We start from the raw sequence: 57,671 nt of genomic DNA, 5'->3' as shown, positions 1-57,671 counted from the left end.
CGATCGGCGAGCATGGCTTTACGGGCCTGGCGCTTGACGCCTGCTGCTCCAATGGATCCATCGTGCGCGACAGTCATGGCGAGGTGCTCAAAACCTGGACCATTGACCCGCAGATCACCGAGGAACTGCTCAAGGAGTTTCCGGATATTTGCTTTGATTGCTCCACGCCCGATGGCATGTTCTCGAGCGGCTCGTTCGAGATGCATCAGGCGGGCTTTAAAAAGGACAGCCCTATCAAGCGTATCGTGATGCGTGGCATGCGTGCACGTGGCGGGTATCACGAGGAGCAATATTTCGACCAGTCGATCGGTGACATCCTGCGCCACGATGTGTGCAAGATCAACTGCCGCGTGACCTCGCCCGAGCTGGAGCGTGACCTTAAAGCATATTTGGCCGAGCGATCGGACCGCGTGGTCAACGCGCCGTTCGATCCGGTGATGTTCGAGATTACGGACGCGGCGTGCAACAAGGGCGAGAGCGTGGCCTGGCTGGCGGGCTACTACGGTATTGCCGAGGATGAGGTCGCGGTCTACGGCGACGGCGGCAACGATATCGCCATGCTCAATCGTTTTCGTCACAGCTACGCGACCAAAAACGCAAGCGATGCAGCCAAGGCCGCCGCGAGCGCGACTATCGGCAGTTGCATGGTCCACGCCGTTCCCAAACACATGCTCGCCACCATGCACAAGCAAAACTCCCGCACCGTCATCGAATAATGTGACAAAGGGACAGCCCCTCTGTCACATGGGAGATGCCGGCTTTTGGCGTATAGGACTGTCTCGCTTTCGCCACCAACAAATTTCGAGTTATTCGGCCTGTCGGAGGTCGTTAAATGGCTAAAGATGCCCTCTCGGGAACATTCATACCTCTAATGGTGTTTGATTCGGTGTCGTAAGTGCGCAAATGGGCATGTATGCGCTCAAATAAGGACAAAAACCCTCAGATAATCCCGGCGGTGCATTTATACAGAACTAGCAGCGTGGCCGAATAACTCGAAAAATGTAGGTGGCAGTTCGGCGACAAGCTCGGGTACGGCAAAGGAACTGTTCCTTCGCCGTACCCGAGCTCCGATCTTCTGAAATACGAACAAACATTCGCATATCTAACTGCGCTTTGATAGAATTGATACTGTTGGCGGCAGTTCCATGTGCCGGGCAACGCCCTCCATCTGATGGGAGGTGATGCCCATGACCGATTTGATTGATTTCGTGAGACTTCTGACCGCTTTGGTCTCGTTCTTCACGGCGCTTGTCGGCCTTTCCGAGGCACTCAAGCAGCGTTCGAAGCGCAACAGAAGGGGTCGCCGCCGCTAAGGCGTTGACCCCCTAATGCAAACAACGGCGCTGCCCAGCTTTGCAGAACTTGGGCTGCCGTCGACATTATTCTACCCACGAATGACATTTTGGACAATCGGTAATGCCGCTCCAAAAGCCAGGTGGGTTGTGACAAAGGGACTGTCCCTTTGTCACATCCAAATATATTGCCTTTACGTGTTGATGCACACGGTGTGCAATAATACTCGCACTGTGCAATAGCGCACAGGTTGAGTAACAAGGAGGACGCTTGTCCCAGCTCGAGAAATGCGATCGCCGGTCCCTTCGCTCGCAGCGTGCCCTTCGCCAGGCACTTGCCAGCGAGCTTGCCGAAAGCGGCGACCTTTCGCGCATTAATGTCGCGTCGCTCACCGAGCGCGCCGGCCTTACGCGCCGCACGTTCTATTCGCACTACCGCGATATTCCCGACTTTATCAATCAAATCGAGGATGGCTTGCTGGCCGAGATCCGTGAGCGCATTGAGCTCATCACCGCAGCTCAGCTGCCCGACCTCTATCACAACATCGATGAGCTCGAGCCGGCGCCCGGTTCGGTTGAGCTGCTGCGTTATCTTGCGGCCAACCGCGACTTAATCGGTGCGCTGCTGGGTCCGGGCGGCGACCAGGCCTTCATTAAAAGGATCATCGACACCGCTCGTGAGGCCGTGGTGCCGCGTGCGCAGACGGGCATTTTGGGCCTGGCGCTGGGCACGTTCTTTGACTACTACGTCACCTACGTCGTGAGCGCCGAGGTCGGCATGATTCAGCGCTGGTTTGAGCGTGGGCTCACCGAATCGCCCGAGGCCATGGCGCGCATTATGACGGTGCTCGCTTTTGTGCGCCCTGGTGACCTGTATGGCCAACCCATCGATATCAACGTGCCGGAATACGGCATGAAGCTATTGAACCTGCAGCTCGAGGACGCGGCCGACACCGCCGCAACCGTCGAGTCCAACAACTAAGAGGAGAGACAATGAGCAAACTCGTCGAGGGCATTAAGGACCGTATGGTCGCTGCCGCGCGTGAGGCTGCGCCCGCCGTGGTGGATGCCGCGCAGAAGGCCGCGACCGCAGCTGCCGAGAAAGTTGCCGAGGCAGTTGCCGATGCCAAGAACGCGGCAGGGGAGACGTCCGTCGCTAGCGAGCCCGCCACCGCCACCGAGCCCGTAGCCGCCGGCCAGGCCCCCGAAGGCGCGATCTTCAACCCCGAGAACGCCCGCGGCAACCTGCACCTGGGCATCGACGTGGGCTCCACCACCGTTAAACTTGCCGTCCTCAACGACGACAACCAGATCGTCTACGCCAAGTACCAGCGCCACCACACCGACGTCCGCGCCTGCGCCCGCGACCTGTTCGAGGGCGCTGCGACCGTGCTGCCGACGGCCCAGATGACCTGCGCCATTACCGGCTCGGGCGGCCTGCTGCTGTCCCAGTGGCTCGACCTGGAGTTTGTCCAGGAGGTCATCGCCAGCAAGCGCGCTGTCGAGACCCTCATCCCGGCCACCGATGTCGCCATCGAGCTGGGCGGCGAGGACGCCAAGATCATCTACTTCGACAACGGCATCGAGCAGCGCATGAACGGCACCTGTGCCGGCGGTACGGGCGCGTTCATCGACCAGATGGCAACCCTGCTGCACACCGACGCCAGCGGCCTTAACGAACTCGCGGCCAACGCCACCACCATCTATCCCATCGCCAGCCGCTGCGGCGTTTTTGCCAAGACCGACGTCCAGCCGCTGCTCAACGAGGGCGCCCGCCCCGAGGACGTGGCGGCCTCCATCTTCCAAGCCGTCGTGACCCAGACCATCTCGGGTCTGGCGTGCGGCCGTCCCATTCGCGGCAACGTCGCCTTCCTGGGCGGCCCGCTGCAGTATCTCTCTGAGCTGCGCCACCGCTTCTACCTCACGCTCAACCTGGACGAAGAGCACCGCATTGTGCCCCAAAACGCTCACCTGTTTGTGGCGAGCGGCGCCGCCATGGCGCACGAGTCCAACAAGCTCAGCACGTTCCCGCAGCTCATCGAGGCCATCGACAGCTTGGGCGACACGCAGGGTGCCGAGGTCGAGCGCCTGGACCCGCTCTTTGCCACCGATGAGGATTTTGCCGAGTTCAAAACCCGCCACGACCAAGAAGTCGTCCCCAAGGGCAAGCTCGACGGCTACACCGGCCGCGTGTTCATCGGCATCGACGCCGGCTCCACCACCATGAAGGCCGCGCTCGTGGGCGAGGACGGCCAGCTGCTGCACACCTGGTACGGCAACAACAACGGTGACATCTTGGGCACGGCCAAGGTCATCATGGCCGATTTCTACAACCACATCCCAGCCGGTTGCACCATCGGCCACGTGACCACCACGGGCTACGGCGAGGCGCTGCTCATCGAGGCCCTTAAGGCCGATTCCGGCGAGATCGAGACCGTTGCGCACCTGCGTGGCGCCAAGGCATTCCTGCCCGGCGTCGAGTTCATCCTGGACATTGGCGGCCAGGACATGAAGTGCCTGCGCGTCAAGGACGGCGTCATCGAGCACATCATGCTCAACGAGGCCTGCTCGTCGGGTTGCGGTAGCTTTATCGAGAGCTTTGCCGTCTCTATGAACATGGACGTGCGCGCGTTTGCCGATGCCGCCATCCATGCCAAGGCCCCGGTCGACCTGGGCAGTCGCTGCACGGTCTTTATGAACTCGCGCGTCAAGCAGGCGCAAAAGGAAGGCGCTACGGTGGGCGACATCGCGGCCGGCCTGTCCTATTCCGTCATCAAGAATGCCCTGTTCAAGGTCATTAAGCTGCGCGATCCCAAGGAGATTGGCAGCCAGGTGATCGTCCAGGGCGGCACCTTTATGTCCGATGCCACGCTGCGCGCGTTTGAGCAGCTCACGGGCGTTCATGCCGTGCGCCCCGACATCGCCGGCTGCATGGGCGCCTACGGTGCGGCCCTGCTCGCCCGCGATCGCGCCGGCGCCGACGGCACCTCGACCATCCTCTCGGCCGAGGACATCGCGCACCTCACCGTGACGCAAAAGCATGTCCGCTGCGGCCGTTGCTCTAACAACTGCCAGCTTACCGTCAACGACTTTGGCGGCGGCAGGCGCTTCATTACCGGCAACCGCTGCGAGAAGGGCGCCGGCCACAAAAAGCAGAAGACCGAGGCCCCCAACCTCTTCAAAAAGAAAAACGAGTTACTGTTTAACCGCGAGGTGCTGAGCCCCGACGAGGCCCCGCGTGGCACCGTCGGCATCCCGCGCGCGCTCAACATGTACGAGAACTACCCCTTCTGGCACGCGTTCTTTACGCGCCTGGGCTTTAGCGTGCAGCTGTCCGACCAGTCGAGCAAAAAGACCTACCAAGCGGGCATCGAGTCCATGCCGTCCGAGAGCGTGTGCTATCCGGCCAAGATGAGCCACGGCCACGTGATGAACCTCATCGATCGTGATGTCGACTTTATCTGGATGCCGTGCGTGCGCTGGGAGCGCAAGGAGGACCCGACTGCTGGTAATTGCTATAACTGCCCCATCGTCATGAGCTACCCCACGGCGTTGGCGCTCAACATTGACGAGATCCGCGAGCAGAACATCGAGTTCCTGTACCCGTTTGTGCCCTATCACGACAAGACCGAGCTCAAGCGCCGTCTGTACCAGGTGCTCGCCGTCGACCGCGTGGCCGATGCGCAAGCCGGTCGCGGTCGCGTGCGTGGACCCAAGATCACGCGCTCCGAGGTCGATGCCGCCGTCAACGCTGCCTTTGAGGCCGACGCGCGCTTCCACGAGGATATCCAGACCATGGGCGAGGAAGCTCTTAAGTGGGTCGAGGACCACGGCGGCCACGGCATCGTACTCGCCGGCCGCCCCTACCATAACGACCCCGAGATCAACCACGCCCTGCCCGAGCTTATCTCGAGCTTTGGCTTTGCGGTCTTTACCGAGGATTCGCTTGCGCACCTGGTGAAGCCCGAGCGTCCCATCCGCGTCGTCGACCAGTGGATGTACCATAGCCGCCTGTACGCCGTCGCCCGTTTTGTGACGATGCGCAACGACCTGGACCTGATCCAGCTCAATTCCTTCGGCTGCGGTCTCGATGCCCTGACTACCGATCAGGTGCAGGAAATCCTGGAGGCCAGCGGCAAGATCTACACCGTGCTCAAGATTGACGAGGTGTCCAATCTGGGCGCCGCGCGCATCCGTATTCGCTCGCTCATGGCGGCGCTCAAGGACCAGGAGGCCGAGCGCCTGGCAGAGGCCACGGCCGCGGGCGAGGCCTACGAGCAGGGCGATGCTGCGCCGGTGGCGCCCTCCACGGACGCCCCCGCGTTCGCGAGCCGCAAGTACACGTTCGAAGCGCAGCGTGAGAGCGCTTCGACCGCATGGCCCAAGGTGCCCTTTACCGAGCAGATGCGCGAGGAGGGCTACACCATCCTGTGCCCGCAGATGGCGCCGATCCACTTCGACCTGGTCAAAGAGGTGTTCCGCGGCGCCGGCTACAACTTGGAGCTGCTGCCCTCGACCGATCACGACGCCGTCGAGGCTGGTCTGCGCTATGTGAACAATGACATTTGCTACCCGTCGATTCTGGTAACGGGCCAGATTATGGAGGCCATCGAGAGCGGCCGGTACGACCTGTCCAAGACGGCCGTGGTTATCAGCCAGACCGGCGGCGGCTGCCGTGCCACCAACTACATCGCACTCATCCGCAAGGCCCTGCGCGAGAGCGGCCACCCCGAGATCCCGGTGATCTCGCTTTCGGCCGTGGCGCTCGGTGAGGACAACCCCGGCTTTAAGATTACGCCGGCACTGCTTAAGCAGGCAGTCTACGCAGTGCTCTTTGGTGACGTCATGATGCAGATGCTCTATCGTTGCCGCCCGTACGAGGCCACGCCCGGTGCCGCCAACGCACTCTACGAGGAGTACATGGCGCGCGCCCGCAAGCTGGCGCCTAAGTTCAACAGGCACAACTACACCAAGTTGTGCCGCGAGGCCATCCGCGCGTTCGACACCATGCCGCTTGTGGGCGAGGGTACCAAGCCGCGCGTGGGCGTGGTTGGCGAGATCCTGGTCAAGTTCCATCCCACGGCCAACAACCACGTGGTCGATGTCATTGAGCGCGAGGGCTGCGAGGCCGTGGTACCGGGCCTGCTCGACTTCTTCCTGTACTCCATGAGCAACGCCGAGCTTCAAAAAGACGAGCTGGGAAGCTCTGCCACGGCGCGCGCTAGCATGCAGGCGCTCATTAAGCTGGTGGACTGGATGCGCACGCCGGTGGAGGAGATGCTCGAAAAGTCCCGCCGCTTCGAGGCGCCCGAGCGCATTGGCACCATGGCGGACAAGGCTCGTACGGTGCTTTCGGTGTGCAACAACATGGGCGAAGGCTGGCTGCTCACGGCCGAGATGCTCGACCTGATCGACCACGGTGCGCCCAACATCATCTGCACGCAGCCCTTCGCGTGCCTGCCCAACCACGTAGTGGGTAAGGCCGTGATCAAGGAGCTGCGCCGCCAGCATCCCGAGAGCAACATCGTCGCGGTGGACTACGACCCCGGCGCGTCCGAGGTCAACCAGCTCAACCGCATTAAGCTCATGATCAGCGTGGCCAAGGAAAACATGCGCGCCGGCAAGGGCTTTAAGCTCGAGAAGGTGGCGCCGCTCGCGATGGACGAGGTCACCGGCCAGATGCGTGCCCACGATGGCTGCGTGAGCTGCGGCTCGGTCGACGAGAGTGCCGTGGCGTCGGTCGCTGAGCGCCTGGGACGCGGCATTAAGAAGTAACTGGCCTGCTTTGGGCTAGATATGAGACAAACGGGTGGTAGCCGTACCGGCTACCGCCCGTTTTTGCTGGACATGGAACCCTGAGATAATGAACAGGTGTTGCCGCTCGCCGCAAATTATCGTCCGTTTATAGAACCAGCCCCCGGCTCGTAGCCTCCATACGGTTGAATAAATACACATCTATGGAATTACGCAAGAGAGGACTGTTTCCATGAGCTACAAGACCGTTTGCGTTGCCGGTGGCGGCGTGTTGGGAAGCCAGATTGCCTTTCAGGCTGCTTACTGCGGCTTTGATGTAACGATTTGGCTGCGCAGCGAGGGCAGCATCGGCCGCACCCAGCCCAAGATCGATCATGTGCGCGAGGAGTACATCGCGGCAATCGAGGGCATGGCGGATGGCACGGGCGAGTGGTGCGCCGGTATCGCCGATAGCGGCCAACCCTTCGACAAGGAGGCGGCACTCGCCGCCGTTGAGCGTGCCTACTCCACACTCAAGCTGGAGCTCGATCTTGCCAAGGCCGTGGCTGACGCCGACCTAGTCATTGAGTCTATGGCCGAGGACACCCAGGCAAAGATCGACTTCTACAAGAAGCTCGCCCCGGTCCTCCCGCAAAAGGCCGTCGTCGTGACCAACTCCTCCACGTTGCTGCCGAGCACCTTTGCCAAGTACACCGGCCGCCCCGAGAAGTACCTGTCGTTGCACTTTGCCAATTCCATCTGGAAGAACAACATGACCGAGGTCATGGCGCAGGACCAAACCGACAAGCGCTACTTCGGCGAGCTCGTCGACTTCGCCAACGACATTCGCATGCTGGCGCTTCCCGTCAACAAGGAAAAGAACGGCTACCTGCTCAACTCTATGCTGGTGCCATGGCTGCTTTCGGGCCTGGACCTGTACGTTTCGGGCGTCAGCGACCCTAAGAGCATCGACCTCGCATGGACGCGCGGCACCGGCGCTCCCAAGGGCCCGTTCCGCGTATTCGACACGGTGGGCATCCAGACGGCCTGCAACATCGTTATGCAGTATCAGAAGGTCCCGGGCCTGGTGAGCCCACTGCTCAAAAAGATGATGATGCCCTACAACTTTAAGGCTATGGCATCCGTCCTCAAGCAGATGCTCGACGAAGGTAAGCTGGGCGAAAGCTCGGGCGAGGGCTTCTTCAAGTACTAAAAATGATCTCTTGGGGGTGGAAGCGGTGGGGATCTACGGTAGTATGCGACAAAATCTGAATTGATTGGGCAAGAGCTGTAGCGCGCGTTGACGTTTGACCAATGGAGCGCAAAAATGCACCGTTCGCCGATACCCCTCTCGCGAGTGGTTGCCATATGGTTTGATGTTGGAAACATATGACTGCCGCCGGGCTGCGGGTGACGTTTGCTCTGATATCGGAGGTGCCAAGTATGTTTCGCGCTCCGTTAAACAAGTATCGGGCTGGTTAATATGGGCCGCCGTACTATCTCGATAACCCTTGCAGTGGTTTGCCTAGCTGTACTCCTGGGCGCTACGGGGCAGTTCGCTATAAGTCGAGAAACGTCCTATATGCAGGAATGTGCTTCCGAAGGGTTTGCCATTGATGGTTACTATCGGGATGGCAAAACAAGTCGGGAAACCCTGGCTTTTCTTGAGGAGGATAACCATCGATGGCAACTGGTCGGCAAGGGCGGCAGCTGCGTTGATGGACAGTTCGAGCGTATGGACGACCCCAACATTCTGGTATTAAAAAATGAAAACGGCGAAATATTTGGTACGGTCCACGTGGCGTATATTTCTCGCCGACGCGATCAGGGCTTGCTCTACCTATTTAGAGATACCAGGGTGACCCGTTTTTATCTGGTGAGTACCGGTCCGGCGTTTACAGTGGAGTCTGGCGATGTCGATGCGGACAGCTGATTCACGGCAATAGAACGGCGAGCGGGGCGCGGGTGTGAACTGCGCCCCGCTATTTGCTCGTGTCCGTATCGCGTCTGCGCCTCGTCGTAGCTTGCGTCCGTGCGAGCATTCATCCCGCGCCGGCATCACTTCACATCGAACTCCACGCGATCGAGCTCGGGCACATTGAGGTCGATGAGCTTGCGGGCGACGTGACGGTCGTGTGCCCCAAGCGCCTCGCTTGTCGTCACATGGGCGACAGTCTCGCGCTCGACGATACCCTCCTCCCTGCCTTCGGTGGCCGAGGTCTCGACGGCAACGGTGTAATCCTTAAAGCCCGGCAGCACCGCGGCAAGCTCGCGCGTGGTTTCGGTGACGCCATAGCCGTCCTGCACGCCGGCCTGCGCCGAGCCAATGGATCCCGCGGTCATAACGATGCAGGGGATGGCAAAGATCACCGTGCCCACGATGATGCGGCGGCGCACCTTGCGCGATAGCTCGTCGACCTCGGCGTTTTCTTCGGCGGTCACAATGCCGTCGCCGTTAAGGTCGCGCTTGAGCGGCACGCGCAGAAGAAGTAGTACGGCTTCGGCCGCGAGTGCGATAAAGACTACGTTGATGCCAAACTCGTAGAGCGCCGAGAGAAACAGCGACCCGCTTGCGATAGCGATGCCATAGCCCGCCGCGCACAGGGGCGGCATGAGCGCGGTCGCCACGGCAACGCCGGCGATGAGCGTTGCGGGCTCCTGGTCGCGTGAGTTGCCTAGGCCGCCCGCAAAGCCGCCGGCGAGCGCGACAGCGAGGTCCCACACGGTGGGCGTCGAGTTGTCGATAATGGCGGCTGTGGTGGTGCCAAGGGGCGAGAGCTTAAAGTACAACGTGGACGTGACCAGGCAAAAGGCCATCTGTAGAGCCAAGCCCGCGACGGCCTCGAGGGTAATCTCGCGGTCGAGTGTGGCAATGCCGTATGCCATGGCAAGAACCGAGCCCATGAGCGGGCAGATGAGCATGGCGCCTACAATGGCGATATCCGAGTCGATATCGAGGCCGATGCTCGCGATCAACATGGCAATGATCAGGATGCATAAGTGCGAGCCAGTCAGGCGCGCCCCGTTTACAAAGCGTTTGCGAATCACGTGATAAGGCGCGCGTCCCTCGCGAATGTTGAATGCCTGCTTAAGGAAACGGGTGACATTTTCCATGGCCTCGCTGTGGGCGGGGCGGATGCCATGGCGCCGATGATGGCGCTCGCGCAGTCGCTTGAGCTGTTGTTTATCGAGTTCCATGTCCACCTCGTATTGCCGTAGGAACGCGGGTGCGTTCGCAGCATGTACTCTACACCGTGACGGGCGGGGCGGTCATCTTGACATGGAACTTAGGCGAGCAGGCAAAGGAAGACACGCCACATGCGAGTACTGCTGAGGGTTTCGGCAGATACAAAAAAGCGCGGGGCCGGATGGTCTCCGACTCCGCGCTCTGTACGGGTACGTTGTTGTTGGGTTTAGCCCAGCAGGCTCAAACCGACAGAGATGAACGCCAGGATAACGCCGACGATGGACTCGCCACCGAGCAGGCCGCTGGCGACAACCAGGCCCTGCTCCTGGAAGGCGGCGTCCTTGGCGGCCTTTTCCTCGTCCGAAAGACCGGCCTCGGCGTCGCGGTGAGCGACCCACTTGTCGTAGGCGAGCTTGACACAGGAGCCCAGGAAGGCCGTGAGCGACATATAGAACGGCAGGTACACGCCCAAGCCGATCATCATGGCCGGAATGCCGAGCCAGTACATGACGATGCCGGCGATAAAGCCGCCCGCAAACCACGGCACGCTCGGGATGCCCGAGACCATGGTGGCGACGACGCTTGCCTGCGCGGCAACGAAGCTCTTGTCGGGACCGAAGGCGTCCGGACCATAGGCGGTGACGAGCGCGACCATGACGGCGGCGGCGACCAGGGCGCCCACGATGCCGCCGATGGCCTGGCCGACCCACTGTGCGCGCGGGTTGGTGCCCAGCACGGCGCCGGCCTTAAAGTCGTTCATGACGTCGCCCGCAAGGCCGCACGCCACGGCCACGATGCCGGCGATAAAGAACAGCTTGACCTGAGCGAGCTGCGCGAAGGCGGCAACGATGAGCATGACGATGAGGCCGAAGATCTCCATGGGGTCGATGCCCGTCTGGCCGCAGCTCTGCGCGCTCATGATGGTGGTGACAAAGGTGAACAGCGTGACGATGACGGCCGGAACGGGGCCAAGGTCGAGCACGATGGCGATGATCACGGCGATGACGGCGGCGCCCAGGCCGATGATACCGGCGTCGAGTTTAAGGGAGCCCGAGATGAGCGACTGCTCGTCGGTGTCGGTGGAGCCGTCGGCGGCGAGGCCGCGGACGATGCCGGCGACCTGCGGCAGGATGTCCTTAAGGACGACGGCGACGCCAAAGCCCATCATGAGGCCCATACCCAGGGACTTGACGATACCCTGCGCGGTCACAACATCGAACAGACCGGCAGCGGTTCCGCCGACAATGATGCCAAAATTGCCCAGCAGCGCGCCGGCAAACCAGAACGCGACCGGGGCGAAGCCCACGAGGAAGCCGACGGAGAGCAGCATGGGCGAGTTGTAGATGGCAAAGGTCACGCCGGGGATGTTGAGCGTGCACAGCATACTGGGCACAATGCCCAGAGCATCGCGCAGCACGCTGTAGATGCCGGCGATGGCCATGGAGCCAAAGAGCTGCTTGCCGGTCTTGCCGCCGGCCTCGGTGGCGCGCAGGGTCTGAGCTGCGGCGTTGCCGGTGGGGAACTCGAGCGCGGCGTCCACGATAAAGTGACGGTGGATGAGCGCTGTCGCCAGAAGGCCCAAGATGGTGCCGGCGAGTGCCACGATAAACATGTCGAGCCAGCTGATCTGGTCGGCATAGCCCAGCATCCAGGCGCCCGGGATGGTAAACGCCAGACCGCCGGCGACCATGGCGCCTGCGGACATGATGGTGTGGGTGACGTTTGCCTCGTTGAGGCTGGCGTTGCCCATGAGCTTAAGGAAGAACAACGAGATGACGGCAGCGAAGACGATCGGCCAGGGGAGTGCGCCCATCTTGAGGGCGGTGTAGGCCGAGCTTGCCGTGATGATCACGCAGCCAAGGACGCCGATGACGACGCCGCGCAGCGTGAGTTGCCCGCGCATCGAAGCGCGGTTCGAGGGATTGCTCATATAGAACTCCTTTGCGTATATCCGCTTCCCCGGGAGCGCCGCTACGGATACGGTGCGGGAAGTCGGGTTACCAAGGGCCGCCGCGTGAGCTCGCAAACGACCGCGCACCAGTATAGCCGCAAGCTAGTCATTTTGGGATGACTGGTTTAGGTAGGCGATATACTGCTGGGCAGACGAAAGGAGCGTCGACGATGCTTAATGGGTGCACATATATATTGACGGTCGACGTGGGCAACACGTTCATTCGCTTTGGCCTGTTTGCCGAGGATTCGGCCGCGGCACAGGAATGCCCGCTTGCGACGTGCGAGATCACCACGCCGTCGAGCATCACAGCAGACGAGGCACGCATGCGTCTCGTGCAGGTCATGGCCGCACTGGCGGCCGATGCGGGCATGCCGGGTGCGCTTGTGCCCGCGGCTGCTGTGCTGAGCTGCGTGGTCCCGGCGCTCGAGCGCCCGTGGAAGGCGGCACTTTCCCGTACCTGCACGGGGCGCGTGCTCACGGTGGGGCCGGGCCTCAAGACCGGCATACCCGTGCACTACGATGACCCGGCCGAGATTGGCCCCGACCGCATCGCCGACGCCGTGGCGGCCCGCGCCGTCTACGGCTCGCCGTGCATCGTGATCGACCTGGGCACGACGACCAATATCGAGGTCATCGACGCGCACGGTACCTTTGTCGGCGGCGTTATCGCGCCAGGCCTGGCCCTCGGCGCCCGTTCGCTTTCGGCGGCAGCAGCGCGCCTGCCGCAGGTTGAGCCCTCGGCGCCGACACACGTCATCGGCCGCAACACGCGTGAGGTCATGCGCTCGGGCGTGGTTCTGGGCGAGGTGGCCCGCATCGACGGCATGCTCGACATGGTGCTTGCCGAGATGCGCGCGACCAAGGCCGCGGGGGAGGGCGATGTGCCCATCGTCATTACCGGCGACGATGCCAAGGCGCTTGCGGCGCTGGTCGGTCACAGTCTGACGGTCGACGACGCGCTGACGCTGCGGGGCCTCGCCGAGCTCTACCACATCAACCAAAAGCCCCGCCGCGCGTAGCGATGGGGCGGTGGGATAAGCGCCCCTACCTTTCACCTGCTACAATGGGTCAAAATATTGCGATTTCGGAGGTGTCTGGCATGTCGGACGATCTTCATCAAACTGCGTCGGGCAAGCGCCGCGACGTTATTAGCTGGGATGAGTTCTTTATGAGCGTGGCCATCGCCGCGCAGCGCCGCAGTAAGGACCCCAACACGCAGGTGGGCGCGTGCATCGCCAACACCAACCACCGCATCCTTTCGGTGGGCTACAACGGTACGCCCTCGGCACTCAACGATGACTTTTTCCCGTGGGGCACGAGCGATGACCCGTTGCAGGACAAGCACAACTACGTAGTCCATGCCGAGGCAAACGCCGTGCTCAACTACCGCGGCTCGCTCAAAGACCTTGAGGGTTCCACGGTCTACGTCACGCTGTTCCCGTGCCACGACTGCGCCAAGATCCTGGCGCAGGTAGGTGTAGGCGAGGTCGTCTACCTGGACAACAAGTATGCCGATACCGACGACGGCCGTATCAGCCGCCGCATTCTCGACTCCTGCGGCATCAGCTACCGCCAGGTCATCGTCGATGTCCAGATTGGTACCGGGGGACAAGCTCAGCAGTAGCGCGTGCCAACGCCAGCTGGCGGCAAAACAGCCAAAAGAGCCCCGTCCCAAATTGACTACTCGTGAAAGTCGCGTCTGCGCGCATGGACGGCTCGTGAGCGGGTACATGGCTGTAGTAACATAGCTTCTGTCCGCGGGCGTGCCCGCGTTGTTGTGAGAAAGGAGCCCCTGTGGCTGTTAACGAAGAGCTGCTTAAGAAGGTTCTTGAAGAGATTCGCCCCAACCTGCAGGCCGACGGTGGCGATATGGAGTATGTGGGCGTCGACGACGAGGGCGTCGTCAAGCTGGAGCTGCAGGGCGCCTGTGCCGGCTGCCCCATGAGCTCGCTAACCCTTTCCATGGGCATCGAGCGCATCCTGAAGGAGCACGTGCCCGGCGTTACCCGCGTTGAGCAGGTCAATGCTTCCGGCGAGGCCGAGGACCTGTACGACGAGTACGCACCGTTCTAAGATGCGAAAGCTGCGGACGGTACGCTCCGCATAGACGTTACGCCCAAATATGCGGCTGCGAGCGTAGGGCCCGCGGCCGCATTTGTATGTAGGGAGCAGGGGATCGATATGCTCAACGACCTCTACCATATGCTTGATCCCGTCGCGATCTCGGCGGGCCCCATCACCATCTACTGGTACGGTCTGGCCTACGTGGTCGGCGCTCTGCTCACGGCGGTCGTTATGTACCGCACGCAACGTCGTTGGGGCTTCGACATTACGATTGATGACCTGACGAGCGTCGTGGTCGGCGCGGTCTTTGGCCTTATTATCGGCGCGCGCCTGTTTTACGTCGTCTTTTACGGTGATGGCTACTATTTGGCCCACCCGCTCGAGATCTTTGCCACCAACGAGGGAGGCATGAGCTTCCACGGTGGCCTGGTGGGCGGCATCTTGGGCGGCATCATCGTGTGCCGCATGTACAAGCTCGACGCCTGGACTTTGGCAGACCTCGCGGTCATCGGTGCTCCGCTGGCCCTGTGCCTGGGGCGCTGCGCCAACTTTGTCAACGGCGAGCTGTGGGGCAAGCCGACCGATCTGCCCTGGGGCGTGATCTTTGGCGGCACCGCGGGCGATATGCCGCGCCATCCCTCCCAGCTCTACGAGGCATTTCTCGAGGGCATTGTGCTCTTTTGCATTCTGCAGGTGCTCAGCCGCAAAAAACCGCTGCTACCCCAGGGCACGTTTATGGGCGTGTTTGTGATGGGTTACGGCATCGTCCGCTTCCTCATTGAGTTCGTGCGCGTGCCCGATGCCCAGCTGGGTTATCTGTTGGGCGGCGTTATCACCATGGGCCAGTTGCTGAGCTTGCCGCTCGTGATCGCCGGCCTGGCGCTCATCATCTTCGCCCGACACCGCAATCAGCCCCAGCGCGTCTACCTGGACGCCTAACCACCAAAACCACCACAAAGGGGACAGGCACCTTTGTGGTGGTCTTGCCGAGTTTGATAGGTTTCTAGAAAGGCTTTCGGACTGTGAAGGATTCCGACCTCTCCACAACGGCTGCGCGCGACGCTGCCCGCATCGTCTGGTTTAAGCGCTATCCCGCCAAGCAGACGCTCATCGCATTTTTGCTCGCGCTGTTGGCGACCACGGCGTTTTCCATCGATCCCGCCCCGGTGTCGAGCAACGCGGTCTTGGCGATTGACCCCAAAGCCTCGGGGATGCTGTACGTGTGCTACGAGGTGCTCCTCTCGTTTGCCGGCCATACCGACGCGGTCATGCTGCTTGCGCTTGCCTGCCTGCTCACGCTGCCGTTTCGCTACGTATTCTTTGGCCGCGGCGACGCTTGGCGTCCCTCGGTGATCCTTCCGTCGCTGTTCTTTGCCGTCTGCATGGTGTTTGGCCGCAGCTACGACCTCACCGATTCGGCCGAGATCGTGCTCGGCGACAAGGCCCGCATTATCTGTGCCTGGATAGGCGGTGCGGGCTGGATGCTCTTGGCGGTCGTTGCTTTCTACCTGGCTTTTGAGTGTCTAGATTGGTTGAGCTCTCGGCGCATTCCGTTTTCCGAAGCGCACTTTGGCCGCGTATGGCGTGTGGCTCACGCCGTGCTCTCGGTCCATCCCTTTGCCGGGCCCTTCCTGGTGCTTATGGTCGCCTGGGCGCCCACGCTCATCGCTTCGCTGCCCGGCCTTTTTATGGGAGATACGGGTGCGCAGATTCGCCAGTGGTTCAACTACCCCAACGGCACGAGTGACTACCTGCGTCTGCTCAATCCCAATGTGTTGCTCAACGGACATCATCCCGTGGTGCACACGGCTATCATCGGTTCGTGCGTCCAGCTGGGGCTTTCACTGTTCAACAGCGCCAACGCAGGTCTTGCCATCTACACCTGCGCTCAGTTCGTCATTACGGCCGCCTGCATGGCCTATTCCATCTCGTCGCTGCGCAAGCTGGGCGTGAGCCTGCCGGTCCGCGGCGTGATCTTGCTGTTCTTTGTGTTTATGCCGATGTTCTCTAACTACGCGGCGTTGCTCACCAAAGACGTGCTCTTTGCCGACGCGTTCTTGGTGCTGCTGGTACAGACCGTCAAGCTCGTGGCATGTGGCTTGCCCCGTCGTGATGCCAATGTCGAGCGAACGGGCGAGAAAGCCCCCGTGCTCTTTGCGCGCCACGACTGGCTGCTGCTTGCTCTGGGCGCCATGGGCTCCACGTTTCTGCGTAACGGCGGCCTGGTGTTTCCCCTGGCGGCATGCGTAATCGCGGCGGCGCTTTGCGCATGGGACGTGCATGTGGCTCGTCGTGCAGCCAAGCAGGCTGGTGCTGCGCCTTCGGGCGCCACCCTGCGTTTCCGCTGGGTGGGAGTTCTTGCGGTGCTTGCGCTCTGCCTTGCCTCTAATATGTACTTCACCAAGGTCTTTATGCCGGCACACGACATCACGCCTGGTTCCAAGCGCGAAATCCTCTCGATTCCGTTCCAGCAGACGGCTCGTTTTGTCCAAAAGCACGACGGCCTCAACTCGGGCGTCAACCCCACGGTTAAGGAGGACGGCACCATCGTGGAGGCTCCTTGCGACGGCTTGGTGACCGACGAAGAGCGTGCCGTGATCGACCGTGTGCTCAAGTACGAGAATCTGGGGCGCCGTTACAACCCGGATAAGTCGGACGCCGTCAAAAATTGCTTTAACGAGTACGCCTCGCAGGAGGACATCAAGGCCTATTTTGAGGTGTGGGCCCAGATGTTCAAAAAGGATCACGAGTGCTATATCTCGGCGCTCATCAATAACTACTACGGCTACTTTTATCCGAGTGCCCGCGATGCGTGGGTCTACAGCACGGCGCGAAGTGCCGAGATCATGGCGAAGCCCGATAACCTCAAGTACTTTGACTTCCATCCGGTCGATAGCAAGGTCGTGCGCTGGTGCGACCACCTGATCAACCTGTATCGCGTGGCAGTACAACGCGTCCCGTTTATCTCGCTCACCATGAGCTCGGCCACCTATGTGTGGATCACGATCGCCGTGGTGGTCTATCTGCTACGTCGTCATTCGTGGCGCGGGCTGGCCATTTGGGTGCCGCTGCTGGGCGTGCTCGCCGTGTGCCTGATCGGTCCCTGCAATGGCTCGACCTACATGCGCTACCTGTATCCGGTCATCGCCTGCATGCCCTTTGCCATCGGCGCCACCATCACCCGCAGCGACCTCCTCTGGTCCTAATTTGGTGCATTGGGGTCAGGTTGCTTTGCACCAAAGGGTGGCATCATCACGACGCCTTCATTTTGGGGTTTATCTCGCAGGCCAGTAGGTATATCATAACGACGTTTGTTTATATTGCCCGAGCATCTGCGCTGGGCTTTAGGTCGAAACCGATAGGAGACACGTATGTCCGGACACTCTAAGTGGGCCACAACCAAGCATCGTAAGGGCGCGCAGGACGCCAAGCGTTCCGCCCTCTTCTCCAAGCTGAGCCGCAACATCACCGTTGCTGCCCGTCTCGGCGGCGACCCGCTGCCCGAGAACAACGCCAGCCTCGCCGCTGCCGTTGCCAAGGCCAAGGCTCAGTCCATGCCCAAGGACAAGATCAAGTCCGCTATCGACAAGGCCTTCGGTTCGGGTGCCGACGCCGCCGTCTACGAGAACATCGTGTACGAGGGCTACGGTCCCGCCGGTGTCGCCGTCTACGTCGACTGCCTGACCGATAACCGCAACCGCACCGCCGCCGATGTCCGTTCCGCCTTCTCCCACGCTGGTGGCAACCTGGGCACCTCCGGCTCCGTCGCCTTCCAGTTTGAGCGCAAGGGCCAGATCGTCGTCGCCAAGGAGATCCTGGACGAGAACGCCAAGAAGGAGACCATGATCGCCAACGGTGCTGCCGGTGACGAGGATGAGTTCATGATGGCCATCGCCGAGGCCGGTGGCGAGGACTACGAGGACGCCGGCGAGGAGTGGATCGTCTGGACTACTGCCAACGAGGTCATGGCTGTCTCCAAGGCGCTCGAGGAGCAGGGCGTCCAGGTCAAGGGTTCCGAGACCACCATGGTCCCGACTACCCCGACCGAGGTCTCCGGCGCCGACGCCAAGAAGGTTCAGCGCCTCATCGACCGTCTCGAGGAGCTCGACGACGTCCAGGACGTCTACAGCACCATGGACATGACCGACGAGGTCATCGCTGCCCTCGAGGAGGAGTAGCGCCTGCACGGGTTAAGCCGTGCATATCTGGGCATAATGAAGCGAGCATGCAAGCCTCGTGGAATAGATGAGCCGGATCCGCGTGCGTATGGCACCGGACCCGGCTCTTTTATAATGATGCGAATCGTTTTGCATTCTGTGGACCGAAACCTGAAGGGAGCGCGCGTGCGCGTACTCAAACGAGCCCTAGCGATCGTGTATCTTGCCGCCGCCATCGTGGCGCTGGGTACGCTTGTCTGCCAGTTCTGGGGACCGTATACGTATCGCTTTATGCTGCTGTTGCGTGACACCATGCCTCGCGTCGTCGTTACGGTGTGCGCCGCTATCGTGGCGCTTGGCGTGCTCATCGGTTTTTTCCGCCTGATGTTCGCGCGTCGCGAGCCGTCCTGCGTGCATCCGGCGGGGGAGCGCAATATCGAGGTCACGCTCGCAGCGCTTTCCTCGTGCGCCCGTGCCGCGGCGGAGTGCGATGATCGCGTGATGGTTGAGCATATCGAGGCACGCGTTCAAGGCCCCGACGAGTCGCGCGTTCGTTTTAAGGTCGAAGCCATCGCGCTCGATGATAAGGACGTTGCCGCTCTTGCCACCTCGATGCAGCAGCGCATCGAGAAGGCCTGCGACACCATGCTCGGCACGCCGGGCACGACCGCGCGCGTCCGTTTTTTGCCGTCCAAGACTACCGTCCAGACCGTGGAGGTTTCCGGTGAGTGATACCAACCAAGACAAGACCGCCCGCACGCCGCGCCTGACGATCGACCAAAACGCTACGCCGGCAGGCGAGTCTGCCGACACCAAGCCCGAGGCCGGCGAGCAGCGCGACAGCGCCGCCAACGACTTTGACGAGGCCATGGGTCTCATCAAAGGTACGGGCGCTGCTATCTGGAGCTATGCCGTGCGCCACCCCAACACTACGCTCGGCGCCGTGGCAGGCTTTATCCTCGCCGTGTTGGTACTTACGTTGGGCCTGTGGGACACGCTCGTCATCGCATTCTTTGTGCTGATCGGCGCCGTGATCGGCCAGATTCGCGACGGCGAGAACGGTATCGTCAACTTCTTCGGCCGTCTGTTTAGCGGCCGCTAATATGTATTCGACTGTCGCATCCGCGGCAGGCATAAGGAGGAACCATGGCTTTTAACACGAAGGTCGATGTAGCCGATACCGAGCTCGAGGCGAATGAGGCCGTCGCCGATGCCGGGGACGTGACGCTCGAGGACGAGGCGCTCGTCGAGGCCGAGTCCGATGCGGACGAGGATAACGAGGAGATGGATGAGGAGGCGGACGAGTCCGAGGACTCGCTGACCTATTCCAACGGCGTGATCGAGAAAATCGTCGCCATGGCCACCCGCGAGGTGCCGCACGTCCTGGGCATGAAGGGCAACCTCATGCACTTTGTGCAGGAGCAGTTTGGTGCCGAGAACCTGACCAAGGGCGTGACGGTTGAGGTCACCGATGACAACCGCGTGATCGTCAACATCTCGGTCATCATCGAGTACGGCGCCTATGCGCCTGCGATCTTTGACGACGTTAAGGCGCGCGTCACCGAGCGTCTGGCCGCGATGACCGGCCTTGAAGTGGCAGGCGTCAACCTGCGCATCGAGGATGTCATCACCCCCGAGGAGTACGAGCACCGCACCAGCCAGCACGAGTAACCTACCAAAAAGGGATGTTTATTTTGGCAGGTTTTACCTGCGAAAACGCTAAACGGTCGACCGCGCAAGCAAAAGTGCGGTCGACCGTTTTCTATATGCCCCCGATGCAGGCATACCGCTCGTCTAACTAAGGGTTGCAATCTTCGCGTTCCGCGTTACCCTAATGGGCGCATTGTTTCCAAATTGTTAACGAGGGGTTGCCGTAATGGCCGACGAACACGAGACCGAAAGCAAGGCATGGGCGATTGAAGCCGCTGCGGCAGAGGCGGCGTCGCGTGCCGCCGAGGAGATGCATCGTCCTCCGGTGGTGCCGATGGAGCGCGTTGTCGGTCGCGAGGATATCGAACGTGGCGAGCGCGCCGGCCGCAAGCGCAGCCAGGAGCCAGGCTTTCCGCGCTTTTTTGCCGAGCTCAATCTGGGCCTGATCCTCACGGCGTTCGCCATTGTGGCCTTTAAAACCCCCAATCACTTTGCCTTCGGCGGCACCTCGGGCGTGTCGGTCATTCTTTCCACGCTGTTCCCGACTCTGCCCGTCGGCGTCTTTATGTGGATTATCAACGCGGTCCTGGTCATCCTGGGTTTTATCTTTTTGGAGCGCAAGGCAATCCTTTGGAGCGTCTTTGCCTCGTTTGCGCTTTCGGCCTACGTCTCGCTGTTTGAGCTCTTCATTCCGTCGGATGTTTCGATGACGGGCGATATGTGGCTCGACCTGTGTTTTGCCGTCATCTTGCCGGCGCTGGGCAGTGCCATTGTCTTTGACATTGGCGCCTCGACGGGCGGCACCGACATCCTTGCCATGATTCTCAAACGCCGCACGACGCTCGAGATCGGCCGTGCCTTGTTGCTGGTCGATATCGGCATCGTGACCATCGCGGCTTTCCTGTATGGCCCGCGCGTCGGTCTGTACTGCGTGCTCGGCCTGTTTGCCAAGACGCTCGTGGTCGATAAGGCTATCGAGAGCATTCACCTGCGTAAGGTCTGCACGATCATTTGCTCCGAGCCCCTTAAGGTCGAGGAGTTTATCGTCAAGCATCTCAACCGCACGGCAACGATCAGCCGTGGCTATGGCGCCTTCTCGGGCAAGTGCGTCACGGTGATCATGAGCGTGCTGAGCCGTCGCGAGGCAGTGCAACTGCGCCGCTATACCCGCGAGATTGACCCTGGCGCCTTCATCACCATCGTCGATAGCTCCGAAATCGTCGGCAAGGGCTTCCGCGGCACGAACTAGCCCGGGCGTACCCTTCGAATCATTGAATAAAGCCGCCTACGTTGCAAATCGGTCATCTTGGGGTATTTGTCCTCACATTGGGCGATAATGATGCCAAAGACACCGTTTGCGATCCAGGTGATTCGCTCTAGATACGAAGGGATGATTTCGATGTTCTGTTCGCAGTGTGGCGCCCCCATGGGCGATAACGACAAGTTCTGCGGCGTGTGCGGTGCCCCTAATACCGAGGTCAAGGCCGCCGGCCCCGCTCCGCAAGCTCAACCTCAGCCGCAGGGTCAGCCGTTTGCCCAGCCGCAGCCGTTCGTTGCGCCCCAGCCGGCTATGAACGCGCCCAAGGGTTGCATGGCTCAGGCCTTCAACGACATGCTTAAGGTTCCCGGCGCCTTGGTTCGCGTATGCCAAATCGCCTTTTTGCCGGCGCTGATCTGTGTTGTCTCGGTGCTGGTGCTGTTTATCCCCGTTATCGGCGGTATCGCAGCGGCCATTGGCTTTTTGCTCGCGTACGTGGCAAGCGTGTGCGGCGCGGGCTTTGCCATCGAGTGGGGTCGTGACCTGTCGCTCAAGGATGATAACGGCATGGAGCGTCCGCTGCTGCGCTCGACCTCGTTTGGATTGGGCATTTTCTCGTCTGTCATTACCGGTGTGCTCGAGTTCGTGGCCATTATTCCGGTGATTGGCGTGGTGTTCTCGGCTATCGAGAGCGTCGTGATCGGTGCCGTCGGTTCATATTATTTCAATGGTTGGAGCGGTCTTGAGGGTGCCCTCATCGGTTCGATGGGGCTGCTTGTCTTTGCCATGATCGTGTCGGTGGTACTGGGCATCTTCTTTAAGATGTTTGGTGATGCCGCCGTGATGCACTTTGCCGTCGCGGGGCGCGTGGAAAGCGCGTTTTCGCTCGAGAAGGTCTGGAAGTCTTATAAGGCCAACCTGGGCAAGCTATTCTGCGCCTCGATTCTTCCCGAGTTTTTGACGGGCATCGTGTCGCACATCATCACATGGATCTTCACCGCCATCTTTGGCGCCATTGCTACGTTTGGTATGTATAGCTATTACTATCGCCCCACGGGTCTTGAGGCAATCATCGAGGGCGGCGGCATTACGCTCATCCTGTTCTTGATGATCGTTGCCTTTGTCACGGTGTTCCTGACTGTGTTTGGCAAGATGCTCAAGTATCGCGCCGTTGGCTATTGGGCGGCACGTCATGCCAGCGAGTGGGCCGATGAGGATGCCGACGATGTCCTGACGTTTGTGCTCCCGGGTGAGAAGAAGCCTACTCCTGCGGGATTCAACCCCACGGCCGCCACTGGTGCTGCGCCTGCCCCGGCACCTGCCCCTGCCCCTGCACCTGCACCTGCGCCTGCACCTGCGCCCGCGCCTGCTCCGGCACCTGCCCCGGCGCCTGCCCCGGCGCCCGAGGCGACGCCTGCGGAGCCCGATTGGAATGCCGTTGCCACGCCGGCGGAAGAGCCGGGCGATAATCCTGCTGCCGAAAACAATCAAACCGAATAGTCGGTCGAGGCGCCCTGGGCAACTGAGCCCGGGGTGCCTTTTTCTACTGCGGAAGCAAGAAAATGCCTGGGAAAACGGTTGCAGCAAAATTTCTCGGGAATTGGTCAATGTTGCGCAACAACGTCGCGGCTATTGTTGAGAACATAGACGTGTAAGGTTTGAAGGCGTGCAACGCCTTAGGAAAAGGAGAAGCTTATGTTCTGTCCCACTTGTGGTTCTCCCATTTCGGATGATGCCAAATTCTGCCCTGTCTGCGGTTCTGCCGTCGGTGCCGCTTCCGCTGCTCCTGCTCCGCAGCCCGCGCCGCAGCCTGCACCTCAGCCCCAGCCTGCTCCGCAGCCCACGCAGATTCAGCCCACTCCGGTTCAGGCAGTTCAGCCTCAGCCTCAGCAGCAGTACGCCGGGCAGCAGCAGTACACCGGTCAGCAGCAGTATGCTCAGCAGCCTGCACCTGCCCCGATGGGTTATACTCCGATTAAAACCGACCGTGGCGTGATCGGCTGGCTCCTGCTTTCCATCGTGACCTGCGGCATCTATTCATATTACTTCCTCTATTGCCTCGCCCGCGACATCAATGTCATGTGCCAGGACGACGGCGATTCCACGCCGGGTCTGGCAGCATTTATCCTGCTGTCGTTCGTGACCTGCGGCTTCTACGCACTCTACTGGTACTACAAGATCGGTAACCGCCTGCAGGCTAATGCTCCTCGCTATGGCCTGATGTTCCAGGAGAACGGTACCACCGTTCTTATGTGGCAGATCGTCGGCGCGCTGCTGTGCGGCCTTGGCCCCATCTTTGCCATGAACATCATCATCAAGAATACCAATGCCATGGCAACGGCTTACAACGTCCGTCTTGGCGCTCGTGCCTAACGATAAGAGCGGCGTGAACAGCTCCCAGGGACATAAGGGCGCGGCGGAACTCATTCGCCGCGCCCTTTCTTGCATCGGCGCGCTCTTGGTCGCCTGGCTCGCACTCTACCTGCTCGATATCGGCTGCGTGTTTCGCCTGATGACGGGCATTCCCTGTCCGGGATGTGGCATGACGAGGGCCTGGCTGGCAGCACTGCGCCTCGATTTTGCGGCGGCCTTTGCCTACCATCCGCTGTTTTGGGTGGTGCCGATTGCGTTTGTGCTCGCGTTCGTGCGCGAGGAGGTGACGTCGAGCAAGCTAAAGCGCGGCATCGACATTGCGGTTATTGTTCTGTGCGTGCTGGTCGTTGCCGTATGGATCGTGCGTCTTATCAACCCGGCAGACACTGGCCTGCTCTTTGGTGGTCACGCTCCCGCCGGAGTTCCTGCCGATATCATCCACCTCGAAACCCCACGCTGGCTCACCATCCTTCGCTCTTACCTGTCGTGACGGAGGACGCGCTAGAAAAGCGGTCGACACATAAGCGGGGGCGAACGTTGAGATAACGTTCGCCCCCGCTTTGCTCTAGCTAGGTTGTTATGGGTGGGCGTGATGGCTACTCGCCATGCTTCTCCTCGTGGCGAGCGGCAGTCCGCGCATCGTGGATGCCCTTGATTGCGGCATGGCGGGCGGTGCGGGCGTCGTGCATGGCGTCGCGGGCCTCGGCGGCCGTTGCCTTGGCAGAGCGCAGCTTGGCTGCCAGGTCGGGATTGGTCTCGGCAACCGCGGCGATCGTGGGGCCGTCGAGCTCTTCTTGCGTGGGCTCGGCCAAAAAGTCGATGGCATACTGAGCGGCTACCATGGAGCCCTTGGCGAGCACGCTCTCGTCGATCTTATAGAAGCAGGAGTGCTGGGCATAGGTGGCGCCAATCTGGGGGTTGCGCGTGCCAACAAAGGCGAGCACGCCCGGTACGCGGCGCAGATACTCCGAGAAGTCCTCGCCCGAAAGCGTGCCACGGTAATGGCCCTCGCCTGCGGGGCCCAGGCACTTGAGCACAGCTTGGCGGCAGCGCTCGCTCGAGGCGGCATCATTTTCGACCTTGTAGTTGGCGATGGTGTAGTCGGTGAGTTCGGCCTCGGCGCCTAGTGCTGCTGCGGTGTGCTCCACGATGCGGCGCATAAGCTCGGGCATCTCCTCATGCGTCTTGTCGCCATAGGTGCGCACCGTGCCGGCGAGGTACGCCGTGCCGGCGATAACGTTGCGCGCGGTGCCGCCATGCAGCTCGCCGACGGTGATGACGGCGGGTTCGTAGGGGCTAATCTCGCGCGAGACGATGGTCTGCAGGGCGTTGACGATTTCGGCGGCAACCATAACGGCGTCGTGGCCGCGCTGGGGCATGGCGCCATGGCACGAGGTGCCGCGGACGTCGATGCGGAACCAGTCGGTGTTTGCCATGCGTGGGCCGGGCTCGCAGCTTACGGTGCCGGCGTCGACCTCGCTCCAGATGTGCGCGGCGTAGGCGCCGTCGACGCCGTCGAGCACACCCGTGCCGATCATGAGTTTGGCGCCCTGGCCGTTTTCCTCGCTGGGCTGGAAAACGATGCGAATCTCGCCGTGGATGTCATCGGTCATGTGGCGCAGAATCTGCAGCGTGCCGAGCATCATGGCGATATGGCAGTCGTGACCGCAGGCGTGCATGCAGCCCTCGTTGACGCTGGCGAACTCCTCGCCAGTCTGCTCGGTGACAGGCAGGGCGTCGATATCGGCGCGCAGCAGGATACGGCGGCGCGGCGTGCCGTCCTCGCGGTAGGCATCGGGCGCGGTACCGCGGAGCGTCGCCACCAGGCCCGTCTTGAGCGGACGCTCGTAGGGGATATTCATGGCGTCGAGCTGGTTGGCGATGTCGGAAGTCGTGCGCTCCTCGGCAAGGCTCAGCTCCGGGTGCTTATGGAAGTGCCGGCGCTGCTTGATGATGTAGGGTTCAAACTCGGCGGCGATATCCTGGATGGCCGCGGTGACGTCGTCTGCCGCGCGAACCTCGGTTGCCGCCATAATCTGCTGTGCCTTGGTCTTCGTCATGGTCGATTTGCTCCTTGCTGGGTTGATCGCAAAATCGTACAGGCTTTCTCCAGTATGCCACCTGCCGCTAGGGCTGGTAAAGTTGCCGTTTGCCGCTTGGGGTTTTGTAACAAGAGTGGGGGAGTACACTCGGGGGTGTTGAATTTCCTGCCAGAGATGGGGATGCCCATGCAGCATATCGATCGGATTATCCGCTCCAAGAACGTTTTTACCGCCCAAGACGGTATCGATACCGCCCGCGAGCTGGCGATTGCCATTGCGGGCGATCGCATCGTCGCGGTCGGCGCACCCGATGACGTGGTTGCCGCCGCCCCTGCCGCCACGCCGGTGGTCGATTACGGCGAACAATTTATCTGCCCCGGTTTCCATGATGCGCACCTGCACTTCTTCCATACCTCGGTCGGTTCCTCGCCGTACATGCTCATGGATATGGGCACGTCAGAGGCGGCACTGGTGCAGCATGCGCTCGAGTTTTCCCAAGGCTTGTCCGATGACGCCTGGGTCGTGACCCAGGGCTGGCGCGATTACCGCTGGGATCCGCCCGAGCATCCCACCAAGGCGTCGCTCGATGCCGCTTTTCCCGATCGCCCCTGTGTTATGTACTCGGGCGACGGGCATACGCTGTGGCTCAACAGCCGCGCGCTCGAGGCGCTCGGCGTGACGCGCGACAGCGAGCCTCCGGCGGGTGGCAGTTACGACAAAGACTCAAACGGTGAGCTTACGGGTATCGCCCACGAGGCAGCTGCTATGCAGCTGCTGCCTCGCTGCCTGGAGTGGCTGGGCGAGGAGCGCATCGCGAGCGCTTACGCCGACCAGATGAAGCGTATGGCCGAGCAGGGCATCACCTCGATCTGCGATATGTCGCTCATGCCCATGCCGGGTTGTGACTTTATTCGCGACGATGTTTACGACAAGCTGCAGGCCGCCGGCAAGCTGGGCATCCGCGCCCATCTGTTTCCCACGCTGCTGGATGACCAATCGCGCTTGGAAGAACTCCAGACCCGCTACGCGAACAACGCGCTGCTCTCGGCGCCAGGATTTAAACAGTTCTTCGACGGCGTGTCGAGCGAGCATACCGCATACCTCACTGAGCCCTATACTAACCCGCGCTTCCCGGGTGACCAGGGGCGCCTGACGGTTCCTGTCGAGCGCATGCGCAAGTTGGTTCTGGCGGCAGCCGAGCGCGGCCACACCGTGCGCATCCACGTTATCGGCGACGGTGCCATCCATGCCGCACTCGATATCTTTGAGGAGGCGGCAGAGCTCTACGGTCTGCCCCCGCACGGTCATAACACGCTCGAGCATCTGGAGAATTTGCTGCCCGGTGACATCGATCGTCTGCGCAAGCTCAACGTCATTGTCTCGAGCCAGCCTTGCCACATCACGCTCGACCCGGGTGGCCCGGAGCGCGACCTGGGCCTGGAACGCAGCCGCATCATGTGGCCGTTTGCGACCTATAAGCAGCGCGGCATCCGCCAAGCTTTTGGTACCGACAGCCCCATCACGGCCGTTACCAGCATGAACGTGCTCTACACGGCTATTACGCGCCAAGACCCTCGCAGCCACTGGCCCGAGGGCGGCTGGCTCCCCAGCGAGCGCATCGATGCGGCAACGGCCCTGCGCAACTACACGCTTGGTAGCGCGTACGCAGCGGGCGACGAGCAAAATCTCGGCAGCCTAGAGCCCGGCAAATACGCCGACCTGGTAGTCCTGGACCAAAACCCGCTCACCATTGACCCCCAAGAGCTCCAAGACACCAAAGTTCAGGCAACCTATCTGGCAGGTAACTTAATCTACGAGCGTTAACCCCACATCCCACCCCTCAGTTGCGGTGAAATAGTCCCTAAAATCGGCCTTCAAGCCCAAAAACAGGAACTATTCCACCGCAACTTAAAAGAGCACGTCCCAACAACGTGCCCCTATCTTGTGCATTCCATCCGCATCGCCATTTTGCTGCACTGACTTTTCTGAATGCCGGGCCCGAATTAGTTAACCTGGCTCCCGGGGCGGACCGGAGGGCATGAAGTTTGTCGCGAGTTCCGCACGCAAAGGAAAGCACTTAATGTGCTTTCCGTCTTGCGCAGGACTGTAGAGCAGCAAACTTCATGCCCTCCGGTCCGCCCCGGGAGCCACCTCTAAGTTATCCCCCGGCATTCAGAAAATCTAAGTGCCAAAAAATAAGATTTTTTGACTCCGTGTTGTATAACCCGCCATTCGTGGGTACCATTCAACGCGTACGCAAACAAAAAGGGTTAACCCGCGCGGCATGACCGCGCGGCCCAAAAAGGAGGAAACAAGCATGTCGTCTTTGAAGCCGCTTGCAGATCGCGTCCTGGTCAAGCCCGACGAGGCCGAGCAGAAGACCGCTTCTGGCCTGTACATCGCCAGCAACGCTCAGGAGAAGCCGCAGCGCGGCACCATCGTTGCCGTTGGCGCCGGTAAGGTCAACGACAAGGGCGAGCGCATCCCCATGGACGTTCAGGTCGGCGACGTTGTCATCTACGGTAAGTTTGGTGGCAACGAGGTCAAGGTCGACGGCGAGAAGTATCTGCTCATGCGCGCCGACGACATCTACGCCGTCGTCGAGGCCTAGTCTCGTCAGAATCTCTGATTCGTCTTTGAACGCGTCCGCCGCATAGGACTCGGAAGCGGCGACGCGAGTCACATTTCTTTTGGAGGATTACCTACCATGGCAAAGAACATTACGTTCAACACCGATGCCCGCGCCAAGCTCGCCAAGGGCGTCAACACTCTGGCCGATGCCGTTACCGTCACCATGGGCCCCAAGGGCCGTTACGTCGCTCTGCAGCGCACGTTCGGTGCCCCGACCATCACCAACGACGGCGTTTCCGTCGCTAAGGAGATCGAGCTTGAGGACAACATCGAGAACATGGGCGCTCAGCTGGTGAAGGAGGTCGCCACCAAGACCAACGACACCGTGGGTGACGGCACCACCACCGCAACCCTGCTCGCTCAGGCTATCGTCAACGACGGTCTGCGCAACGTCGCCGCTGGCGCCAACCCGCTGGCCATCCGTCGCGGCATCGACAAGGCCGTCAACGCCGCCGTCGCCGAGATGAAGAAGCAGGCCAAGCCGGTCGAGACCAAGGAGCAGATCGCTTCCGTCGGCACCATCTCCGCTGGTGACCCCGAGGTTGGCGAGAAGATCGCCGAGGCCATGGAGGTCGTGGGCAAGGACGGCGTCATCACCGTCGAGGATTCCCAGACGTTCGACATCACCATCGACACCGTCGAGGGCATGCAGTTCGACAAGGGCTATGTCTCCGCTTACTTCGTCACGGATAACGACCGCATGGAGGCCGTGATGAAGGATCCGTACATCCTCATCACCGACCAGAAGATTTCCAGCGTTCAAGACATCATGCCCGTTCTCGAGGCTGTCCAGCGCGCTGGCCGTGGCCTGCTCATCATCGCTGAGGACATCGACGGCGAGGCTCTGCCTACCCTGGTCCTCAACAAGATCCGTGGCGCCCTCAACGTCTGCGCCGTCAAGGCCCCGGGCTACGGCGATCGCCGCAAGCGCATCCTCGAGGACATCGCCGTCCTCACCGGTGGCCAGGCTGCCCTGGACGAGCTGGGCGTGAAGGTCGCTGACATCACCGCCGATATGCTCGGTACCGCTAAGTCCGTCACCATCTCCAAGGACAACACCGTCGTCGTCGGCGGCGCTGGCTCCAAGGAGGCCATCGACGCCCGTATCGCTCAGATCAAGGGTGAGATGGAGAACACCACCTCTGACTTCGACCGTGAGAAGCTCCAGGAGCGCCTGGCCAAGCTCTCCGGTGGCGTTGCCGTCATCAAGGTCGGCGCTGCTACCGAGTCCGAGCTCAAGGAGATCAAACATCGCGTCGAGGACGCCCTGCAGGCCACCCGCGCTGCTGTCGAGGAGGGCATTGTCGCTGGCGGCGGCGTCGCCTTCATGGACGCTGCTCCTGCGCTCGATGCCGTCGAGATCGATGACCCCGAGGAGAAGATCGGCGTCGACATCGTCAAGAAGGCTCTGACCGCTCCGGTCGCCACCATCGCCAAGAACGCTGGCTTTGAGGGCGCTGTCGTGGTCGACAAGGTCGCCGAGCTGCCCGCCGGCCAGGGTCTCAACTCTGCCAACGGCGAGTGGGGCGACATGATCGAGATGGGCGTCCTCGACCCCGTCAAGGTCAGCCGCGTCACCCTGCAGAACGCTGCTTCTGTCGCCAGCCTGATCCTCATCACCGAGGCCACCGTCTCCGATGTGCCCAAGAACACTCAGCTTGAGGACGCAATCGCTGCTGCTACCGCTGGTCAGCAGGGCGGCGGTATGTACTAAGGCCGACAAGGTCTAGAACTCCCACCGGGAATCCGGGGGCGGGACGGGGACTTCTCTCCGGAACGTCCTCGGACATGCAAAGAGGCTCCGCATCGCGCTTCGCGCTGCGGAGCCTCTTTGCGTCCTGCGGAATATTCCGGAGAGAAGTCCCCGTCCCGCCCCCGGATTCCCTGCGTTTACGGCCTTGAGGCCGGCGGGCGGAGAAGGATGTGGTCGATAGGGATACGTGTCCCCTTCGCTGTTTCGCGCTTTGCGCGAAAGGCGCGTTGCTTTGGGATGGGTGGGGGACGTGGTTGCTTTGGCAACTGATCTCCGCCACAAATTACCCTTGGCATACTTGCGCGAGAACCTGCTCGTGCTACACTTGCAATTGCTGTTTCAGGGCGGGGTGGAATTCCCCACTGGCGGTAAATCGGGCGGTGTCAAAGGGACGCCGTGGCGCAGGCGAGGTGTCTGCGACCGAGCCGATGAGTCCGCGACCCGTGCGTGTGTTGGTTCGCATGCCGGCTGAACTGGTGAGATCCCAGTACCAACGGTTAGAGTCCGGATGAAAGAGGCAGGTGATCTTATGTCTGAACAGTCGCAGCATATCCATTTTGAGAACACGAATAGGTGGAGCACCAAACAGCTCGTTACCATGGCGTTGATGTGCGCCTTGGGCGCCCTGTTTATGTACGTGCAGCTGCCTATCCTTCCTTCGGCGCCGTTTTTGACGTATGACCCGTCGCTGGTACCGGCGATGGTGTGCGGGTTTGCGTATGGTCCTGGCGCCGGCACTGCTGTTGCCGCTATGGCTATCGTTATCCATGCGCTCACCACGGGTGACTGGGTCGGCGCGCTTATGAACCTGGTTGCCACGCTGGGCTACATTCTGCCTGCGGCTATCGTCTATCAGAAGATGCATACCTATAAGGGTGCCGTGATTGGCCTGGTGCTCGGCGTTATTGCCGCTACGGCGTTGTCTATGGTCGCAAACCTTACCATTGGCGTATGGTTCTGGTATGGCTCGGTCGATGTGATCGCCCCGCTCATGATTCCTGCCGTGCTGCCGTTCAACCTTATCAAGACCGTGCTTAACTCGGTGTTGACACTGGCGGTGTATAAAGCGGTCTCCAACCTCATCACGCCTAAAAAGGACCAGGTCAAAGGCCGCGCATGATTGAGTGTCGGGGCGTTTCCTTTAGCTATGACGGTGCCGTACCGGCACTCGACGGCGTCGATCTGAATATCGAGGACGGCGAGTTTTTCTGCATCCTCGGTGGCAATGGGTCGGGCAAGTCGACGTTTGCCAAGCATCTGAATGCGCTGCTGCAGCCCGATGCGGGCACGGTGCGCATTAACGGCATGGATGCGTCCGATCCCGAGCTGGTCTACGACATTCGCTCGACCGCGGGCATGGTATTCCAGAATCCCGATGATCAGCTGGTGGCAACGCTTGTCGAAGATGACGTTGCGTTTGGTCCCGAAAACCTTGGCGTGCCATCGGCGCAAATTGCGCAGCGCGTACGCGAGGCGCTGAAGGGCGTGGGCCTGGTGGGCTTTGAGTGCCACGAGACCCATGCGCTTTCGGGCGGCCAAAAGCAGCGCGTGGCGCTTGCCGGCGTGCTCGCCATGGAACCGCGCGTGCTCATATTGGACGAGGCTTCCTCGATGCTCGATCCGCGTGGACGCAAGGGCCTCATGAAGGCTTGCCGCGCGTTGCACGCTCGCGGCATGACCATCGTGATGATTACGCACTTTATGGAAGAGGCCGCCGAGGCCGATCGTGTCGCGGTGTTTCGGGCGGGGCGCGTTGCCATGCTCGGTAAGCCCGAGGAAATCTTGACGCGGGCAGACGAACTTGCGCAGCTCAACCTGGATATGCCGGCGTCGTGCTGTCTGGGCAGGTCGCTTCGTGCGAAGGGCGTGCCCGTTTGCGCACAGGTGCGTGAGGCGGATATGGTCGCCGAGATTGCGCAGGCTTATGCCGAGCGAAGTGGGGCAGACATCGCGGGGCAGTCTTCCGTATCCCAGTTGGAAATCGCTGACGGCACTGTTCCGGTAGACAACGAGGGCAACGCGTCGGAGCCCGTCATCGAGCTATCCCGTGTTTCGTACAGTTATTCGCTCAGTCCGCGCGAGCGCCGCCGCTGGCATAAGCGCTCGGCCACTGCGGGCAAATCGAACAAACAGGCTCTCTGGGGAAACGACCCCAGCAGCCCGTGGGCGCTGCGCGATGTATCGCTGACGGTGCGTCGCGGCGAGTTCCTGGGTTTGGCAGGTCATACCGGTTCGGGTAAGTCGACGCTGGTCCAGCATCTCAACGGTTTGATTCGTCCCCAGGAGGGAAGCGTTTGCGCGCTGGGGCTCGACCTATCAAACAAGAAAGACGCCACTGCGGTTAAGGCCAAGGTCGGCGTGGTGTTTCAGTATCCTGAGCGTCAGCTGTTTGCCGAAACCGTGGCGCAGGACGTGGCGTTTGGTCCGCACAACCTTGGCTTGCCGCAAGATGAAGTCGACCGTCGTGTCGAGTCATCGCTCTCGCGCGTGGGCCTCGATCTTTCCACGGTCGGCGACAAGAGTCCCTTTGAGCTTTCGGGCGGTCAGCAACGGCGTGTGGCATTCGCCGGCGTGCTCGCCATGGAGCCCGAAGTCCTGGTGCTCGATGAACCCATGGCGGGGCTCGATCCGGCTGCCCGCAGGGATCTCCTAGGGCTCATCGATCGGCTCCATCGCGAGGGCCTGACCGTTGTCATGGTTTCGCACAGCATGGATGACCTGGCCAATTGCTGCGACCGCATCGTCGTAATGAACGAAGGCGCGGTGTTTGCCGAGGGAACCCCCGCGCAGGTGTTTGCGCATGCCGATGAGCTCAAGTCGATCGGCTTGGGCGTTCCCGCCGCCCAGCGTATGGCGCTGGCGCTTACGGAGGTGGGCGTGCCGCTGCGTCGCGGCGGGCTCTATACGGTTGAGTCGCTGGCAGGCGAGTTGGTGGACCTGCTAATCGGTCGCTCGGGCGGTCCTTCTAACGTCGCGGACATTGCTAAATCCAAGACGGTCGCGCGAGAGGAGGGCTGCTAATGGAGGCGTTTTCGTTTGGCAGCTACTATCCCGGCGATAGTGCGATTCACCGCCTGGACCCGCGAACTAAGTTGCTCCTGGGCTTTGTGTTTCTGATCACGACGCTCACAGTCAGCAGCTTCCGCGGACTGGCCCCGGTCGCAATTTTCGTTGTGCTGACCTATGCCGTGTCTCGGGTGCCGGTTCGTCGCGTCCTGTCATCGATGGCGCCGCTGCTGGCGATCGTCGCGGTGGTCGCGGTGCTCAACTTGTTTACCGATCAGAGTGGGCGCATTCTGTGGCAGCTCGGCTTTTTGCAGATAAGCGAGGGCTCGATGCATTCCGCCGTCTTTATGGCGTGCCGCCTGACTTTGATGATGGCCGGTATGAGCGCTATCACGCTCACCACACCGACGCTCGACCTCACCGCGGGCTTTGAGCGCCTGCTCGCGCCGTTTGCGCGTGTGGGACTTCCTGCGCACGAGCTCGGCATGATCATGGGCATCGCGCTGCGCTTTATGCCGCAGTTTGCCACCGAGATAAAGCAGACGGCCGATGCGCAGGCGAGCCGCGGTGCGCGCGTGACGGGAGGCCCGCTCGGCGGCGTGCGTATGCTCGGCAGTGTGGCGATTCCGCTGTTCACGGGTGTGTTCCGTCATGCCGAAACGCTGTCTGCCGCCATGAATGCCCGTTGCTATCATGGCGAGCAGGGCCGCACGCGTTTGCATGCGCTTGCATTTGGCCGCGGCGATGCGTTGGCGGCGGTGGTGACAGCGCTGCTGCTCATCTGCGTCATCGTCATCAATCTTCAACTTGTTTAGGCGCGATTCGAGCGCAGGAAAGGGATTCCCATGACCGACAACGACCGCACGGCGCAGCTCGAGCGCGCCTGTTCGTATCTTAGGCGTATTCCGGCGTGGTATCTCGCCACGATTGACGTGACGGACGGACATCAGCCGCGCGTGAGGCCGTTCTCGTTTGCCATGGTCGATGATGGCAAGCTGTGGTTTTGCACCTCGCGCGATAAGGACGTGTGGGCCGAGCTCAGCACGAATCCCAAGTTTGAGGTTTCGGGTTGGAAACCGGGGGAGTGTTGGATTGTGCTGACCGGCGAGGCCGCGCTCGAGGACGACGCGGTCGTGAGCGACCGGGTGCGCCAAGCCGGCTTTAAGCACATGGTGGGCATCGGCGAAGACCACGAGGGCGCCAGCGACGGTCGCCTTGCGTTTTTCTCGGTGCGCAATATCGCTGCCCGCTTCTGTGATATCGACGGCAGCGAGGAGCGCCTGGAGCTTTAACCCTAGGGCAGCTAAAACAGCCCCGGCCCAAAAAGACTAGTGCCAGGAGGACACATGGACGGATTGAATACGGTGTTGGAGTATCTGACGTCGGTGCCGGCGTGGTATCTGGCGACGAGCGTGGATGGACAGCCGCATGTGCGTCCGTTTTCGTTTGCGCAGATTCAGGACGGCAAGCTGTGGTTTGTAACGGCGCGCACCAAAGACGTGTGGCAAGAGCTGCTGCAAAATCAACGCTTTGAGGCCACGAGCTGGTGGCCGGGCCATGGCTGGCTCATCTTGCGCGGGCATGCGGGCCTGGATGACCAGGCCGCTCCCGATATGCGCAAGGCAGGTTGGAAGCACCTGGAGCGCCTAGGCGAGCACTACGAGGGCGCAGACGATCCCACGCTCGTCTTCTTTAGCGTGGAGGAACCCGAGGCCTTTATCTGCAACCACGACGAATGGGTGCCGGTCGAGCTCTAAACGAGTCTCTCAGCAAGTTTCGACAATTCAAATTCTCGCATGTAGCGGGCCCCACATTGCAACGTCACCGTAAGGTGCACTGGGCAATATGGGGCCCATGTTTATTTGTCAATTCCTTTGAGTGAATGTGTCGGGACTGTTTCAATGCATGAATATGCAAAAGATTTGCGTATATATGCATCTTTTGGTGCTAAAGTTTCAACTCACTTCATAACGACGGCTGCAGGATGCGTATTGGTGCATAACTGCAGACAAGGAGTCTGATATGTCATTAAAGGTTGGAATCGTTGGTGCGGCTGGATATGCCGGCGCCGAGCTCATTCGCCTCGTCCTCGGTCATCCCGAGTTTGAACTTGCTGCCATTACGTCTAACGCCGATGCCGGCCAGCCGTTGTCTGCGGTGTACCCGAGCTTCACCGGCGTGAGCGATCTTGTCTTCACGACGCACGATGCCCCCGAGCTCAAGAACTGCGACGCGGTCTTTTTGGCCGTGCCGCACACGGCTGCCATGGCACAGGTGCCCGCCCTGCTTGCCGCGGGAGTCTCCTGCATTGACCTCTCGGCCGACTATCGCCTGAGCGATCCGGCCACCTTTGAGGCCTGGTATGCCGCCGAGCACACGAGCCCCGAGCTACTCAAGAGCCGTGCCTTTGGTCTGCCCGAGCTGTTCTGCCAGGATTTGGAGACCGCTGCATCCGACCACGCCGATGGCAAGCCCGTACTGGTCGCCTGCGCCGGTTGCTATCCCACCGCAACGAGCCTTGCCGCCGCGCCTGCCGTGCGCGTCGGCTGGGTTGCCCAGAGCGGCCCCGTGATCGTTGACGCTATCAGCGGTGTAACGGGTGCCGGTAAGTCCTGCAACGCCCGTACGCATTTTTGCAGCGCGGACGAAAACCTGGAGGCCTATGGCGTGGGCAAGCATCGCCACACGCCCGAAATCGAGCAGATCTTGGGCCTAACCGATCGTGTTGTCTTTACCCCGCACCTGGCACCGCTCAAGCGCGGTCTGCTCTCTACGGTGACGATGCCGCTTGCGCCGCAGGCTATCGATACCTTGACCCTTGAGGACGTTGTCGACCATTACAAGCAGTTCTACGCCGGTCGCACCTTCGTGCGCGTACTCGATTCCGGTCAGCAGCCCAAGACGGCTTCGGTCGTCGGCACCAACGCCGCCCAGATCGGCCTCGCGCTCAACAAACGCGCGGGCGTCCTGGTGGCTACGGGCGCCATCGACAATCTGTGCAAGGGTGCAGCAGGCCAGGCGGTCCAGTGCGCCAACATCATCTTTGGTTTTGACGAGCGACGAGGCTTGCCCACGGTGGCGTGCCCGGTGTAGCACATTCGATTGTTAACGATTTGGTAGTCGGGCATCGAGTGGGGCGCCACTCTTAAGCTGGTCTCATGATTGTGGCTGGCATGGCGCACCAACCGATGCCCCTTTTTTGTTTGACATAAGGAGTCATAAAGACGATGAATGCTGAGCAGTTTGATATCATGATTCGTGCCGTAGAGGGCGGCGTAACGGCGGCGGCCGGCTTTAAGGCGGCGGGCATCCATGCCGGATTCCGCATGAATCCCGAGCGCCTGGATTACGCGCTCGTCGTGCCCGATAAACCCTGTCCCGGGGCCGGTGTGTTTACGACTAACCGCTTTTGTGCGGCGCCCGTGCAGGTGAGCCGTGCCAACTTGGGCGGCGCCGACAAGGGCTACGGCGTCATTGCCGGCGTTTCGGTCAACTCTGGCAATGCCAACGCCGCCACGGGTGAGACCGGTCTTGCCTGCGCGCGCGAGACCTGCAACATCGCCTCGCAGGTCATCGGCTGCGAGCCCCAGCAGATTCTGGTCGCCTCCACGGGCGTAATTGGCCAGATTCTGCCGATCGACACGTTTGAGACCGCCATTCCTGCTGCCTACGAGGCGCTCTCCGCCCACGGTGGCGCCGATGCCGCTCGCGCCATCATGACGACCGACACGCACTCCAAGGAGTATGCCGTGTGTTACCGCAGCGAGGCCGCGGGTCATGCGGACAATGTCTATACGGTAGGCGGAATGTGCAAGGGCTCGGGCATGATCATGCCCAACATGGCCACCATGATCGCTGTTATCACCACCGATGCCCCCGTCGAGCCGGCGGCGCTCCACGCCCTGTTGCTCTCCACCGTCAAGCAGACCTTCAACAAGGTAACGGTCGATTCCGACACCTCGACTAACGACACCTGCATCATGCTTGCCTCCGGCGCCGCTGCCGCAGATGCCGAGCCTATTGTCGAGGGCTCTGACGCCTTCGACGAGCTGGCCTTTGCCGTGCATGAGGTGTGCGAGAGCCTGGCGCGCAACATCGCCGCAGATGGCGAGGGCGCATCCAAACTCGTGACGGTTAACGTCACCGGCGCCGCCAACGACGAGGAGGCCGATATCGCCGCTCGTGCTGTCGCCAACTCGCCGCTCGTCAAGACCTGCATCGCCGGCCACGACTGCAACTGGGGCCGCGTTGCCATGGCGCTCGGCAAGTGCGGCGTGCAGTTTAACCAAGAAGATGTGTCCATCGACATGATGGGTATGCCCGTCTGCCGTGATGGCCTGACCGTTCCCTTTGACGAGGACGAGGCGCTGCGTCGCTTTGAGGCGCCCGAGATCGTGATCTCGGCAGACCTGGGCGCAGGGGACGCGGCGACCACCGTGTGGACTTGCGACCTCACGCACGAGTACATCTCCATTAACGGCGACTACCGTTCCTAGACTCCCGATGTGCCGCGCGTCCCGCTGCAATCGCGGGCAACGAGGTGCGGCGCGATAGCTACACGAAAGACGAGGCAGACTATGAAGTTCGCACGCGACTGTCGCTCGAGCGAATCCAACGAAGTTACCGCGCAGCTGCTGTTCGAGGCGCTGCCGTGGATTAAGAACCTGACCGGTAAGACGGTCGTTATCAAGTACGGCGGTGCCGCCATGGTCGACGAGCAGCTGCGCCGTGACGTGATGAGCGACATCGTCCTGCTCAAGATTATCGGCATGCGCCCTGTTATCGTGCACGGTGGCGGCAAGGCCATCAACGAGGCGCTCAGCCACTACGACATCCCCGTCGAGTTTAAGAACGGCCAGCGCGTGACTACGCCTGCCACCATGGATATCGTGCGCGAGGTACTGGGCGGCAAGGTCAATCAGGAGCTGGTCGCGGCGCTCAACCACCACGGCAACCTGGCCGTGGGCGTGTCCGGCAGCGACGCCGGCACCCTTATCGCCGAGCCGCTCGACCCAGAGCTCGGCCGCGTAGGCAAGGTCACGCACGTCAACACCGACTATATCGAGCGTTTGCTCGACAGTGAGTACATTCCCGTTATCGCCACGGTCGCGGTGGGGGAGGACGGTGGCTTCTTCAACATCAATGCCGACACCGCCGCCGGCGCCGTTGCGGCGGCGCTTCATGCGCACAAGGCGATCTTCTTGACCGACGTCGACGGCCTGTACAAGGACTTTAGCGATAAGGATTCGCTCATCTCCAACCTGACGCTCGACGAGGTCAACGAGATGCTCTACGGCGGCGAGGTCGATAAGGGCATGATCCCCAAGCTGCGCGCCGCTGTCGATGCGCTTGCTGGTGGCGTATTTCGCGCGCACATCATCAACGGCACGACGCCGCACTCGCTGCTGCTGGAGCTGCTGACCGATGCTGGCGTCGGTACCGTGATCCACTCCACCGAGACGGCCTACGAATTCGATACGCATCCGCACCCGCTTTCGACCTTTGCCGCGCGCCTGACCGAGAACCTCGACGAGGTCGAGAAGCTCCAGACGGTCTAGCTGACCCGCGGTCGTCGCGTCCCTGCACCCATAGCCCTGCGCCGTACGGCGCCCAACGAAAGGCATCCCATGTCACTTGCAACTCAACAATCGCTCGAATCCCATTACGTTATGCATACCTTTGGTCGCTCTCCGGTAGAGTTTGTCGAGGGCCACGGCATGAAGCTCACCGGCGATGACGGCCGTGAGTATCTTGACTTTCTCGCTGGTATTGGCGTGTGTAGCCTAGGCCACGGTAATCCTGCAGTGCTTTCGGCGCTCGAGGCGCAGACCAAAAAGCTTCTGCATGTGTCTAACTACTTCTACATCGAGCAGCGTGGACAGGTCGCGGCGCTGCTGTCCAAGCTTGCCAACGACGACGTAGATGGTGTGCGCGTGCTGGCCGATGCCATTGCCGCCGGCGATGAGACCACGGCCGCTGCGCTCGGTGCCCCGGCTGCGGACGAGCAGGTATGGGAGACGTTCTTTGCCAACTCCGGTGCCGAAGCCAACGAGGGCTCGATGAAGCTCGCGCGTCTGTACGCCAAGCGTGCTGGTAACGGCGGCAACACCATCGTATGCATGCGCGGCGGCTTCCACGGCCGTACGCTCGAGACCATTGCCGCCACCATGCAGGATTGGCTGCAGGACAGCTTCCGTCCGCTGCCGGGCGGCTTTGTGGCCTGCACGCCCAACGATGTCGATGAGCTGCGCGCAATCTTTAAGCAGCTGGGAAGCGAGATTTGCGCCGTGATGCTCGAGCCGGTTCAGGGTGAGAGCGGTGTGCATCCCATGACCGAGGAGTTTATGACGGCGGCGCGCGACCTGGCGCACGAGGCCGGTGCCGTCCTTATCGCCGACGAGGTCCAGTGCGGTCTGTTCCGCTCCGGCAAACCGTTCGCTTATCAGACCTATGGCGTGGAACCCGACATCATGAGTCTTGCCAAGGGCATCGCCGACGGCGTTCCCATGGGCGCCGTGGTGGCAAAGAAGGAGATAGCCGACGTGTTTAAGCCCGGCGACCACGGCTCGACCTTTGGCGGTAGCTGCTTGGCCGTCGCGGCATGCGCCGCGACGCTCTCCGCGCTCGTGCGCGGCGACTACGCTGAGCATGCTGCCAAGGTGGGCGCCTATATGGAACAGGCGCTGGCCAAGCTTCCGCACGTTACCGAGGTACGCGGTCGCGGCTTGATGCTCGGCTGCGACCTGGATGAGGCAGCGGGCGATGCGCATGATATTGTTGCCCGTGCGCTGGCCGCCGGTGCTGTGATTAACGCTACTGGTGCCCACACACTGCGTTTCCTGCCGCCGCTTGTCTGCGAGGAAGCCGACGTGGACAGCCTGATCGAGATCCTGTCGGACGTTTTGGCCTAACACGGCGCAAAAACTTAATTTGGACCGGGTTCTGGACTGCGGGCGTGCCATATGCGGCACGATTCAGCGGTCCGGAACCCGTTTTGCTACCGATTTACCATGACTGGGATGGGCCGTGTGCAAAAAGTGGCAAATATGAGTACTGGCACTAACCTTGTAACATATAAAATAGGCGTTTTTAGACGAGTTGGGCCACATATGTCCAGTTTTGTAGTTAGTAAATTGGCTTAACTGGACTATTGATCGTCGTTCTAATGTCGGATTTGCCTTTTATGACTTCGAAAACGCTGCCATCAAAAAGGTGGCAGTACTCATATTTGGCATTTTTTGCACACGGGTATTCGCCAAGGGTCCATTTCGCCGCCCGCTTTCGCTTCGGGCCTGCGGCCCTCGCGTGCTGCGCTGGAAAACGCTTCGCGTTTCCTCAGCTCCGCACCCTGGCGGGTTCGAATCCCTCTGCACTGGGCCTAAAAAGGAAAGGCCCCCATCGCTGGGAGCCTTTTCAATCAAGTGGTGGGCGATGAGGGATTTCGCGTGTGGCTTCGCCGCCCGCTTCCGCTTCGGGCCTGCGGCCCTCGCGTGCTGCGCTGGAAAACGCTTGCGCGTTTCCTCAGCTCCGCGCCCTGGCGGGTTCGAATCCCTCTGCGATGGGCCCAAACAAAAACGGTCCCCTTTCGAGGGCCGTTTCCAATTCAGTGGTGGGCGATGAGGGATTCGAACCCCCAGCCTTGTGCGTGTAAAGCACCTGCGCTAACCGTTGCGCCAATCGCCCGTGCGGAGAGAGTATAGCAAAACAATCGCCCCATTCACCTCATATCCATTAAAGGTAACCGGCGCGTGTCGGCGCGGAGCTGATTCAGTTGAGATTGCCTGAACATTCCGTCCCTCTTTACACCCTCGGGTATACTCAAAAGCTACTGATTCGATTTGATACCCAGCAACAGCAGAGGGGATAGTATATGTGCGGTTTTGTCGGTTTTGTCGGTGGGACGGATAACCAATCCGAGGTGCTCACCAAGATGATGGACCGCATCGTCCATCGTGGTCCCGACATGGGCGGCCAGTTTATCGACGGCCGCGTTGCCCTGGGCTTCCGCCGCCTGTCGATCCTCGACCTGACCGAGGCCGGCGCTCAGCCCATGGCCAATGAGGACGGCAGCGTCGTTATCGTCTTCAACGGCGAGATCTACAACTTCCAGGAGCTTCGCTTCGAGCTCGAGGCCAAGGGCTATAAGTTCCACTGTGGAGCCGACACCGAGAGCCTCCTGCACGGCTACGAGGAGTGGGGCGAGGCCGTACTCGATCGCCTGCGCGGCATGTACGCCTTCGTCATCTGGGACAAGAAGAAGAACAAGCTTTTTGGCGCCCGCGACATCTTTGGCATCAAGCCGCTCTACTACTATCCCATGGCCGATGCGGGCGACGGCGCGCCGGGCGTGCTCTTTGGCTCCGAAATCAAGAGCTTCCTGGACTACCCGCACTTCCACAAGGCGGTCAACAAAAAGGCCCTGCGTCCGTACATGACGCTGCAGTATTCGGCAACTGAGGAGACCTTCTTCGAGGGTGTCTACAAGCTGCCGCCGGCGCATTACTTTACCGTAGACATCCCGACCGGCAAGATGAACGTCGAGCGCTATTGGGATTGCGATTACTCCGCCGTCGAGAAGCCGTTTGAGGAGTACGTTGACGAGCTGGATGAGGTTGTGCACGAGAGCGTCGAGGCCCATCGCATCGCTGATGTTAAGGTCGCCTCCTTCCTCTCCGGCGGCGTCGACTCCAGCTATATTGCCGCTTGTCTCATGCCCGACAAGACCTTCTCGGTGGGCTTCGATTACAAGAATTTCAACGAGACTAACTACGCCAAGGAGCTATCCGACAAGCTCGGCGTCGAGAATGTTCGCAAGATGATTACCGCCGACGAGTTCTTTGGCGCACTCGAGGACATTCAGTATCACATGGACGAGCCGCAGTCCAACCTGTCGTCTGTGCCGCTGTGGTTCTTGGCCGAGATGGCGCGCAAGGACGTCACCGTCGTGCTTTCGGGCGAAGGCGCCGACGAGCTCTTTGGCGGCTACGCCTACTACGAGGACACGGTTCCGGTGCGCAAGTACAAAAAGATGGTGCCGTTGCCCATTCGCCGCGCGCTCGGTAACCTGGCGCTGCATATGCCGTACTTCAAGGGCCATAACTTCCTGGTCAAGGGTGCCGAGATCCCCGAGAAGTCGTTCCTGGGCCAGGCCTTGGTATGGCCGGAGCGCGAGGTCGACGGCGTACTCAAGCCCGAGTACAACACCGGCGATGGCGCCTTCGAGCTTGCCGCTCCCATCTATGCGCGCGTGAAGGGTCAGCCCGAGCTGGTCAAGAAACAGTATCTGGACATGAACATGTGGCTCCCAGGCGACATTCTGCTCAAGGCCGACAAGATGTGCATGGCGCACTCGCTGGAGCTGCGCGTGCCCTTCCTGGATCGCAAGGTCATGGAGTTCGCCGAGCACATTCCCGACCGCTACCGCATCAACGAGAACGGCAACAAACAGGTGCTTCGCCACGCCGCCAACAAGTCGCTGCCCGATGAGTGGGCCACCCGTCCCAAGGTGGGCTTCCCGGTGCCGATCGTCTACTGGCTGCGCGAGCAAAAGTGGTACGACTACGTCAAGGAGTACTTCACCGCGCCGTGGGCAAGCGAGTTTTTCGACACCGACGAGCTCATGCATCTGCTCGACCTGCACTTTGCGGGCAAGGGCGATTTCCAGCGCAAGATCTATACGCCGCTCGTGTTCTTGGTGTGGTACAAGCGCTTCTTTATCGACGAGGGCCAGCCTTCTGTTCAGGCTGCCTAGCCTCGGCTTTCGAATGCCTGCGCGTAACGGCTCCTCCGGGAGCCGTTTTTGCGCAGGCACGTTTCAGTTACTATGAAAACCGTCCCTGCCAAATGGCTGAGAAAGGCGAAAGATGCACCATTCGGATTCCGCGACCGTGACCACGGTCGATACGCTTGCCAAGCTTCTCGATGTGTGCGGCGAGCTGCACGCATCGGAGCAGGTTGACGAGCGTGCCGTGACCGGCTGCTCGTTTGATTCGCGCGCGGTTTCGGCAGGTGACGTGTTCTTTTGCAAGGGCGCTGCCTTTAAGCCCGCGTTTTTGAGCATGGCGCTCGATGCGGGCGCCGTCGCATTTGTGTGCGAAGAGTCGCTGGTCGAGTCTCTGGAGCCGCTGGCGAAAGAGAACGGCGCGGCGATGCTGGTCGTGGACAGCGTGCGCACGGCCATGGCCCTGCTGCCGCCGGAGGTCTACAACCGCCCCGACCACGACGTTAAGATCGTGGGCATCACCGGTACCAAGGGAAAGACTACAGCCGCTTTTATGCTCCAGTCCATCATCAAGGCGGCGGGCGAGTCCTGTGGCATGATCGGCTCGGTGAACACCGACGATGGTATCGAGTGCTACGAGAGCACCAACACCACGCCCGAGGCCCCCGAGGTCTGGCGCCATATCGCCAACTGCCGCGCGTCTGGTCGCCAGTCCATGGTTATGGAGGTCTCAAGCCAGGCGCTCAAGTACCAGCGCGTCGAGAACCTACCGTTTGACGTGGCGTGCTTCCTCAATATCGGGCGTGACCACATCTCACCGATCGAGCACCCGACCTTCGAGGATTATTTTGAGAGCAAGCTCAGGATCTTTGATCAGGCTAAGACCGCCGTAGTGAATCTGGGCACCGATGAAGTCGAACGCGTGCTGGAGGCCGCGTCGACGGCCGAGCGCTTGGTGACCGTTGGCGTCGAGCATCCCGAGGCGAGCCTGTGGGCAAGCGATGTCCGCATGGTCGGCTTTAACATCGAGTTTAACCTGCATGGCATGAGCGCCGACAAGCCCGAGGCGGGGGAGAAGGTCCTGCTGGGTATCGCGGGAGACTTTAACGTGGAGAACGCGCTGGTCGCTATCGCCGCTGCGCGCGAGATTGGCATCGGAATCGATGCCATCAAGAAGGGCCTCTCCAAGCTGCGTGTGCCGGGCCGCATGGAGGTCGTGGAGTCGAAGGATGGACGCGTGGTTTGCGTTGTTGACTACGCTCACAACCAACTTTCGTTCCGCTCGCTCTTTTTGTCGGTCAAGCGCGCGTTTCCCGCCAGTCCGGTCATTGCGCTGTTTGGTGCTGCTGGAGGCAAGGCGCAGGAGCGCCGTGAGCAGCTTCCGCGCGAGGCCGCACCATATTCTGATTTGCTGATCTTTACCAACGAGGATCCGGCTCACGAGGACCCGATGAAGGTCTGTCGCGAGCTTGCCGAGCATGTTCCCGACGATACCCCGAACAAGATCATCCTCGATCGCGAGGCTGCTGTGCACGCGGCATTCAAGGCGGCGCGCGAGGAATACGTCAGCCCCGATGTGCCTACCATCGTCTTGCTGTTGGCAAAGGGCGACGAAGAGCTCATGCACGTGGGTGATGAGTTCGTACCCATCGAGAGCGATCTTTCGCTTGCCAACCGTTTAATCGATGTTACCCAGTTTGACTAATGAACTGCGATGAGGGCGGCGTCCTGAGCGCGCTGCCGTTGCAAGCGCGTTTTCCCTCAAGTGAGGCGCGCTGCCTAAGACCAGAAGCCCCTTCTACGTAATGGAGTGACCATGTCCCACAATACCCTGCCGATCGTCGCTGAGCTTTCGGGCGAGATGCGCGAGCGTCTTGCCAAGGTTAAGTACGTCTTTACCGACCTGGACGCCACCATGCTTGCGCCCGGCTCGTGCGTGCTGCGCGACAACGACGGCAACCCCTCGACCAAGCTCGTCGAGGCTGTCGTGGCACTTGCCCGCGCCGGCATCCAGGTGGTCCCCACCTCGGGCCGCAACCGCACCATGATCCACGAGGATGCGCGCGTGCTCGGCCTCAACTCCTACATCGGCGAGATGGGTGGCCTGGTCATGTACGATCTCAAGGCCAACGATTGGGAGTATCTGACCGGCGATATGCCCTACGACCCCGCCTGCGGCCTCACGCCGCATCAGGTGATCGAGCAGACTGGCGTGTGCGAGAAGATTCTCGCCCGCTGGCCGCATAAGATCGAGTACCACAACGACATGTCGACTGGCTACAAGTACCGCGAGGTCACCGTCGGCATGCGCGGCGATGTGCCCGACGACGAGGTCCAGGCCATCCTGGACGAGGCCGACTGCGGTCTGGTCTGGGCCTGCAACGGCCACCTGACGCATCTGTCCAAGCCGACGACGCTCGAGCTCGAACGCGTCGAGGATGGCCGCGCGTTTAACATCAATCCCGCCGGCCTCAACAAGGGCGTTGCCATCGCACGTTTCTGCGAGCACCTGGGTATCGAGCGCGAGGAGACGCTGGCGCTCGGTGATTCCGAGTCCGATTTCTACATGGCCGACCACGTTGGCACGTTCTGTTTGGTCGATAACGGCCTGACCAGTGCCGGCGCGCCCGAGTTCCTGGACGCTTGCGATAACGCCTACGTCACGCGCGGCAAGATTGTCGACGGCTGGGTGGCAACGGCCGAGCTGCTGGTCGCGGCTCGTTCGTAACGCGGTCCTATCGTTCTGAGCCATATCTTTTCGAGAGAGAATCTGGTGAGGTAATGTCCGATATCGAGAATCTGGCCGGGGACACGCGCCCCATTGGCGTATTCGACTCGGGTCTGGGCGGTCTGACGGTTGCACGCGCCATCGCGACGGCGCTGCCGCATGAGTCCGTCTACTACTTCGGCGACACCAAACGCTGCCCGTATGGCACCCGCACCGAGGACGAGGTGCGATCGTTTGCGCTGCAGGCAGGCCGCTGGCTGTCGAAGCACGACGTCAAGATCATGGTCATCGCCTGCAACACGGCGACTGCAGCGGCCTTGCGTTTGGCCCAGCAGGTGCTCGACGTCCCCGTCATCGGTGTGATCGCACCGGGCGCACGCGCGGCAATCAACAGCACCCGCACGCGCCGGGTGGGCGTGCTCGCTACCAACCTCACCATTCGCTCAGGCGCTTACACGCGTGCCATTCAGGACCTGGATGCCGGCGTCGACGTATGCGGCTGCCCTGCCTCGAGCTTTGTCGAGGTCGTTGAGCACGAGCTCGCCTCGGGCGCGCATCTGCAAGAGCAGTGGCTCGAGAACGAGGACATCTTCGATACGCCTGCCGTACGCGCGCTGGTCGGCGCTACGGTTGAACCGCTGCGCGACCACGGCATCGATACCGTGGTACTCGGCTGCACGCATTTCCCGCTGCTCGTGGGGCCTATTCGCCATGCGCTGGGTCCCGGAGTGCGCGTGGTGAGCTCCGCCGAGGAGACCACGCGCGAGCTGACCGATATTCTCACGCGCCGCGAGCAGCTGGCGGGCGACGCCGCCGAGCCGCAGCATCGCTTTGCGACGACGGCCGATAACATTGCCGAGTTTGCGGTTGCGGGTAGCTTTATCTTTGGCCAGCCGCTTAAGAGCATCGAACATATCGATATCGACGAACTGAAATAGACGTAGGGTTACCGTCCAAAGACTTGCCCTCTTCTTTTGCCGAAAGGATAGTTCCATGGAATACATGCAGGTCAACCGCGCCAACGGCCGTGCCGCCAATGAACTGCGCCCCGTCAAGCTCACCCGTGGTGTTATGAAGCACGCCCACGGTTCGTGCCTGGCCGAGTTTGGCGATACGCGCGTGCTGTGCGCTGCCACCATCGAGGAGGGCGTGCCGGGCTGGCGCAAGGGCGCCAAGGCCGGTTGGGTAACGGCGGAGTACGCCATGCTGCCGGCATCGACTGGTAAGCGTTGCAAGCGCGAGTACGCCAAGCGTAAGGGCCGCTCCATGGAGATCGAGCGCCTCATCGGCCGCAGCCTGCGTACCGTCGTCAACATGAAGGCGCTCGGCGAGTATACCGTTACCGTCGACTGCGACGTGATTCAGGCAGACGGCGGCACGCGAACGGCAAGCATTACCGGCGCCTGGGTGGCACTGCACGACGCCCTTGCCATGTGGGTCGAGGCGGGTAAGCTCGAGCGCATCCCGCTCACGGGCCAGGTCGCCGCGATTTCCATGGGCGTTGTCGACGGCAACACCCTGCTCGACCTGGATTATTCCGAGGATAGTCACGCCGAGGTCGATATGAACCTTGTCGCCACCGATACCGGTGAGATGATCGAGCTCCAGGGCACGGGCGAGCAGGCGCCCTTCGACCGCAAGCGCCTCAATGCCTTGCTCGATTTGGGCGACAAGGGCATCGCCGAGCTCATCGAGCTCCAGCGCCAAGCCCTCGCCTAACCTGCCAAAAAGGGACAGGTTTATTTTGGCAGGTTTTATCTGGGAAAACGTCGAAGTATAAGACTGCCGCTGATTAAGAGGGGGAGAGGCCGAGGCCTCGTTGTCCTCAACACGGCATTGCTATAGAGACAAGGAGGCCAGTCATGGCACTTGAGAAGATCGACATCGACACCCTCGACCCGGCGGCGACCATTGTCGTGGCAACGGGCAACGCCCATAAGCTCACCGAGATCGAGGCCATTTTGGGCAAGGTTATGCCCGAGGTTCGCTTTGTGGCGCTCGGCCAGCTGGGCGATTTTGAGGACCCCGAGGAAAACGGCACGACGTTTTTGGAGAACGCCATCATCAAGGCGCAGGCTGCCGTCGAAGAGACGGGGCTCATGGCCATTGCCGACGATTCGGGCCTGGTCGTCGACGCGCTGGACGGTGAGCCCGGTGTGTATAGCGCGCGCTACGCGGGCGTTCATGGCGACGATGCCGCCAACAATGCCAAGCTGCTTGTGAATCTGGAGGGCGTGGCCGACGAGGACCGCACTGCGCGCTTTATGAGCGTCGTCGCGCTCATCGACACGGACGGTTTGGTCACCTATGGTGAGGGCGCTTGCGAGGGCGTTATCGCACACGAGGGCCGCGGCGATCACGGCTTTGGCTACGACCCGCTGTTCCTGCCGGTCGACACGCCGGGCAAGACCATGGCCGAGCTGACGGCGGACGAGAAGAACGCCATCAGCCATCGATTCCATGCGCTCGAGCACCTATCCGCCAAACTGACGGGCGAGGGGTAGGCCGTGCGTGCGGTGGTGCAGCGCGTGCTCAACGCCGGCGTGACGGTCGACGGCGAGTGCGTGGGCAAAATTGGGCGCGGCTATCTGGTGCTGCTGGGCGTGGGCCACGGCGACACGCGCGCCGAGGCCGATAAGCTGTGGGGCAAGCTCCGGGGCTTGCGCATTAACGAGGACGAGAACGGCAAGACCAACCTGGCACTTGCCGATGTCGACGGCGAAGTGCTCGTGGTGTCGCAGTTCACGCTGTTCGCCGATTGCCGTCACGGCCGCCGTCCATCGTTTACGGATGCCGGCGCCCCCGATGTCGCCAACGAGCTCTACGAGTACTTCCTGACGCTTGTGCGCGAGGACGTCGAGCACGTAGCGCACGGCATCTTCGGCGCCGACATGAAGGTCGACCTCGTCAACGACGGTCCATTCACCATCGTTCTGGACACCGATAGTCTTTAGGTTACGCGGTTTTACCAAACCGCGTAACTACTGGTCATGCGAGGTTGTCGTCTGGTACGTATTTGGGACGGGGCTTATTTAGCTACTTGCGTATGACGGCAGCAGGGTGCTATAGTATTAGAGTTTTGTCTATCTTAGGGGTATTATCCCCTTTTTGAATTGCACCTTCTGGAGGCCCTGTTCATGGAAGAGATGGAAGTCAATCACGTCGACGACATCCACGAGAAGCTGACCGATATGGTGGGCGATCGCGTTAAGGTGAAGGCCAACATGGGCCGCACCCGCGTCGTCGAGCGCATGGGCACCATCAAGAGCGTCCATCCGGCAGTCTTTATCGTCGAGGTCGACGAGCGCCGTGGCCGCAAGTCGCGTCAGTCCTACCAGTATATTGATGTTCTCACCGGCCAGGTCGAGCTGTTCGACCCCGAGAGCGGCGAGCACATTTTTACCCCGCTCGGCAATCAGCTCGAGGAGCACTAGCGGTGACCGATCGGTCCCTGACTCTTTCCGCGCCGGCAAAGATTAACCTCTACCTGGGGGTTCATACCGAGCGCGATGACCGCGGCTACCACAGGGTCGATTCCCTGATGGCAGCTGTCGGTCTTTCCGATACCGTGACGGTCACGCCGGCGCAGGCGCTGACCGTCCAGACGGTTCCGGCATCAGATTTTCCCATGCAAAAGAATACGGCGTATCGGGCTGCGGTTGCTATGGCCGAGCATTATGGTCGTGAGGCAAACATTTGCGCGACGATTGAGAAGCGTATTCCATTGTGCGCCGGCTTGGGCGGTCCCTCGACGGATGCGGCCGCGGCCATTGTCGCCTTGGCGGAGCTCTGGGGAATTGATCGCACCGACCCCGCGCTCGACGACATTGCGCGGGGCATTGGTGCTGACGTCCCGTTCTTTTTGCACGCGAGCCCTGCGTTCTACGTAGGTGGGGGAGACGTGCTGGCAACTGAGTATCCCGCGCTGCCCGCAACGCCCGTCGTGTTGGTCAAGCCGCGCGAGGCAAGCGTTTCGACAATTGAAGCCTATCGACGTTTTGACGAGACTCCAGCGCCTGCGGACAAGCCCGGAGCGATCGCATCTGCCCTTCGTTCGGGAGACGCAGAGGCGGCCTACGCGCTCGTCCACAACAACCTGGGCGTCATTTCCGCGCAGATGGAGCCGCGGATTCAAACGGTGCTCGACTGGCTTCGTTCACAGGACGGTACCATTGCCGCAAACGTGTGCGGTTCGGGTGCCTGCTCGTTTGCCATTTGCGATACTGCCGCCACAGCAGTCAATCTTGCGGCAGCCGCTCAACAAAACGGCTGGTGGGCTTATGCAACGGAGCTCATTCCCAACACGGTTCGCATCGAAGCGCCAAAGAAATAAAAATTTCTCTAGCACGCGGCGAAAATCTTTGTTACTATAGTCGAGCTAACGGGTTGTGGCTCAGTTTGGTAGAGCACTGCGTTCGGGACGCAGGGGTCGCTGGTTCAAATCCAGTCAACCCGACCAGAGCATGAGGAGGGACCGCTTCTTGCGGTCCCTTTTTTTAGCTATTGTTGTGATACCGCGACACCCGCGGTATACTCATTCGAGCTTGTCTCGCTGTATTGTGGAGGTCTACATGTTTGGACTGAGGGCTCCTGAGCTCATCATTATTCTCGTTGTTGTCCTGATTATCTTCGGGCCCAAGAACCTGCCGAAGCTCGGCAAGTCCCTCGGCTCTACCGTCAAGAATATCCGCGAGGGTATGGAGGGCGACGATAAGGGCGAAACCAAGCAGGCCGAGGACGTTGTGGTCGAGGAGTCCAAGGAGGACAAGGAGATCGCAGAGCTCGAGGCCAAGCTCGCTGCTGCCAAGCAAAAGAAGGCAGAGGACAGCGACGCGGACGCAGAGTAGTCCCATCCCTTTGGGGTGAGCACCTGACCGGCTTGCCCGCAGGCTAGCCGGTCTTTTTCGTTTTGTTGACAGTTGATCGTTACATCATAGTTGGGGAGATATCCGTATGGACGCAAGCCAGATCGTACTGACCGCTGAGGGCCGCCAGAAGCTCGTCGAGGAGCTCGCTTGGCGTGAGGGCGATTACGCCAAGGAGATCGTCGAGGACATCAAGGAAGCCCGCGCGTTCGGCGACCTTTCGGAGAACTCCGAGTACGATGCCGCCAAGGACAAGCAGGCCCAGAATGCTGCTCGCATTGCCGAGATTCAGGCCATCCTCGCCAACGCTCAGGTTGCTGCCACCACGGGCGATCTGACCGTCTCCATCGGTTCCACCGTTTCTCTGATTGATCCCAACGGTGAGGTCATGGAAGTCACGCTCGTCGGTACCACCGAGACCAACTCGCTCGAGCACAAGATCTCCAACGAGTCTCCGGTCGGCCACGCCATCATTGGTCACGGCGAGGGCGACTCCGTCGAGGTCGTTACGCCTTCCGGCAAGACCCGCATCTACACCATCGCCAAGATCGCACGCTAGACCACGGTCCCGCGTAAAGGTATGTTTTCGCTCCCTGGGACCGAATCCTGGGGAGCGTTTTAGTTTGAGGAGCTAACTATGGCAGAAAACCAGAACGCCGCCGATCAGGCATCGACGCTCAACGACGAGCGCGCCACCCGCCTGGCCAAGCGCGCCTCCCTGTTCGAGGCGGGCCAGAATCCGTACCCCGAGCACTCCGAGATCGAGGATTACGTTGCCGACATCGAGGCTAAGTATGCCGGGCTTGCCGATGGCGAGGACACCGAGGACGTCGTAAAGATCGGCGGCCGCGTGGTTGCCAAGCGCGGTCAGGGCAAGATCATGTTCATCGTCGTCCGCGACGCGACTGGCGAGATTCAGCTGTTCTGCCGTATTAACGACATGGACGAGGCGGCCTGGAGCACGCTCAAGGCCCTCGACTTGGGCGATATCCTGGGCGTGACCGGCGTGGTCGTGCGCACTAAGCGCGGCCAGCTTTCCGTCGCCCCCAAGAGCGCGACCCTGCTCTCCAAGGCCGTTCGCCCGCTGCCCGAGAAGTTCCACGGCCTCTCCGACAAGGAGACCCGTTATCGTCAGCGTTACGTCGACCTCATTGCCAACGATGATGTTCGCGAGACCTTCCGCAAGCGCTCGCAGATCCTCTCCACCTTCCGTCGCTTTATGGAGTCCGACGGTTACATGGAGGTCGAGACCCCCATCCTGCAGACTATTCAGGGTGGCGCTACGGCTAAGCCGTTCATCACGCACTTCAACGCGCTCGATCAGGAATGCTATCTGCGCATTGCTACCGAGCTGCACCTCAAGCGCTGCATCGTCGGCGGTTTTGAGCGCGTCTTCGAGATCGGCCGCATCTTCCGTAACGAGGGTATGGACCTCACCCACAACCCCGAGTTCACCACGATGGAGGCCTACCGTGCCTTCTCCGATCTCGAGGGCATGAAGGCGCTTGCCCAGGGCGTCATCAAGGCTGCCAACAAGGCCATCGGCAACCCCGAGGTCATCGAGTACCAGGGCCAGACCATCGACCTTTCCGGTGAGTGGGCCAGCCGTCCCATGACCGACATCGTCTCCGATGTGCTCGGCAAGCAGGTCACCATCGATACGCCGGTCGAGGAGCTTGCCGCCGCCGCGCGCGAGAAGGGGCTGGAGATCAAGCCCGAGTGGACTGCTGGCAAGATCATCGCCGAGATTTACGATGAGCTGGGCGAGGATACCATCGTCAACCCGACCTTCGTGTGCGATTACCCCATCGAGGTCAGCCCGCTCGCCAAGCGTTTTGAGGACGACCCGCGTCTGACCCACCGCTTTGAGCTGGTCATCGCCGGCCACGAGTACGCCAACGCATTCTCCGAGCTCAACGACCCGGTCGACCAGGCCGAGCGCTTTGCTGCCCAGATGGCCGAGAAGGCCGGCGGCGACGATGAGGCCATGGAGTATGACGAGGACTACGTGCGCGCCCTCGAGTACGGTATGCCTCCCGCGGGCGGCATTGGCATTGGTATCGACCGCGTGGTCATGCTGCTTACCAACCAGGCTTCTATCCGCGACGTCCTGCTGTTCCCGCATATGAAGCCCGAGAAGGGTTTCCGGTCCGGTGCCGCTGCCGCCAAGGCTGCAGAGGCCGGCAACGCCGCGAGCCCGTTCGTTACGTCGCTTAAGCCCACGCTCGATTACTCCAAGATCGCCGTTGAGCCGCTGTTCGAGGAGTTCGTCGACTTCGATACCTTCTCCAAGAGCGATTTCCGCGCTGTGAAGGTCAAGGCATGCGAGGCCGTCAAGAAGTCCAAAAAGCTGCTGAACTTTACGCTCGACGACGGTACCGGTACCGACCGCACCATCCTCTCCGGCATCCATGAATACTATGAGCCCGAGGACCTGGTCGGCAAGACCTTGCTCGCCATTACCAACCTGCCTCCGCGCAAGATGATGGGCATCCCCAGCTGCGGCATGCTCATCAGTGCCATCCACGAGGAGGAGGGCGAGGAGCGCCTCAACCTGATCCAGCTCGACGCTTCCATCCCCGCCGGCGCAAAGATGTACTAACTAGTTACGCGGTTCTACGAACCGCGTAACGGCTCGACGCTGCAAGCCCGCCAGAGCGGCAATCTGCCTTTCAACTTCGGCGGCATGACCAAAAGGTCAATGCCGCCTCGTTTCAAGGCACCTTGCTCACTCTGGCGGGCTTTCGCTGTCGTTGCCAGGGCATCGGCGTTGCCTTGGCTGTCAACTTGTTCGCCCTGGACGTCGCTCGCTGGCGTTGCCAAAACATCGATGTAGTCATTGGGGACGTTCTTAAATGACTAGTCGTTAGGGACGTTCTTGTTTGACTGGTCGTTTAAGAACGTCCCCAATGACTAGCCGCGGAATGAGAGTGGATAATCTCCCACTTTTGGTTTGCATGCGGGCTCAAAACGGGAGATTATCCACTCTCGTCTCGATGAGGGTTCACCGATGCATCGGCTATTGCGCATATGGCTCGCATGACAGCCGTTTCTTTTATGTTTCCTTTAGCCGTCGCTGCCTAGGATGAGGGTTAGTCGGCAGGAAGGGAGCGTCTATATGGACGACGCGAGCGATCGTGCAATCGAAGAGGACATGCTCGATCAGTTCAATTACTTTGATGATGAGGACGAGGAGTTGATCGATCGTCGCGAGCCGGCGACACTCGATACTTTCGACCTTGTTGATGAAGGGTCCGACGAGGATGAGATCGAATCGACGGAACCCCCACAGCCTTCGCGCCCCGATTCGCTATTCTCGAGAGCCCCTATGCACCACGGCGTTCGTGCCGGCGCCCTCCATATGAAAACCGACTGGCGCCAGATCGTGACGGCAGGCGATGAGCTTGCCGTCGATGCGCCGCTCACCGATAAATCATCCATCATCTGCCGCACCGGCATGCTTATGCTGGCAAGCGGAACAGGTGCCTGGCGCGTGCGCGATACCATGAATCGTGTTGCTGCCGTACTCGGCGTCACGATTCACGTCGACCTGAGTCTCCTGTCGTTTGAGTGCACCTGCATCGAAGGCGGCCACTGCTTTAACGAGGTCGTCAGCCTACCCACAACGGGAGTCAATACCCATCGCATTTGGATGATGGAGAGCTTCTTAAAGGAAATCGAGGTTTACGGGCGCCGGTTTACCGTGCATGAGTACCACGAGATGCTCAAGACCGTTGAGAGTTCAAAACCCGATTACACTCCCTGGCAACAGGGCCTTGCGGCGGCCTGTGCTTGCGGCGCCTTCGTCTTTTTGCTCGGCGGCGGCCCTATCGAGATGGCTTGTGCATTTGTGGGCGCTGGTGTCGGCAACTTTGCCCGTTCCCATATTCTCAAGCAGGGCCTTGGCCAGTTTAGCGCGCTGACGATCGGCGTTGCGCTCGCTTGCGTTTCGTATCTGCTGGCATTGCTCGGCCTTGGCCAGGTCATACCGGGGGCAATGTCGCACCAAGAAGGCTATATCGGCGCCATGCTCTTTGTGATTCCCGGCTTTCCTCTCATTACGGCGGGCCTCGACATCGCTAAGCTCGATATGCGAAGTGGCATTGAGCGTCTTTCGTATGCCGTGTCGATTATTGTGATGGCGACCCTTGTAGGCTGGATGGTTGCCGAATGTGTGGGGCTGGCGCCGGATGACTTCGCCCCGCTCGGCCTCTCACCATTGGCTCTTACGCTCTTGCGCATACTGATGAGCTTTATCGGTGTATTTGGCTTCTCGGTTATGTTCAACAGCCCGGTAAAGATGGCCGCGGCGGCCGGTCTGATCGGCACCGTGTCCAATACCCTGCGTCTGACCCTTGTCGATGCGCCGACGATGCTTCCCTTCCTGGGCCTCAGCGCGGGAATGCCTCCCGAGGCGGCTGCATTCATCGGGGCGCTCGTATCGGGCCTGCTGGCAAGCCTGGCAGAAATCAAGCTCACCTACCCACGTATCGCTCTCACGGTGCCTTCGATTGTCATTATGGTGCCGGGCTTGTATCTGTATCGCTCGATGTATTACATGTGCACCTTCGACACGGTCAATATGCTCGGCTGGTTTGTGCGTGCAGTGCTCATCGTGGCGTTTTTGCCCGTTGGCCTGGGTGTGGCGCGTACGCTCACCGACCCTCGCTGGCGCCACACCAGCTAATTGGTGCAAGGGGGACAGGTCACTTTGCACCAAATGAGTTGCGGTGAAATAGGGACTGAATTGCTGCTTAAAGGGGTAAAACAGTCCGTATTCCACCGCAACTTATGGGGTCGGGGATTATTGGTGCCCTGCATCTCCACAAACTCAACGCTTACGAAGCGCATGCGTTTCGTGCTAGGCTAATCGTATACATAGGAAGTAGTCGCAGGCGTGCGTGTTGACGGACGGGCGAGATGAAGGCCAAATGACCCCATCTCGCCCGTCTTTTTTGTTGCGGGAAGACACCGGGGCAAGCGCGCGAGCGACGGACAAAAAGAAAGGATTGCCCACTTTATGCCTACTAACAAACGAGAGAGCCTGATCTTCACCTTTAGCATGTGCTTCTGCATGGTGCTCTGGATGTCCATCTACAACGTTGCCCGCACCGTCGGCGCGCTCAACATGGAGGTCCTGTCCGAGGCATGGCTCGGCTTTCCCGTTGGATACATCTTTGCCATGCTCTGTGACTGGTTTATTGCGAGCCCGATTGCCAAGAAGGTCGCGTTTAAACTCTTCGTCAAGCCTTCGACCTCGCCGCGCTTCATCCCCGTTATCGTGAGCACCTGCATGGTCGTCCCCATGGTCATCATCATGTCCCTCTTTGGCGTGATCGAGGCTGGTACCCACATGCCTGGCGGCGTGATGTCCGTGCTGCCCAACCTGCCGCAGCTTTGGATCCAGAACATCGGTTGGAACTTCATCATGGCCTGGCCGTTCAACATCATCGTGGCCGGCCCCATCGTCCGTGCACTCTTCCGTCGTGCGTTCCCCATCGGTACCGTCCTCATGCAGCCGGCCAAGCAGCCCGAGTGCGCCCATACGCACACGGCCGAGCCCGCGCCCAAGGCTATCCTCTCGGCCTAGCGCGCTTGCTCACGCAAGCAACCACAAAAGTACCCGGCAATATTGTGGCGGTCCAAGCTGTCGCGGGAGGCCGACTCCAACGTGGCGGTTTTGCAATCGAGGTTCGTGCTGTTAACATAGTCCCACTATGGGTAAAGAGACCAAAGCGCCGCCACGAGTGGCGCTTTGCGTTTGAAAAAACTAGCTCGTCTAAGAGGAACTAGCATGTTAGACCGTTTTACCGATCGCGCGCGCAAGGTCATGTCCATGGCCAAGCAAGAAGCGCTCGATCTTCACTCAAATAAGGTGGGTACCGAGCACCTGCTGCTCGCACTCGCCAAGGAGGACGAGGGCATTGCCGCCGAGGCACTGCGTTCGCTCGACATCTCCTACGATGACATCATGGATACTCTCAAAGATGTCCAGACCACGGTCCCCGAGCCCAGCGAGGAGACCGAGGCGGCCAAGCTCGCCTTTACGCCGCTCGTCATTAGCGTGATGGAGCGTTCATTCCGCGTGGCGCGTGAGAACAACCAGACGTATGTGTCGACCGAGCACCTGCTCATCGGCATCGTCGAAGAGGGCAACGGCATGGCCATGGACATCCTCATGCGCCTGGGTGTGTCGTCCGCCTCCATCAAAAAGGCTATCGAGAAACTCACCGCTAAGGACCAGGATAAGAAGCGTCCGCTCGCTGGTGCCGGTGCCGGGCGTCCCGGTACGGGCCTGCCGTTCTTTAGCGGCTCGGATGCCTCCCAGCAAAAGGGGAGCGGTACCGATACACTTAGGCAGTTCGCGACCAACCTTACGCAGAAGGCGCACGACGGCGAACTCGATCCGGTGATCGGCCGCGAAAAGGAAGTCCAGCGTATGATGGAAATTCTTTCGCGTCGCACCAAGAACAACCCGCTCATCCTGGGCGACCCTGGCGTGGGTAAGACGGCCATCGTCGAGGGTCTGGCCCAGCAGATCGCCGCCGGCAACGTGCCCGAGAACCTCATGAACCAGAATATCTGGACGCTCGACCTGCCGGGTCTCGTTGCGGGCGCCAAGTATCGCGGCGAGTTCGAGGAGCGCCTCAAGAACGTGATCCAGGAGGCAACCGAGGCCGACGACGTCATCCTGTTTATCGATGAGATGCACACCATCATCGGTGCCGGTTCCGCCGAGGGCTCCATCGACGCGAGCTCCATGCTCAAGCCGGTGCTCGCGCGCGGCGCCTTCCAGATTATCGGTGCCACCACGGCCGAGGAGTTCCGCAAGTACCTCACCAAGGACCCGGCCTTCGAGCGCCGCTTCCAGACCATCGATGTCGAGGAGCCGAGCGTCGAGGATACGGTCAAGATCCTGACCGCGCTCAAGCCGCGCTACGAGGAGCACCACCACGTGCGCTATACACAGGGTGCCATCGAGGCCGCCGCGAACCTCTCCAACCGCTACATCCAGGATCGCTTCCTGCCCGATAAGGCAATCGACCTCATCGACGAGGCCGGTGCCCGCGCTCGCATCGCCGCGAATCGCGCGCCCGAGCCGGTGCGCGAGGCCGAGCATCGCATCGAGGAACTCAAGGCTGCCGCACAGGAGGCTACCGAGAGCGACGACATGAACAAGGCCGCCGAGATCACCGAGCAGCAGAAGGCTGCCGAGATTGAACTCGCCGAGGCCAAGGCTGCCTGGACCGCCGAGCT

49 protein-coding genes, 2 tRNA genes and 1 riboswitch (2 of these 52 cut by a window edge) are annotated in these 57,671 nt (G+C 60.9%); of the genes, 47 read left to right on the top strand and 4 right to left on the bottom strand.

Features of this window, described 5'->3' with window-relative positions; all coding sequences use genetic code 11:
• The 6 genes from I2H81_RS01280 to I2H81_RS01260 form a co-directional block, all read left to right on the top strand.
• A protein-coding gene (locus I2H81_RS01280; protein ID WP_195644233.1) for an HAD-IIB family hydrolase crosses the window boundary here: on the top strand, positions 1 to 716 show its 3' portion. It extends 142 nt beyond the left edge of the window; only the last 716 of its 858 coding nucleotides appear in the window; its start codon lies beyond the left edge, outside the window; its stop codon occupies positions 714 to 716.
• A 471-nt stretch (positions 717 to 1,187) separates the two neighbouring features.
• Complete coding sequence (locus I2H81_RS10480; RefSeq protein WP_022094649.1) at positions 1,188 to 1,313, top strand: hypothetical protein; 126 nt, start codon at positions 1,188 to 1,190, stop codon at positions 1,311 to 1,313.
• Positions 1,314 to 1,563: 250 nt separating this feature from the next.
• The gene (locus I2H81_RS01275) at positions 1,564 to 2,274 is read left to right on the top strand and encodes a TetR/AcrR family transcriptional regulator (RefSeq protein ID WP_040358972.1); all 711 of its coding nucleotides are present in this window, start codon (positions 1,564 to 1,566) and stop codon (positions 2,272 to 2,274) included.
• 11 nt (positions 2,275 to 2,285) lie between these two features.
• Positions 2,286 to 7,067, top strand: coding sequence for a 2-hydroxyacyl-CoA dehydratase (locus I2H81_RS01270; protein WP_195644232.1), 4,782 nt, complete (start codon positions 2,286 to 2,288; stop codon positions 7,065 to 7,067).
• A gap of 211 nt (positions 7,068 to 7,278) precedes the next feature.
• Positions 7,279 to 8,238, top strand: a complete 960-nt coding sequence (locus tag I2H81_RS01265) for a 3-hydroxyacyl-CoA dehydrogenase (protein WP_195644231.1) — start codon at positions 7,279 to 7,281, stop codon at positions 8,236 to 8,238.
• A gap of 369 nt (positions 8,239 to 8,607) precedes the next feature.
• Positions 8,608 to 8,958, top strand: coding sequence for a hypothetical protein (locus I2H81_RS01260; RefSeq protein WP_195644230.1), 351 nt, complete (start codon positions 8,608 to 8,610; stop codon positions 8,956 to 8,958).
• Between the two features lie 125 nt (positions 8,959 to 9,083).
• Here the strand turns inward: I2H81_RS01260 and I2H81_RS01255 are convergent, their stop codons facing one another.
• Positions 9,084 to 10,223 (bottom strand): DUF389 domain-containing protein, encoded by a 1,140-nt coding sequence (locus I2H81_RS01255; protein ID WP_195644229.1) that lies wholly within the window; start codon positions 10,221 to 10,223, stop codon positions 9,084 to 9,086.
• Positions 10,224 to 10,438: 215 nt separating this feature from the next.
• Positions 10,439 to 12,142: an OPT/YSL family transporter gene (locus I2H81_RS01250; RefSeq protein ID WP_195644228.1), complete on the bottom strand. Its 1,704-nt coding sequence runs from the start codon at positions 12,140 to 12,142 to the stop codon at positions 10,439 to 10,441.
• A gap of 191 nt (positions 12,143 to 12,333) precedes the next feature.
• On the opposite strand from I2H81_RS01250, the gene I2H81_RS01245 reads away from it, so the two are divergent.
• From I2H81_RS01245 to I2H81_RS10475, 13 genes are all read left to right on the top strand, one after another.
• A complete protein-coding gene (locus tag I2H81_RS01245; RefSeq protein ID WP_195644227.1) occupies positions 12,334 to 13,185 on the top strand; it encodes a type III pantothenate kinase in 852 nt (283 codons plus the stop codon).
• Between the two features lie 80 nt (positions 13,186 to 13,265).
• Positions 13,266 to 13,790: a deoxycytidylate deaminase gene (locus I2H81_RS01240; RefSeq protein WP_052044088.1), complete on the top strand. Its 525-nt coding sequence runs from the start codon at positions 13,266 to 13,268 to the stop codon at positions 13,788 to 13,790.
• A 170-nt stretch (positions 13,791 to 13,960) separates the two neighbouring features.
• Positions 13,961 to 14,239, top strand: coding sequence for a NifU family protein (locus I2H81_RS01235; protein WP_035137589.1), 279 nt, complete (start codon positions 13,961 to 13,963; stop codon positions 14,237 to 14,239).
• A gap of 108 nt (positions 14,240 to 14,347) precedes the next feature.
• Positions 14,348 to 15,169, top strand: coding sequence for a prolipoprotein diacylglyceryl transferase (lgt, locus tag I2H81_RS01230; protein WP_195644226.1), 822 nt, complete (start codon positions 14,348 to 14,350; stop codon positions 15,167 to 15,169).
• An 83-nt stretch (positions 15,170 to 15,252) separates the two neighbouring features.
• Entirely contained in the window at positions 15,253 to 17,436 is a 2,184-nt protein-coding gene (locus I2H81_RS01225) for a DUF6020 family protein (RefSeq protein WP_271817469.1), read from the top strand.
• Between the two features lie 165 nt (positions 17,437 to 17,601).
• Positions 17,602 to 18,408, top strand: coding sequence for a YebC/PmpR family DNA-binding transcriptional regulator (locus I2H81_RS01220; RefSeq protein ID WP_006234926.1), 807 nt, complete (start codon positions 17,602 to 17,604; stop codon positions 18,406 to 18,408).
• A 165-nt stretch (positions 18,409 to 18,573) separates the two neighbouring features.
• On the top strand, positions 18,574 to 19,119 hold the full coding sequence (locus tag I2H81_RS01215) for an Asp23/Gls24 family envelope stress response protein (protein ID WP_195644225.1): 546 nt from the start codon (positions 18,574 to 18,576) through the stop codon (positions 19,117 to 19,119).
• Entirely contained in the window at positions 19,112 to 19,489 is a 378-nt protein-coding gene (locus I2H81_RS01210; RefSeq protein ID WP_271817468.1) for a DUF2273 domain-containing protein, read from the top strand. The genes I2H81_RS01215 and I2H81_RS01210 overlap by 8 nt, the downstream gene beginning before the upstream one ends.
• 44 nt (positions 19,490 to 19,533) lie before the next feature.
• The gene (locus tag I2H81_RS01205; protein WP_195644224.1) at positions 19,534 to 20,058 is read left to right on the top strand and encodes an Asp23/Gls24 family envelope stress response protein; all 525 of its coding nucleotides are present in this window, start codon (positions 19,534 to 19,536) and stop codon (positions 20,056 to 20,058) included.
• 205 nt (positions 20,059 to 20,263) lie between these two features.
• The gene (locus I2H81_RS01200) at positions 20,264 to 21,286 is read left to right on the top strand and encodes a YitT family protein (protein ID WP_195644223.1); all 1,023 of its coding nucleotides are present in this window, start codon (positions 20,264 to 20,266) and stop codon (positions 21,284 to 21,286) included.
• Positions 21,287 to 21,436: 150 nt separating this feature from the next.
• Positions 21,437 to 22,795, top strand: a complete 1,359-nt coding sequence (locus tag I2H81_RS01195; RefSeq protein ID WP_195644222.1) for a zinc-ribbon domain-containing protein — start codon at positions 21,437 to 21,439, stop codon at positions 22,793 to 22,795.
• Positions 22,796 to 22,990: 195 nt separating this feature from the next.
• On the top strand, positions 22,991 to 23,668 hold the full coding sequence (locus I2H81_RS01190; RefSeq protein ID WP_195644221.1) for a DUF4234 domain-containing protein: 678 nt from the start codon (positions 22,991 to 22,993) through the stop codon (positions 23,666 to 23,668).
• Between the two features lie 13 nt (positions 23,669 to 23,681).
• A complete protein-coding gene (locus tag I2H81_RS10475) occupies positions 23,682 to 24,158 on the top strand; it encodes a DUF2752 domain-containing protein (protein ID WP_271817467.1) in 477 nt (158 codons plus the stop codon).
• Between the two features lie 106 nt (positions 24,159 to 24,264).
• Here the strand turns inward: I2H81_RS10475 and I2H81_RS01180 are convergent, their stop codons facing one another.
• On the bottom strand, positions 24,265 to 25,728 hold the full coding sequence (locus I2H81_RS01180) for a M20 family metallopeptidase (protein WP_195644219.1): 1,464 nt from the start codon (positions 25,726 to 25,728) through the stop codon (positions 24,265 to 24,267).
• Between the two features lie 168 nt (positions 25,729 to 25,896).
• Between I2H81_RS01180 and I2H81_RS01175 the strand changes: the two genes are divergently transcribed.
• From I2H81_RS01175 to I2H81_RS01120, 12 genes are all read left to right on the top strand, one after another.
• A complete protein-coding gene (locus tag I2H81_RS01175; protein ID WP_229107987.1) occupies positions 25,897 to 27,534 on the top strand; it encodes an amidohydrolase in 1,638 nt (545 codons plus the stop codon).
• A gap of 493 nt (positions 27,535 to 28,027) precedes the next feature.
• Positions 28,028 to 28,321, top strand: a complete 294-nt coding sequence (gene groES / locus I2H81_RS01170; RefSeq protein ID WP_040358989.1) for a co-chaperone GroES — start codon at positions 28,028 to 28,030, stop codon at positions 28,319 to 28,321.
• Positions 28,322 to 28,417: 96 nt separating this feature from the next.
• Entirely contained in the window at positions 28,418 to 30,055 is a 1,638-nt protein-coding gene (gene groL / locus I2H81_RS01165) for a chaperonin GroEL (RefSeq protein ID WP_006234938.1), read from the top strand.
• Positions 30,056 to 30,425: 370 nt separating this feature from the next.
• Positions 30,426 to 30,618, top strand: a riboswitch (FMN riboswitch).
• A 5-nt stretch (positions 30,619 to 30,623) separates the two neighbouring features.
• Complete coding sequence (locus I2H81_RS01160; protein ID WP_055252299.1) at positions 30,624 to 31,214, top strand: ECF transporter S component; 591 nt, start codon at positions 30,624 to 30,626, stop codon at positions 31,212 to 31,214.
• The gene (locus tag I2H81_RS01155; RefSeq protein ID WP_195644218.1) at positions 31,211 to 33,115 is read left to right on the top strand and encodes an energy-coupling factor transporter ATPase; all 1,905 of its coding nucleotides are present in this window, start codon (positions 31,211 to 31,213) and stop codon (positions 33,113 to 33,115) included. Before I2H81_RS01160 ends, I2H81_RS01155 begins: the two co-directional genes overlap by 4 nt.
• Positions 33,115 to 33,915 (top strand): energy-coupling factor transporter transmembrane component T family protein, encoded by an 801-nt coding sequence (locus tag I2H81_RS01150; protein ID WP_195644217.1) that lies wholly within the window; start codon positions 33,115 to 33,117, stop codon positions 33,913 to 33,915. The genes I2H81_RS01155 and I2H81_RS01150 overlap by 1 nt, the downstream gene beginning before the upstream one ends.
• Before the next feature lie 30 nt (positions 33,916 to 33,945).
• Positions 33,946 to 34,392 (top strand): pyridoxamine 5'-phosphate oxidase family protein, encoded by a 447-nt coding sequence (locus I2H81_RS01145; RefSeq protein WP_195644216.1) that lies wholly within the window; start codon positions 33,946 to 33,948, stop codon positions 34,390 to 34,392.
• Positions 34,393 to 34,446: 54 nt separating this feature from the next.
• Positions 34,447 to 34,857 (top strand): pyridoxamine 5'-phosphate oxidase family protein, encoded by a 411-nt coding sequence (locus I2H81_RS01140; protein WP_195644215.1) that lies wholly within the window; start codon positions 34,447 to 34,449, stop codon positions 34,855 to 34,857.
• 265 nt (positions 34,858 to 35,122) lie between these two features.
• Positions 35,123 to 36,193, top strand: a complete 1,071-nt coding sequence (gene argC / locus I2H81_RS01135; protein ID WP_195644214.1) for an N-acetyl-gamma-glutamyl-phosphate reductase — start codon at positions 35,123 to 35,125, stop codon at positions 36,191 to 36,193.
• 134 nt (positions 36,194 to 36,327) lie between these two features.
• Complete coding sequence (gene argJ / locus I2H81_RS01130) at positions 36,328 to 37,596, top strand: bifunctional glutamate N-acetyltransferase/amino-acid acetyltransferase ArgJ (RefSeq protein WP_195644213.1); 1,269 nt, start codon at positions 36,328 to 36,330, stop codon at positions 37,594 to 37,596.
• Between the two features lie 81 nt (positions 37,597 to 37,677).
• A complete protein-coding gene (argB, locus tag I2H81_RS01125) occupies positions 37,678 to 38,658 on the top strand; it encodes an acetylglutamate kinase (protein ID WP_195644212.1) in 981 nt (326 codons plus the stop codon).
• Positions 38,659 to 38,727: 69 nt separating this feature from the next.
• Entirely contained in the window at positions 38,728 to 40,011 is a 1,284-nt protein-coding gene (locus I2H81_RS01120; protein ID WP_195644211.1) for an aminotransferase class III-fold pyridoxal phosphate-dependent enzyme, read from the top strand.
• A gap of 696 nt (positions 40,012 to 40,707) precedes the next feature.
• Here the strand turns inward: I2H81_RS01120 and I2H81_RS01115 are convergent.
• Positions 40,708 to 40,783 (bottom strand) — tRNA-Val (locus I2H81_RS01115).
• 187 nt (positions 40,784 to 40,970) lie between these two features.
• Here I2H81_RS01115 and asnB point away from each other — a divergent pair.
• The 16 genes from asnB to I2H81_RS01035 all read left to right on the top strand — a co-directional run.
• Positions 40,971 to 42,851, top strand: coding sequence for an asparagine synthase (glutamine-hydrolyzing) (gene asnB / locus I2H81_RS01110; RefSeq protein WP_195644210.1), 1,881 nt, complete (start codon positions 40,971 to 40,973; stop codon positions 42,849 to 42,851).
• 112 nt (positions 42,852 to 42,963) lie between these two features.
• On the top strand, positions 42,964 to 44,526 hold the full coding sequence (locus I2H81_RS01105; protein WP_195644209.1) for a Mur ligase family protein: 1,563 nt from the start codon (positions 42,964 to 42,966) through the stop codon (positions 44,524 to 44,526).
• A gap of 111 nt (positions 44,527 to 44,637) precedes the next feature.
• A complete protein-coding gene (locus I2H81_RS01100; protein WP_195644208.1) occupies positions 44,638 to 45,549 on the top strand; it encodes an HAD family hydrolase in 912 nt (303 codons plus the stop codon).
• Between the two features lie 53 nt (positions 45,550 to 45,602).
• A complete protein-coding gene (gene murI / locus I2H81_RS01095) occupies positions 45,603 to 46,487 on the top strand; it encodes a glutamate racemase (protein ID WP_195644207.1) in 885 nt (294 codons plus the stop codon).
• 55 nt (positions 46,488 to 46,542) lie between these two features.
• A complete protein-coding gene (gene rph / locus I2H81_RS01090) occupies positions 46,543 to 47,268 on the top strand; it encodes a ribonuclease PH (RefSeq protein WP_195644206.1) in 726 nt (241 codons plus the stop codon).
• Positions 47,269 to 47,411: 143 nt separating this feature from the next.
• Positions 47,412 to 48,053 carry an RdgB/HAM1 family non-canonical purine NTP pyrophosphatase gene (gene rdgB / locus I2H81_RS01085; RefSeq protein ID WP_195644205.1) on the top strand — a complete coding sequence of 214 codons (642 nt, stop codon included), beginning with the start codon at positions 47,412 to 47,414 and terminating at the stop codon, positions 48,051 to 48,053.
• Between the two features lie 3 nt (positions 48,054 to 48,056).
• Positions 48,057 to 48,503 carry a D-aminoacyl-tRNA deacylase gene (dtd, locus tag I2H81_RS01080; protein WP_138374740.1) on the top strand — a complete coding sequence of 149 codons (447 nt, stop codon included), beginning with the start codon at positions 48,057 to 48,059 and terminating at the stop codon, positions 48,501 to 48,503.
• A gap of 183 nt (positions 48,504 to 48,686) precedes the next feature.
• The gene (locus tag I2H81_RS01075) at positions 48,687 to 48,983 is read left to right on the top strand and encodes a Veg family protein (protein ID WP_006234957.1); all 297 of its coding nucleotides are present in this window, start codon (positions 48,687 to 48,689) and stop codon (positions 48,981 to 48,983) included.
• A gap of 2 nt (positions 48,984 to 48,985) precedes the next feature.
• On the top strand, positions 48,986 to 49,882 hold the full coding sequence (gene ispE / locus I2H81_RS01070) for a 4-(cytidine 5'-diphospho)-2-C-methyl-D-erythritol kinase (protein ID WP_271817466.1): 897 nt from the start codon (positions 48,986 to 48,988) through the stop codon (positions 49,880 to 49,882).
• A 49-nt stretch (positions 49,883 to 49,931) separates the two neighbouring features.
• Positions 49,932 to 50,008 (top strand) — tRNA-Pro (locus tag I2H81_RS01065).
• 112 nt (positions 50,009 to 50,120) lie between these two features.
• A complete protein-coding gene (tatA, locus tag I2H81_RS01060) occupies positions 50,121 to 50,396 on the top strand; it encodes a twin-arginine translocase TatA/TatE family subunit (RefSeq protein WP_152073393.1) in 276 nt (91 codons plus the stop codon).
• Positions 50,397 to 50,502: 106 nt separating this feature from the next.
• Positions 50,503 to 50,973 carry a transcription elongation factor GreA gene (greA, locus tag I2H81_RS01055; protein ID WP_117655963.1) on the top strand — a complete coding sequence of 157 codons (471 nt, stop codon included), beginning with the start codon at positions 50,503 to 50,505 and terminating at the stop codon, positions 50,971 to 50,973.
• Between the two features lie 78 nt (positions 50,974 to 51,051).
• On the top strand, positions 51,052 to 53,016 hold the full coding sequence (gene lysS / locus I2H81_RS01050) for a lysine--tRNA ligase (RefSeq protein ID WP_195644204.1): 1,965 nt from the start codon (positions 51,052 to 51,054) through the stop codon (positions 53,014 to 53,016).
• A 516-nt stretch (positions 53,017 to 53,532) separates the two neighbouring features.
• A complete protein-coding gene (locus tag I2H81_RS01045) occupies positions 53,533 to 55,101 on the top strand; it encodes a threonine/serine exporter family protein (protein ID WP_229107986.1) in 1,569 nt (522 codons plus the stop codon).
• Between the two features lie 333 nt (positions 55,102 to 55,434).
• A complete protein-coding gene (locus tag I2H81_RS01040) occupies positions 55,435 to 56,004 on the top strand; it encodes a DUF2798 domain-containing protein (RefSeq protein WP_195644202.1) in 570 nt (189 codons plus the stop codon).
• A gap of 204 nt (positions 56,005 to 56,208) precedes the next feature.
• On the top strand, positions 56,209 to 57,671 hold the 5' portion of the coding sequence (locus I2H81_RS01035; protein WP_195644201.1) for an ATP-dependent Clp protease ATP-binding subunit. 1,180 nt of this gene lie beyond the right edge of the window; 1,463 of the gene's 2,643 nt are visible here — the first part of the coding sequence; its start codon is at positions 56,209 to 56,211; its stop codon lies beyond the right edge, outside the window.

Origin of the sequence: Collinsella aerofaciens, from assembly GCF_015561195.1 — a bacterium.
Classification (GTDB): domain Bacteria; phylum Actinomycetota; class Coriobacteriia; order Coriobacteriales; family Coriobacteriaceae; genus Collinsella; species Collinsella aerofaciens_AC.
This window is presented reverse-complemented; position numbering and strand designations above follow the sequence as displayed.

Coding starts and splice junctions, on each gene's coding strand:
- I2H81_RS10480 (WP_022094649.1), top strand. CDS start 1,188: ATGACCGATTTGATTGATTTCGTGAGACTTCTGACCGCTTTGGTCTCG.
- I2H81_RS01270 (WP_195644232.1), top strand. CDS start 2,286: ATGAGCAAACTCGTCGAGGGCATTAAGGACCGTATGGTCGCTGCCGCG.
- I2H81_RS01265 (WP_195644231.1), top strand. CDS start 7,279: ATGAGCTACAAGACCGTTTGCGTTGCCGGTGGCGGCGTGTTGGGAAGC.
- I2H81_RS01260 (WP_195644230.1), top strand. CDS start 8,608: ATGCAGGAATGTGCTTCCGAAGGGTTTGCCATTGATGGTTACTATCGG.
- I2H81_RS01255 (WP_195644229.1), bottom strand. CDS start 10,223: ATGGAACTCGATAAACAACAGCTCAAGCGACTGCGCGAGCGCCATCAT.
- I2H81_RS01250 (WP_195644228.1), bottom strand. CDS start 12,142: ATGAGCAATCCCTCGAACCGCGCTTCGATGCGCGGGCAACTCACGCTG.
- I2H81_RS01245 (WP_195644227.1), top strand. CDS start 12,334: ATGCTTAATGGGTGCACATATATATTGACGGTCGACGTGGGCAACACG.
- I2H81_RS01240 (WP_052044088.1), top strand. CDS start 13,266: ATGTCGGACGATCTTCATCAAACTGCGTCGGGCAAGCGCCGCGACGTT.
- lgt (WP_195644226.1), top strand. CDS start 14,348: ATGCTCAACGACCTCTACCATATGCTTGATCCCGTCGCGATCTCGGCG.
- I2H81_RS01220 (WP_006234926.1), top strand. CDS start 17,602: ATGTCCGGACACTCTAAGTGGGCCACAACCAAGCATCGTAAGGGCGCG.
- I2H81_RS01205 (WP_195644224.1), top strand. CDS start 19,534: ATGGCTTTTAACACGAAGGTCGATGTAGCCGATACCGAGCTCGAGGCG.
- I2H81_RS01200 (WP_195644223.1), top strand. CDS start 20,264: ATGGCCGACGAACACGAGACCGAAAGCAAGGCATGGGCGATTGAAGCC.
- I2H81_RS01195 (WP_195644222.1), top strand. CDS start 21,437: ATGTTCTGTTCGCAGTGTGGCGCCCCCATGGGCGATAACGACAAGTTC.
- I2H81_RS01190 (WP_195644221.1), top strand. CDS start 22,991: ATGTTCTGTCCCACTTGTGGTTCTCCCATTTCGGATGATGCCAAATTC.
- I2H81_RS01180 (WP_195644219.1), bottom strand. CDS start 25,728: ATGACGAAGACCAAGGCACAGCAGATTATGGCGGCAACCGAGGTTCGC.
- I2H81_RS01175 (WP_229107987.1), top strand. CDS start 25,897: ATGCAGCATATCGATCGGATTATCCGCTCCAAGAACGTTTTTACCGCC.
- groES (WP_040358989.1), top strand. CDS start 28,028: ATGTCGTCTTTGAAGCCGCTTGCAGATCGCGTCCTGGTCAAGCCCGAC.
- groL (WP_006234938.1), top strand. CDS start 28,418: ATGGCAAAGAACATTACGTTCAACACCGATGCCCGCGCCAAGCTCGCC.
- I2H81_RS01160 (WP_055252299.1), top strand. CDS start 30,624: ATGTCTGAACAGTCGCAGCATATCCATTTTGAGAACACGAATAGGTGG.
- I2H81_RS01155 (WP_195644218.1), top strand. CDS start 31,211: ATGATTGAGTGTCGGGGCGTTTCCTTTAGCTATGACGGTGCCGTACCG.
- I2H81_RS01150 (WP_195644217.1), top strand. CDS start 33,115: ATGGAGGCGTTTTCGTTTGGCAGCTACTATCCCGGCGATAGTGCGATT.
- I2H81_RS01145 (WP_195644216.1), top strand. CDS start 33,946: ATGACCGACAACGACCGCACGGCGCAGCTCGAGCGCGCCTGTTCGTAT.
- I2H81_RS01140 (WP_195644215.1), top strand. CDS start 34,447: ATGGACGGATTGAATACGGTGTTGGAGTATCTGACGTCGGTGCCGGCG.
- argC (WP_195644214.1), top strand. CDS start 35,123: ATGTCATTAAAGGTTGGAATCGTTGGTGCGGCTGGATATGCCGGCGCC.
- argJ (WP_195644213.1), top strand. CDS start 36,328: ATGAATGCTGAGCAGTTTGATATCATGATTCGTGCCGTAGAGGGCGGC.
- argB (WP_195644212.1), top strand. CDS start 37,678: ATGAAGTTCGCACGCGACTGTCGCTCGAGCGAATCCAACGAAGTTACC.
- I2H81_RS01120 (WP_195644211.1), top strand. CDS start 38,728: ATGTCACTTGCAACTCAACAATCGCTCGAATCCCATTACGTTATGCAT.
- asnB (WP_195644210.1), top strand. CDS start 40,971: ATGTGCGGTTTTGTCGGTTTTGTCGGTGGGACGGATAACCAATCCGAG.
- I2H81_RS01105 (WP_195644209.1), top strand. CDS start 42,964: ATGCACCATTCGGATTCCGCGACCGTGACCACGGTCGATACGCTTGCC.
- I2H81_RS01100 (WP_195644208.1), top strand. CDS start 44,638: ATGTCCCACAATACCCTGCCGATCGTCGCTGAGCTTTCGGGCGAGATG.
- murI (WP_195644207.1), top strand. CDS start 45,603: ATGTCCGATATCGAGAATCTGGCCGGGGACACGCGCCCCATTGGCGTA.
- rph (WP_195644206.1), top strand. CDS start 46,543: ATGGAATACATGCAGGTCAACCGCGCCAACGGCCGTGCCGCCAATGAA.
- rdgB (WP_195644205.1), top strand. CDS start 47,412: ATGGCACTTGAGAAGATCGACATCGACACCCTCGACCCGGCGGCGACC.
- I2H81_RS01075 (WP_006234957.1), top strand. CDS start 48,687: ATGGAAGAGATGGAAGTCAATCACGTCGACGACATCCACGAGAAGCTG.
- tatA (WP_152073393.1), top strand. CDS start 50,121: ATGTTTGGACTGAGGGCTCCTGAGCTCATCATTATTCTCGTTGTTGTC.
- greA (WP_117655963.1), top strand. CDS start 50,503: ATGGACGCAAGCCAGATCGTACTGACCGCTGAGGGCCGCCAGAAGCTC.
- lysS (WP_195644204.1), top strand. CDS start 51,052: ATGGCAGAAAACCAGAACGCCGCCGATCAGGCATCGACGCTCAACGAC.
- I2H81_RS01045 (WP_229107986.1), top strand. CDS start 53,533: ATGGACGACGCGAGCGATCGTGCAATCGAAGAGGACATGCTCGATCAG.
- I2H81_RS01040 (WP_195644202.1), top strand. CDS start 55,435: ATGCCTACTAACAAACGAGAGAGCCTGATCTTCACCTTTAGCATGTGC.